Origin of the sequence: Actinoplanes couchii (assembly GCF_016862075.1) — a bacterium.
Lineage (GTDB): Bacteria > Actinomycetota > Actinomycetes > Mycobacteriales > Micromonosporaceae > Actinoplanes > Actinoplanes couchii.
On sequence record NZ_BOMG01000041.1, the window covers coordinates 1 to 57,671 of the forward strand.

44 protein-coding genes (1 of these 44 running past the window's edge) are annotated in these 57,671 nt (G+C 71.6%); 16 read left to right on the plus strand and 28 right to left on the minus strand.

The features are described 5' to 3' along the window. Positions 1–506: 506 nt before the first annotated feature. Together Aco03nite_RS14080 and Aco03nite_RS14085 are read left to right on the plus strand one after the other, a co-directional pair. Positions 507–827: a hypothetical protein gene (locus Aco03nite_RS14080; protein ID WP_203795529.1), complete on the plus strand. Its 321-nt coding sequence runs from the start codon at positions 507–509 to the stop codon at positions 825–827. 545 nt (positions 828–1,372) lie between these two features. Further along, entirely contained in the window at positions 1,373–3,397 is a 2,025-nt protein-coding gene (locus tag Aco03nite_RS14085) for an SCO7613 C-terminal domain-containing membrane protein (protein WP_203795530.1), read from the plus strand. Positions 3,398–3,429: 32 nt separating this feature from the next. Here Aco03nite_RS14085 and Aco03nite_RS14090 read toward each other — a convergent pair whose 3' ends face one another. Further along, positions 3,430–4,074 carry a TetR/AcrR family transcriptional regulator gene (locus Aco03nite_RS14090; RefSeq protein WP_203795531.1) on the minus strand — a complete coding sequence of 215 codons (645 nt, stop codon included), beginning with the start codon at positions 4,072–4,074 and terminating at the stop codon, positions 3,430–3,432. A 91-nt stretch (positions 4,075–4,165) separates the two neighbouring features. On the opposite strand from Aco03nite_RS14090, the gene Aco03nite_RS14095 reads away from it, so the two are divergent. Continuing rightward, on the plus strand, positions 4,166–5,674 hold the full coding sequence (locus tag Aco03nite_RS14095; RefSeq protein WP_203795532.1) for an MDR family MFS transporter: 1,509 nt from the start codon (positions 4,166–4,168) through the stop codon (positions 5,672–5,674). Positions 5,675–5,722: 48 nt separating this feature from the next. On the opposite strand, the gene Aco03nite_RS14100 is transcribed toward Aco03nite_RS14095, so the two are convergent. The 3 genes from Aco03nite_RS14100 to Aco03nite_RS14110 all read right to left on the minus strand — a co-directional run bounded on the left by Aco03nite_RS14100 (position 5,723) and on the right by Aco03nite_RS14110 (position 13,791). Then, positions 5,723–9,955, minus strand: coding sequence for a bifunctional nitrate reductase/sulfite reductase flavoprotein subunit alpha (locus Aco03nite_RS14100; protein ID WP_239145151.1), 4,233 nt, complete (start codon positions 9,953–9,955; stop codon positions 5,723–5,725). A 98-nt stretch (positions 9,956–10,053) separates the two neighbouring features. Next, complete coding sequence (locus tag Aco03nite_RS14105; RefSeq protein WP_203795533.1) at positions 10,054–12,540, minus strand: DUF5005 domain-containing protein; 2,487 nt, start codon at positions 12,538–12,540, stop codon at positions 10,054–10,056. 30 nt (positions 12,541–12,570) lie between these two features. Beyond that, entirely contained in the window at positions 12,571–13,791 is a 1,221-nt protein-coding gene (locus Aco03nite_RS14110; protein ID WP_203795534.1) for a lipopolysaccharide biosynthesis protein, read from the minus strand. A gap of 44 nt (positions 13,792–13,835) precedes the next feature. On the opposite strand from Aco03nite_RS14110, the gene Aco03nite_RS14115 reads away from it, so the two are divergent. Then, a complete protein-coding gene (locus Aco03nite_RS14115) occupies positions 13,836–15,380 on the plus strand; it encodes an MmpA family trehalose lipid delivery protein (RefSeq protein ID WP_486303514.1) in 1,545 nt (514 codons plus the stop codon). A gap of 46 nt (positions 15,381–15,426) precedes the next feature. Continuing rightward, positions 15,427–15,588 (plus strand): hypothetical protein, encoded by a 162-nt coding sequence (locus Aco03nite_RS14120; protein ID WP_203795536.1) that lies wholly within the window; start codon positions 15,427–15,429, stop codon positions 15,586–15,588. Here the strand turns inward: Aco03nite_RS14120 and Aco03nite_RS14125 are convergent. After that, a complete protein-coding gene (locus Aco03nite_RS14125) occupies positions 15,573–16,769 on the minus strand; it encodes a glycosyltransferase family 4 protein (protein WP_203795537.1) in 1,197 nt (398 codons plus the stop codon). The two genes, Aco03nite_RS14120 and Aco03nite_RS14125, sit on opposite strands and share 16 nt — an antisense overlap. Before the next feature lie 88 nt (positions 16,770–16,857). On the opposite strand from Aco03nite_RS14125, the gene Aco03nite_RS14130 reads away from it, so the two are divergent. Next, positions 16,858–21,138, plus strand: a complete 4,281-nt coding sequence (locus Aco03nite_RS14130; RefSeq protein WP_203795538.1) for a DUF3367 domain-containing protein — start codon at positions 16,858–16,860, stop codon at positions 21,136–21,138. Here Aco03nite_RS14130 and Aco03nite_RS14135 read toward each other — a convergent pair. Beyond that, positions 21,027–22,229, minus strand: coding sequence for an acyltransferase family protein (locus Aco03nite_RS14135; protein WP_203795539.1), 1,203 nt, complete (start codon positions 22,227–22,229; stop codon positions 21,027–21,029). The genes Aco03nite_RS14130 and Aco03nite_RS14135 overlap by 112 nt on opposite strands. Positions 22,230–22,338: 109 nt before the next feature. Between Aco03nite_RS14135 and pgfA the strand changes: the two genes are divergently transcribed. From pgfA to Aco03nite_RS14150, 3 genes are all read left to right on the plus strand, one after another. After that, a complete protein-coding gene (pgfA, locus tag Aco03nite_RS14140) occupies positions 22,339–23,430 on the plus strand; it encodes a cell envelope lipid trafficking protein PgfA (protein ID WP_203795540.1) in 1,092 nt (363 codons plus the stop codon). Between the two features lie 222 nt (positions 23,431–23,652). Then, positions 23,653–25,179: a peroxidase family protein gene (locus tag Aco03nite_RS14145; protein ID WP_203795541.1), complete on the plus strand. Its 1,527-nt coding sequence runs from the start codon at positions 23,653–23,655 to the stop codon at positions 25,177–25,179. 66 nt (positions 25,180–25,245) lie between these two features. Next, positions 25,246–26,415 (plus strand): AI-2E family transporter, encoded by a 1,170-nt coding sequence (locus tag Aco03nite_RS14150; RefSeq protein ID WP_203795542.1) that lies wholly within the window; start codon positions 25,246–25,248, stop codon positions 26,413–26,415. On the opposite strand, the gene Aco03nite_RS14155 is transcribed toward Aco03nite_RS14150, so the two are convergent. The 3 genes from Aco03nite_RS14155 to Aco03nite_RS14165 are packed head-to-tail and all read right to left on the minus strand — an operon-like array spanning position 26,416 to position 30,487. Further along, positions 26,416–27,324: a protein kinase family protein gene (locus Aco03nite_RS14155; protein WP_203795543.1), complete on the minus strand. Its 909-nt coding sequence runs from the start codon at positions 27,322–27,324 to the stop codon at positions 26,416–26,418. It abuts the gene before it with no gap. Positions 27,325–27,353: 29 nt separating this feature from the next. Further along, on the minus strand, positions 27,354–29,708 hold the full coding sequence (locus Aco03nite_RS54060; RefSeq protein ID WP_203795544.1) for a putative bifunctional diguanylate cyclase/phosphodiesterase: 2,355 nt from the start codon (positions 29,706–29,708) through the stop codon (positions 27,354–27,356). A 50-nt stretch (positions 29,709–29,758) separates the two neighbouring features. After that, positions 29,759–30,487 (minus strand): MBL fold metallo-hydrolase, encoded by a 729-nt coding sequence (locus Aco03nite_RS14165; RefSeq protein ID WP_203795545.1) that lies wholly within the window; start codon positions 30,485–30,487, stop codon positions 29,759–29,761. Positions 30,488–30,564: 77 nt separating this feature from the next. On the opposite strand from Aco03nite_RS14165, the gene Aco03nite_RS14170 reads away from it, so the two are divergent. Continuing rightward, complete coding sequence (locus Aco03nite_RS14170) at positions 30,565–31,365, plus strand: alpha/beta hydrolase (protein WP_203795546.1); 801 nt, start codon at positions 30,565–30,567, stop codon at positions 31,363–31,365. On the opposite strand, the gene Aco03nite_RS14175 is transcribed toward Aco03nite_RS14170, so the two are convergent. Beyond that, a complete protein-coding gene (locus Aco03nite_RS14175; protein WP_239145152.1) occupies positions 31,346–32,512 on the minus strand; it encodes an MFS transporter in 1,167 nt (388 codons plus the stop codon). The two genes, Aco03nite_RS14170 and Aco03nite_RS14175, sit on opposite strands and share 20 nt — an antisense overlap. A gap of 211 nt (positions 32,513–32,723) precedes the next feature. On the opposite strand from Aco03nite_RS14175, the gene Aco03nite_RS14180 reads away from it, so the two are divergent. Beyond that, positions 32,724–33,698, plus strand: coding sequence for a TerC/Alx family metal homeostasis membrane protein (locus tag Aco03nite_RS14180; RefSeq protein ID WP_203795547.1), 975 nt, complete (start codon positions 32,724–32,726; stop codon positions 33,696–33,698). On the opposite strand, the gene Aco03nite_RS14185 is transcribed toward Aco03nite_RS14180, so the two are convergent. Both Aco03nite_RS14185 and Aco03nite_RS14190 read right to left on the minus strand, forming a co-directional pair. Further along, complete coding sequence (locus Aco03nite_RS14185; RefSeq protein ID WP_203795640.1) at positions 33,688–33,927, minus strand: Hpt domain-containing protein; 240 nt, start codon at positions 33,925–33,927, stop codon at positions 33,688–33,690. The genes Aco03nite_RS14180 and Aco03nite_RS14185 overlap by 11 nt on opposite strands. Positions 33,928–33,956: 29 nt before the next feature. Then, entirely contained in the window at positions 33,957–35,954 is a 1,998-nt protein-coding gene (locus tag Aco03nite_RS14190) for a PAS domain-containing hybrid sensor histidine kinase/response regulator (RefSeq protein WP_203795548.1), read from the minus strand. 111 nt (positions 35,955–36,065) lie between these two features. Here Aco03nite_RS14190 and Aco03nite_RS14195 point away from each other — a divergent pair, with 111 nt between their 5' ends. Next, positions 36,066–38,084: a hybrid sensor histidine kinase/response regulator gene (locus Aco03nite_RS14195; RefSeq protein WP_239145153.1), complete on the plus strand. Its 2,019-nt coding sequence runs from the start codon at positions 36,066–36,068 to the stop codon at positions 38,082–38,084. A 72-nt stretch (positions 38,085–38,156) separates the two neighbouring features. Then, a complete protein-coding gene (locus Aco03nite_RS14200; RefSeq protein WP_373872600.1) occupies positions 38,157–39,911 on the plus strand; it encodes a VanW family protein in 1,755 nt (584 codons plus the stop codon). Between the two features lie 5 nt (positions 39,912–39,916). Here Aco03nite_RS14200 and Aco03nite_RS14205 read toward each other — a convergent pair whose 3' ends face one another. Continuing rightward, on the minus strand, positions 39,917–40,885 hold the full coding sequence (locus tag Aco03nite_RS14205; protein WP_203795549.1) for an STM4015 family protein: 969 nt from the start codon (positions 40,883–40,885) through the stop codon (positions 39,917–39,919). A 19-nt stretch (positions 40,886–40,904) separates the two neighbouring features. Then, complete coding sequence (locus Aco03nite_RS14210; RefSeq protein ID WP_203795550.1) at positions 40,905–41,333, minus strand: nitroreductase family deazaflavin-dependent oxidoreductase; 429 nt, start codon at positions 41,331–41,333, stop codon at positions 40,905–40,907. Positions 41,334–41,367: 34 nt separating this feature from the next. Between Aco03nite_RS14210 and Aco03nite_RS14215 the strand changes: the two genes are divergently transcribed. Both Aco03nite_RS14215 and Aco03nite_RS14220 read left to right on the plus strand, forming a co-directional pair. Next, complete coding sequence (locus Aco03nite_RS14215; RefSeq protein ID WP_203795551.1) at positions 41,368–42,537, plus strand: cytochrome P450; 1,170 nt, start codon at positions 41,368–41,370, stop codon at positions 42,535–42,537. Between the two features lie 23 nt (positions 42,538–42,560). Continuing rightward, positions 42,561–43,490, plus strand: a complete 930-nt coding sequence (locus Aco03nite_RS14220; protein ID WP_203795552.1) for a diacylglycerol/lipid kinase family protein — start codon at positions 42,561–42,563, stop codon at positions 43,488–43,490. 5 nt (positions 43,491–43,495) lie between these two features. Here Aco03nite_RS14220 and Aco03nite_RS14225 read toward each other — a convergent pair whose 3' ends face one another. Continuing rightward, positions 43,496–44,419 (minus strand): SGNH/GDSL hydrolase family protein, encoded by a 924-nt coding sequence (locus Aco03nite_RS14225; RefSeq protein WP_203795553.1) that lies wholly within the window; start codon positions 44,417–44,419, stop codon positions 43,496–43,498. 183 nt (positions 44,420–44,602) lie between these two features. After that, positions 44,603–45,553 carry a sulfite exporter TauE/SafE family protein gene (locus Aco03nite_RS14230; protein WP_203795554.1) on the minus strand — a complete coding sequence of 317 codons (951 nt, stop codon included), beginning with the start codon at positions 45,551–45,553 and terminating at the stop codon, positions 44,603–44,605. Positions 45,554–45,677: 124 nt separating this feature from the next. On the opposite strand from Aco03nite_RS14230, the gene Aco03nite_RS14235 reads away from it, so the two are divergent. Further along, positions 45,678–46,055, plus strand: a complete 378-nt coding sequence (locus tag Aco03nite_RS14235; protein ID WP_203795555.1) for an MmcQ/YjbR family DNA-binding protein — start codon at positions 45,678–45,680, stop codon at positions 46,053–46,055. Positions 46,056–46,059: 4 nt separating this feature from the next. Here Aco03nite_RS14235 and Aco03nite_RS14240 read toward each other — a convergent pair whose 3' ends face one another. From Aco03nite_RS14240 to Aco03nite_RS14295, 12 genes are all read right to left on the minus strand, one after another. Continuing rightward, complete coding sequence (locus Aco03nite_RS14240) at positions 46,060–46,773, minus strand: YcnI family copper-binding membrane protein (RefSeq protein WP_203795556.1); 714 nt, start codon at positions 46,771–46,773, stop codon at positions 46,060–46,062. A gap of 11 nt (positions 46,774–46,784) precedes the next feature. After that, positions 46,785–47,435, minus strand: coding sequence for a copper resistance CopC family protein (locus tag Aco03nite_RS14245; protein WP_239145155.1), 651 nt, complete (start codon positions 47,433–47,435; stop codon positions 46,785–46,787). After that, positions 47,348–48,526: a Dyp-type peroxidase gene (locus tag Aco03nite_RS14250; RefSeq protein WP_203795557.1), complete on the minus strand. Its 1,179-nt coding sequence runs from the start codon at positions 48,524–48,526 to the stop codon at positions 47,348–47,350. Before Aco03nite_RS14250 ends, Aco03nite_RS14245 begins: the two co-directional genes overlap by 88 nt. Next, the gene (locus Aco03nite_RS14255) at positions 48,523–49,059 is read right to left on the minus strand and encodes a copper chaperone PCu(A)C (protein WP_239145156.1); all 537 of its coding nucleotides are present in this window, start codon (positions 49,057–49,059) and stop codon (positions 48,523–48,525) included. The genes Aco03nite_RS14250 and Aco03nite_RS14255 overlap by 4 nt, the downstream gene beginning before the upstream one ends. A gap of 92 nt (positions 49,060–49,151) precedes the next feature. Further along, on the minus strand, positions 49,152–49,865 hold the full coding sequence (locus Aco03nite_RS14260) for a class I SAM-dependent methyltransferase (RefSeq protein ID WP_203795559.1): 714 nt from the start codon (positions 49,863–49,865) through the stop codon (positions 49,152–49,154). 81 nt (positions 49,866–49,946) lie between these two features. Continuing rightward, positions 49,947–51,110 carry an aminotransferase class V-fold PLP-dependent enzyme gene (locus Aco03nite_RS14265; RefSeq protein WP_203795560.1) on the minus strand — a complete coding sequence of 388 codons (1,164 nt, stop codon included), beginning with the start codon at positions 51,108–51,110 and terminating at the stop codon, positions 49,947–49,949. 2 nt (positions 51,111–51,112) lie between these two features. Further along, positions 51,113–52,420: a pyridoxal-phosphate dependent enzyme gene (locus tag Aco03nite_RS14270; protein ID WP_203795561.1), complete on the minus strand. Its 1,308-nt coding sequence runs from the start codon at positions 52,418–52,420 to the stop codon at positions 51,113–51,115. Continuing rightward, positions 52,417–53,844, minus strand: coding sequence for a type III PLP-dependent enzyme domain-containing protein (locus Aco03nite_RS14275; protein ID WP_203795562.1), 1,428 nt, complete (start codon positions 53,842–53,844; stop codon positions 52,417–52,419). Before Aco03nite_RS14275 ends, Aco03nite_RS14270 begins: the two co-directional genes overlap by 4 nt. Before the next feature lie 53 nt (positions 53,845–53,897). Then, positions 53,898–54,995, minus strand: coding sequence for a hypothetical protein (locus Aco03nite_RS14280; protein ID WP_203795563.1), 1,098 nt, complete (start codon positions 54,993–54,995; stop codon positions 53,898–53,900). Beyond that, complete coding sequence (locus Aco03nite_RS14285) at positions 54,992–55,759, minus strand: TIGR03943 family putative permease subunit (RefSeq protein ID WP_203795564.1); 768 nt, start codon at positions 55,757–55,759, stop codon at positions 54,992–54,994. The genes Aco03nite_RS14280 and Aco03nite_RS14285 overlap by 4 nt, the downstream gene beginning before the upstream one ends. Continuing rightward, positions 55,756–56,733 (minus strand): permease, encoded by a 978-nt coding sequence (locus Aco03nite_RS14290; protein ID WP_203795565.1) that lies wholly within the window; start codon positions 56,731–56,733, stop codon positions 55,756–55,758. Before Aco03nite_RS14290 ends, Aco03nite_RS14285 begins: the two co-directional genes overlap by 4 nt. Positions 56,734–56,816: 83 nt before the next feature. After that, on the minus strand, positions 56,817–57,671 hold the 3' portion of the coding sequence (locus tag Aco03nite_RS14295) for a calcium:cation antiporter (protein WP_203795566.1). Its footprint extends 225 nt past the window's final position; 855 of the gene's 1,080 nt are visible here — the last part of the coding sequence; its start codon lies off the right edge, out of view — the gene reads right to left on this strand; it ends in the stop codon at positions 56,817–56,819.

Consider the following 57,671-nt stretch of genomic DNA (forward strand, 5'->3'; position numbering starts at 1 on the left):
ATTCCAGGTCGCGGCGGTTCCGCCGACCACTGTCGAGAGCGTGATGCGGGGGTTCGCCCACGCGTTCGGCACCGTCGCGGCGGCGCTTGCGGGTCTTATCGCCTTCATCGATCTGGTCGGTGTCGACGGTGCGGGGCCGGTGATCCGGGCCGGCGCGGTTCTGCAGCTGGTACCGATCGCCCTGATGGCCTGGACGGTATTGTCCCGGCTCACCGTGGCTCGGCGGATCACCTCCGCACTGCTCGTGGTGACCGCAGCGGTAGTCGGCTTCCGCTGGGTGGTCGAGATCAAGATCGGAGCAGACAATTCCGGTTGGCTGCTGACGAGGTTCGCCCTGGTAGCGCTCTTGATCGCCGTCGTCGGCGCCTATCTGCGGCCGCGCCCCTCGCTGGCCGGAGCTACTTCAACAGCCACCGGCACGATGCCCACGCCCGCAGGTGAAAACGGAGACCACGCCTCAGAAGACGGCAGCGTCCCACGCGCAAAGGCCAACCCCGACGCCATCGATGGCGAAGATCGACCTAGCAGCGAAAGCCAACCTAGCGGTGGCACCCGAGCTAGCAGTGACACCCAAGCTAGCAGTGACACCCGAGCTAGCAGTGACACCCGAGCTAGCGATGAAAGAAAATCTAGCAACGAAAGCCCAGCTAGCGCTGCTGGCGAAGGACACGGAGAGGGCAGAGGTAACGCTCAAGGCGAAGCAGTTGGAGACGGTGAAGCCGATAGGAGCGGCGACAGCGACGCCGCGGCTGGAACTGGTGCGGCTGGAACTGAGGCGGCCGGAACTGAGGCGGCCGGAACTGGTGCTGGAACTGCAACGGCGCTAACGGGGGCGGCGGGTCCGGCGCGCCCGGCAGGACCGGCAGGGACGGCAGGGACGGCAGGGACGGCAGGGACGGCAGGAGCGCCGCGCCCGGCAGGACCGGCAGGGACGGCAAGTGCGCCGCGCCCGGCAGGACCGGCAGGGACGGCAAGTGCGCCGCAGCCGACGGGGGCGGCGAACCCGGCAGGTGCAGCAGGCCACGCAGGTGCAGCAGGGCCGGCAGGTGCGGCAGGGCCGGTGCGGGCGGTAGGCGGTTCGCGTGGGGGGCGTGGGCTGTTGGGGGCTGTTCGGCGGGGTGGTGGGGAGGGGCCCTGGGTGGGGGCGCTCGTTGCTGGGGCGCTTCCGGTTGTGGGGCTGTTTGTTGCTGTTGTTGCCTCGATGGGACGTAGCTTCGAGATCGCCCGGCCGCTGCTTGATGCTTCGGGTGGGGTGGTTGGTTACGGGCCCGGGGCGGACTCTGTTGTTGCGCTACTCGTGACGGCTGTGGCCTATGCGCTGCTTGTTCCTCGGCGGGTGCATGGGGATCTTGCGCTGGGTGTTCTTGGTGGGGTGGGGCTGCTGGTTCCGGCGTCGTTCGGGCTTGTCTGGTGGTCTGCCGCTGTTGCCGGGATGCTGGTGGCCGCCGTTGCCCTGGGGCGGGCCGCCTGGTCCCGTACCCCTACCGAGTCGGTCTTCCGGGTTCTGCTCAGTGGCGCGTTCGTCTCCTACGCCGTCCTGATCGGTGCCGGGCGGGCCGAGGTGGTGGCGGCGGTGCTCGGGTCGGTGGTGCTGCTCGGGGTCGGTGTGGCGCTGGCGGTTCGGGCCGGTGCGCGTGGGCGGGACGTCGGGGCCGGGTCGCTCGTGGTGGGGCTGGTCGCGCTGGGGCCTGCCGTGTGGCTGGGTCTGCTGGCCGCCGACGCCGACGTGACCACTCAGGTTCGGGCCTCGCTGCTGGTCGCCGTTGTTCTGTGCCTGGTGGCGCATCTGATTGCCCGGGCGGTTCCGGGGTACGGATTCTATGCGCTCGGGGTCGCCGTGGCCGTTGTGGTCAGTGCTCCGTTGTGGTCGCTGCCCGGGTCGGATCCGGTGGTCTACTACGCCGCCGCGGCTCTGGTGCTTGTCGTCGCGCTGATGCCTGCCCCGACGGTTCGTGCCAACGGGCCGGCTGTCGTGCTGGTTCCGGCGATTCTTCCGGCTCTGGCCCTGCTGGGGCTGACCTTCACGGACGTCGCCGTCGTCGTCTTCGAGCCGTGGACGGCCGCTACCGACATCTGGTCGGATGTCGCGCCGGTGCAGTCGCCGGTGGCCTGGTCGAGCGTGATCGCCATCGCGGTGGCGGGAGTCGCGGTCGCTCTGGCCCGGCTGCTGACTTTCCCGAGGCCGGCGACGCAGAAAGCGACGGCAGAGGAAGCAGTAGCGGAGAAAGCAGCGGCGGCGGAAGCGGGGAGAGCGACGGCGCCTCGGGGCGGCGTACTGGCAAGGACTTTGGCTCCGTTTGTTGCTCTGCTCGTGCCGTTGGTGCTGGCCGCGGCTGCGGTGCCGTGGCCGGCGATGCCGATTGCGGCCCTGGTCTGCGGGCTGCTCGGGGTGACGGCGGCGGCGCTGACCTCGGCCCGGCGGATCTCGACGGATCTGGCCGCGGTGCTGTGCGGTGTGCTGGCGGCGGCCGGGGCTGCCGGGTCGCTGGCGGGGCACGGGGCCACGATCGCGGCGTTCGCGCTGGTCGTGGTGGCCTCCGCGGTGGTCGGCGTGGCCGGTGCCGGTGCGGTGGCGCGGGTGACGGGCTGGACGGCCGGGTCGGTCGCGCTGGTCGTCGTGGCGTACACCGTCGGTGATCTGATCGATCGCGGTCCGGCCGCTCCGGTGTCCGTCCTGGTGGCGGGCGCCCTGGTGGTGGCCCTGGAGGCGGTGTTGCGGAGCCGGCGCCCGGCCGAGGCGGACGCCCCGTTCGTGGTGGCGCACTCGGCGGCGCTGATCGCGCTGCTGCTCGCCGATTCGACGAGCTGGGCGGCGCACGTGTTGCGGCTGTGGGCGCTGGTGCTGGTGGTGCGGGCGCTGCGGCCGCGGGAGAGCCGGGCGGTCCGGTCCGGGTACGGTCTGGCCGCGTCCGCGCTGACCCTGATCAGCTGGTGGCTGCTGTTGTGGGAGCGGGACGTGGAGACCGCCGAGGCGTACACGCTGCCGGCGGCCCTGCTGGCGCTGGCGGCCGGCTGGCTGGCCCGGCGCGGTCGTCCGGAGCTGCCGTCGTGGTCGGCTTACGGCCCGGCCCTGGCGGCGACGTTCCTGCCGTCACTGGCGGTGATCGCGTACAGCGCCAGTGACGATCCGCAGTATCTGCGGCGGCTGCTGCTCGGGGTCGGCGCCCTGGTGGTGCTGCTGCTGGGGGCGCGGGCCCGGCTGCAGGCACCGGTGGTGACCGGTGGCGGGGTGCTGATCCTGGTGGCGTTGCACGAGCTGGTGCAGTTCTGGGATCTGGTGCCGCGCTGGGTTCCGCTGGCCGTCGGCGGTCTGCTGCTGGTGGGGATCGCGACCACCATCGAGCAGCGCCGCCGGGATCTGGCCCGGTTGAAAGGCGCGATCACCAGGCTGTCATAAAGCGATCACCAGGCTGTCATAGAGCCAGGCTGTCACAGGCCGGGCGGCGGCGGGATCAGTGTCAGGCGATCGAATTCGTCGTGGGTCAGGGCTGGCACCGGTAACGGGGTGAGCCCTGGCCGCGCCCGCAGCCCGTCCAGGATCAGGGTGAGGTAGCGCGGGTAGAGGCCGGACCGGACCGGTTCGGCGAAGACGTCGACGACCCCGAGCATCATCTCGATGATCGGCAGGTCGGTGGGGGCGGCGTCGGGGCGGAGCACCCCGGCGTCCTGGGCGCGCCGGACGACGGCTTCCATCGCGGGGACGAAGCGTTCCCGGATCTGGGCCATCCGGTCGTCGCGGCCGTAGTTGCGGAACACCACCTCGCGCAGGCCCCGGTCGGCGGCCATCTGTTCGCTGAACGCGGTGACCATGCCGACGAACCCGTCCCAGGTGTCGACCCGGTGCAGGGACGATGTGGCGAAATGCACCATCCGGTCGAGCTGGTCCTCGAACAGCGCCTCGACCAGCGCCTCCTTGTTGGCGAACCGGCGGTAGGCGGTGCCGACGCCGACTCCGGCGTGCCTGGCGATCTCGTCGAGGGTGACGTCGAGCCCGCGTCTGGCGAAGACCTCGCGGGCCGCCTGGAGCAGCAGTTCGCGGTTGCGGGCTGCGTCGGCGCGCAGGGGGCGGGGCATGGAGACGATCCTAACAACCGGAGACTTCTTCTCCGCTTAGTGCTAGGTTCGCTTAACCGGAGACGCCGTCTCCACAAAAACGGAGACCCCCATGCCACCCAACTTCCTGCTCGTGTACGCCGCACTCCTGGTCGCGATGCTGCTCGGCGCCCTCGACCAGACCATCTTCAGCACCGCGCTGCCGACCATCGTCGGCGAGTTGCACGGCCTGGAACACATGGCGTGGGTGACCACCGCCTACATCCTGGCCGCCACCATCGGCATGCCGGTCTACGGCAAACTCGGCGACCTGATCGGCCACAAGATCGTGTTCGTGGCCGCGATCGGCTTCTTCGTCGCCGGATCGGTCGTCGCCGCCCTCGCCGGCGGCATGCCCGCCCTGATCACCGGCCGGGCACTGCAGGGCCTCGGCGGCGGCGGACTGATGATCATCTCGCAGGCGATCGTGGCCGACCTGGTCCCGCCCCGCGAACGCGCCAAGTTCCTCGCCCCGATGGGCGCCGTCTTCGGCATCGCCTCGGTGGCCGGCCCGCTGCTCGGCGGCTGGTTCACCGACCAGCACTCGTGGCGGTGGGCGTTCTGGATCAACGTGCCGCTCGGCGCCGTCGCCATCGGCGTCGCCCTGTTCGCGCTCCGCCTGCCCCGCCGGAACCGGACCGTGCGCCTGGACTACCCGGGCACCGCACTGATGGCCGTCGCGGTCACCTGCACCGTCCTGTTCGCCACCTGGGGCGGCACCGAATACGACTGGTCCGACCCGATCATTCTCGGACTCGGAGCCGCGGCGGTCGCCACGTGGGCGGCGTTCCTGCTGTCACAGCGCAGCGCCGCCGAACCGATCATCCCGCTGCACTTGTTCCGCAATTCGATCTTCGTGGTGGCCACCCTGCTCGGCATGCTGGTGGTCGGCGTGGCGATGTTCGCGATCGTCGGTTATCTGCCCACCTACCTGCAGATGGTCTACGGCGTGTCGGCCACCGAATCAGGCCTGCTGATGCTCCCGATGGTGGTCGGCATCATGGCCACCGCGCTCACCTCCGGGGCACTGCTCGGACGCACCGGAAAATACAAGATCTATCCCATTGCCGGTACGGGGTTACTGATCGTTTTCGCCGCCCTCGTCTCCCGGATCGGCATCGACACCCCACTGTGGGTGATCTGCGCCTACCTGGTGATCGCCGGCGCCGGCATCGGCCTGATGATGCAGACCCTGGTCCTGGCCGTGCAGAACGCCTTCCCGCAGAGCGAGGTCGGCACCGTGACGTCGGCCAACAACTTCTTCCGCGAGATCGGCGCCACCCTGGGCACCGCCGTCGTCGGAGCCGTCTTCGCCAGCCGCCTCACCGACCGGCTCGCCACCGCCCTCCCGACCGGCGGCGCCCTGACCGACAGCCACTCCCTGACACCGGCCCTGGTCCGGGCCCTGCCCGAGACGGTCCGCGAAGCCGTGGTCACCGCGTACGCCGACGCCCTGGTCCCGATCTTCGGCTACCTGATCCCGGTGCTGGTGGCCGGCCTGATCCTGGCCTTCACCCTGAAGGAGAAGCCGCTGGCCACCCGCGCCGAGGACCCGGAACCGGCGGCGCCCCAGCCGGTGTGACGGGCCCGGACACGTCGACGGCTGCGCCGGCGGAGGAGCCGACCGGCGTCAGTAGACGTCGCGGGCGTAACGCTTGTCGGTGGTCAGTTGTTTGACGTAGGTGCGGGCCTCGTCCTCGGACAGGCGGCCGTGGTTGACGGCTATCTCGTGCAGGGCCCGGTCGACGTCGCGGGCCATCCGGATGGCGTCGCCGCACACGTAGAAGTGGGCGCCCGCCTGCAACCACGCCCACAGCTGGGCACCCTTCTCCCGCATCCGGTCCTGGACGTAGACCTTGGTGCGCTGGTCGCGGGAGAACGCCACGTCCAGGCGGCTCAGGATGCCGTCGTCGCGGAGGGCGGCCAGCTCGGTGGCGTAGTAGTCGTCGGTGCTGCTGCGCTGTTCGCCGAAGAACAGCCAGTTGCCGCCGGGGGCGCCGGTGGCCTGGCGCTCCTCCAGGAAACCGAGGAACGGGGCCACCCCGGTACCCGGACCGACCATGATCATCGGCGTGTTGGGGTCGGCGGGCGGGCGGAAGTGCGGGGCCCGTTGCACGTACACCGGGATCTCGGTGCCGGCCGGCGCGTCGGCCAGGTGGGTGGAGCAGACACCCTTGCGGGAGCGGCCGGTCAGGTTGTCGAAACGGATCACCGAGACGGTCAGGCTGACCAGGGCGGGATCGGTCAGCGGGGTGGAGCAGATCGAGTACTGCCGGGGCTGCAGCCGTTTCAGCACCCCGGCCCAGTCGGCGGCGGTGGCGTCGACCCGGTGTTCGGTGAGCACGTCGACGGCCTGCCGGCCCCAGCTCCACTTCGCGAGTTCGCCCTTGTTGTCGGCGCGCAGCAGGGTCTTGAGCCGGCCGGAGCCGCCCCGGTCGGCCACGAACCGCAGCAGCCCCGGGGTGATCCGGGTGATGTCCAGGTGCCGGCTGAGCGCGTCGGCGAGCGGCACGGTCCCGACCCGGTCCACCTCGATCGTGGTGTCCCCGTCCAGCCCGGTCACGTCCAGGAACTCCTCGACCAGCGACGGACAGTTGACCGGCCAGACCCCGAGCGCGTCCCCGGCCGCATAGCCGAGCTGTCCCCCGGTGTCGAAGGTGAACCGCCGAACCTCCTTCCCGGACCCGTCCCGGCTGAGCAGCCGATTCCCGACGAGCACCGCGTCGATGGGAGCCGCTTTGCCGGAAGGCGCGAGGGCGGAAGGCGCGAGGGCGGAAGGCGCGAGGGCGGAAGGCGCGAGGGCGGAAGGCGCGAGGGCGATGGCGGACGCGGGGGTCAGGGCGGACGCGGGGGTCGGGGCAGTCGCGGAGGTCGGGGCGGGCACGGAGGTCAGGGCGGCCAGGACTGAGGAGAGCCAGCCGTCGGCGGTTTCGGTGAAGTCGGGTTCGCAGTCGGCGCGCGGGGCCAGCCGGACCGCGCCCAACTCGGCCAGGCGTTCGTCGAGTCGGCGGCCGTGGCCGCAGAAGTCGTCGTAGTTGGAGTCGCCGAAGGCCAGGACCGCGTACCGGCGCCCGTCCAGCCGGGGCGCCGCGTCACCGGCGAGCGAGTCCCAGAACCCGGTCCCGTTGTCGGGCGCGTCCCCGTCCCCGAAGGTGCTGGTCACCACGAGCAGGTCGGCTCCGGGATCGAGCAGGTCGGCGGCCGGCCCGTCCATCCCGAGCACACTCACCCGCCGCCCGGTCTGCGCCAGCCGCCCGGCCACGGTGGACGCGAACTCCTCGGCGTTCCCGGTCTGCGAGGCCCACAGAACCTGCAGCCGCCCGGCCTCCACACCGGAAGATCCGGAAGATCCAAACCTTTCCCGACCTTGCGCCGGTACGTCGGACAACAGCCCCGCAAGCAACCCGTTCACCCACATGGCCGTGGCCGGGTCGAACGGCGCCGTCGCGGGAAGCACCGGCGGCCCCGACCGGGTCACCGCCCCGGCCAGCAGCCCGGCAAGGTAACGCCGCTGCCCTTCATCCAGCACCGGCGGCGAAGGATCAAGCCCGAGCCAGGCGTGCAGCCCCCCGCCGCCCGGAAGAGCAGGCTCCGCCGCCCCACCGCCGAGGAAAGCGAAGTCCGCCGCCGCGCCGCCAGGGAAGGCAGGATCCGCCGCCCCTCCGCTCGGGAAAGCGAAGTCCGATCCCTCGTCGGTCGAGGAAGCGAGATTCGGCGTGGTGGGGTTCGGGTGGGTGGGGGCGACCCGGGTCAGGGACACCGCGCACACCTTGAGTTCCGGCTGGTAGGAGAGCGGGTCGACGGCGTCGCTGGTGACGGCGTTGACACTGACGTACTCGCCGAAGAGGTCGTTCCAGTGCATGGGCGCGAAGCAGTTTCCGGGCATCACCCGGTCGGTGAGCACGGCGGGCAGCACCGCGCGCCCGCGGCGGGACGCGATCTCCACCTGGTCGCCGGCGACGATGCCGGACGTGGCCGCGTCGGACGGGTTGATCTCCAGGAACGGGGCCGGGTTCAGCCGGTTCAGTTTGGCGATCTTCCAGGTCTTGGTCATGGTGTGCCACTGGTGCTGGAGACGGCCGGTGTTGAGCACGAACGGATAGTCGTCGTCGGGCAGCTCGGCGGGATCGGTGTGTGGCCGGGCGAAGAAGACGGCCCGGCCGGAGGCGGTGGCGAATCGCAGGCCGGCGCCGGTGCGGTACCGGATCGGGTTGCGGGACGGGCCCCCGGCGGCGGCCGGCCACTGGACCGGGCCGCGGTGGAGCCGTTCGTACGTGACGCCGCTCAGGTCGTACCCAGTCGTCGGGTTGGTGAAGGTTTTGATCTCGTCGAGGATCTCCGCCGCCGAACCGTAGGCGAAGGACGCGCCGTAACCCATTTCGGTCGCGACCCGGGCGATGATCTGCCAGTCGGGCAGGGCGTCGCCGGGTGCGGGCACGACCGGATGGACCAGAGTGAGATTGCGCTCCGAGTTGATCATGATGCCGTCCGCCTCGGACCACATCGCCGCGGGCAGCGCGATGTCGGCGTAGGCGTTGGTCTCGGTCTCGGCGAACGCGTCCTGGGTGACGACCAGCTCGGCCGTCTCCAGACCGGCGATCACGGTGCGCCGGTTGCCGACCGACGCGACCGGGTTGGTGCAGACGATCCAGCAGGCCTTGATCTTCCCGGCGGCCATCTGTTCGAACATGTCGACGGTGCCCCGGCCGACCTCGGTGCGCAGCGTCCCGGCGGGCCGGCCCCACGCCTGTTCGGTGAACGCGCGGTCCGCCGGGACCAGCACCGACCGCTGGCCGGGCAGGCCGGGGCCCATGTAACCCATCTCCCGGCCGCCCATCGCGTTCGGCTGGCCGGTGAGGGAGAACGGCCCGCTGCCGGTACGACAGATCGCGCCGGTCGCCAGATGCAGGTTGATCAGGGCGTTCGTGTTCCAGGTGCCGTGTGTGCTCTGGTTCAGGCCCATGGTCCAGAGGCTGACCCAGTTGCCCGACGTGCCGATCCACGTGGCCGCGGTGCGGATGTCCTTTTCGGTCAGGCCGGTGATCTCGGCGACCCTGTCCGGTGGGTAGTCGGCGAGGAATTCCGGCATCGCCGCCCAACCCTCGGTGTGCGCGGCGATGAAGTCCGGGTCGACGTACCCGGCGGCCAGGAGCAGGTGCAGCAGGCCGTTGAGCAGGGCCAGGTCGGTGCCGGGCCGGATCGGCAGGAAGAGGTCGGCCTTGTCGGCGGTGGCGGTGCGCCGCGGGTCGACCACGATCAGCCGGGCGCCCGCCTTGACCCGCTCCATCATCCGCAGGAACAGGATCGGGTGGCAGTCGGCCATGTTCGACCCGATGACCAGGTACGTGTCGGCGTGGTCGAGATCGTCGTACGACCCGGGCGGCCCGTCCGCACCCAGCGACAGCTTGTAACCGGTGCCCGCACTGGCCATGCACAGTCGTGAGTTGGACTCGATGTTGTTGGTCCCGATGAAGCCCTTGACCAGCTTGTTCGCCAGGTACTGGGCTTCCAGGGTCATCTGCCCGGACACGTACATCGCGAACGCGTCCGGCCCGTGCTCGTCGACGATCGCGCGCAACCGCCGGGCGGTCTCGGTGATCGCCGCGCCGATCGGGGCGGGGGCGGGGGCGCCGCCCCGATCGGCCCGGATCAGCGCGCTGTCCAGACGGCCGGGCGCGGCGAGCAGGTCCGCGCTGGTGGCGCCCTTGGTGCAGAGCCGGCCGGAGTTCGCGGGATGGTCCCGGTCTCCGGCCGCCTTGATCACCGTCAGCCGGCCGTCACGGCGCCCGACGTCGAGCACCATGCCGCAGCCGACGCCGCAGTAGCCGCATACGGTTCGCACCTGGGTGACATCGGCATCCACGCTCCCGAGCCTAGGAAGACGCGGTTTCCGCCGGGTCACTGTGAAGTGCGCCGGGGATTACCCCGGCCTCACGTCGTGATCCCCGTCGTTGTGAGCCGTCACTTGACGGTGACCGCGGCGGTCGCCGAGTTGTCGCCGTCCGGGGACTGGAGCCGGAACTCGTACCGATGGCCGCTGGTCAGCAGTGCGGTCTGGAACCTGCCGTTGCTGGCCGGGAACGGGTCGGTGCGCCAGTCCTCGCCGGCGGTCGCGTCCCGCAGCTGGACCCGGTAGTTGATCCCGGTCCACGGCTCGCGCCAGGTGACGGTCACCGCGCCCGGCTCGTCGCTGCGCGCGGTGACCCCGGACGGCAGCGACGACGGCATCCGCTTGCGCACCGGCTTGGACCGGGGGCCCTCGCCGCCGTCCCCGATCGCGGCGACGGCGAAGTCGTACTGATGCCCGTTGGCCAGGTTGTGCACGAGCGAGCTGGTGCCCTCGACCGGGATCTCCTCCTTGACGAACTCCGTCTGCCCGGCGGTGAGGTCCCGGCGGTAGATCCGGTACCACTTAGCGCCGGTGGACTGCCAGCTCAGCGCGACTACGCCGGGCGGGCGCGCCTCCACCCGGAGCCGGGCCGGGGAGTCGGTCGGTGCGGCCACCTCGGCCCGGACCCGGACCGGTGGGGACTGCTCGCCGACACCGCCGGAGTTGACGGCGGCGACGGTGAACTCGTACTCGTGGCCGTGGATCAGTTTTCCGGTGTCGAAGCGGGTGTCCTTCGCCAGACCGGGCGGGCCGACCTCGTTGGTGGTGCTCAGGTCCCGGCGGAACACCTGGTACGACAACCCGGGCGCCACCCCGGCCCAGGTCAGGTGCACGGACCCGTCGGCGCGGGCCTCGGCGACCGGTTGCCCCGGCGCGGGCGGCCGGGCCACCGACGGCACGACCCGGGCGCCGTCCGACGGCTTGCTGTCCCCGCCGCCACCGACCGCGACCACGGTGATCTCGTAGTCGTGCCCGTGCACCAGCGGCCCGACGGTGGCGCTCGTCCCCGGGTAGCTGCCGGCCGGCTCCGGTTTCTCCTGCCCGGCGGTGAGATCCCGGTGGAACACCTTGAACAGCTGCACGAACGGCACCGTGTTCCAGCGGACCGTGACACGCCCGTCGTCGGAGTGGGCTTTCACGGTCACGCCGGACGGCGCGTCCGGGGGCGGGACGGTGGCCTTCATCAGAGCGACCGCGGACCGTTCGCTCTCGCCGCCCTCGGTCGTGGCGGTCACGGCGAACTCGTACTCGTGGTCGTTGGTCAGGAAATCGGTCCGGAACTGGGTCGCCGCACCCGGACCGTCGCCCGGCAGGCGTACGAAATGAGTCTGTCCGCCTGTCACGTCGCGCCGCCAGACCCGGTAGGTGACGTCGTCGCCGGTGACCGGCTGCCAGCTCAGGCTGGCCGTGCCCGCGCCGTCGGCGGCCGCGGTCAGCCCCTGCGGAACCGCCGGGGCCTTCCCCGAGGGGCCGGCCGGTGGCCAGGCGGCCTCGACGAACCGGGGCCGGTAGATGCTCGAGTCGGCGTAGGTGACCGCCTCGTCCAGGTTGTTGACGTTGTACGAGATCAGCAGCCGCCCGTCCGGGGACAGGTCCTGGTGCAGGTCGGCGTCGTAGACGATGTGCCCGGAACCGACCTCGGGGGCGCTGAACAAATAATGCGGCCCGGTGAACGGCCCGGCCGGGTTGTCCGCGGTGTAGGCCACGAAGTCGGCGCTGAAGATCAGGTTGTTCTCGTGCGTGACCAGCACGTACTGATTCCCGACCCGGCGCACGCCGTAGTTGGTGCCGACGCCGCTGAGCAGCCGCGCCGACTCGGACTCGGTGGTGGACCAGGCGCTGCCGGTCCAGAACTCCCACGCGCCGCCCAGGTCGGTGCCGGCCACCCGGGCCAGGTGGGCGAACTTCATCTTCCCGGCGACCTCGGTGCCGTAGACGTACGTGTGGCCGCCGTCCGGCATCACCTCGGAGCCCCAGGAGACCCGGTCGCCCAGCGGCAGCTCCCGGACCGGGCCGGGGGTGAGGGCGTCGGTGCTGAAGCCGGCCAGCACCGTGCCGATCAGCTGGTGGTCCAGCGGGCCGGCGCCGGAGCGGCGGTACCGGTTGGCGAGCACCTGCACGGTGTCGCCGGCGCCGGCCACCGCGTCGCCGATCCAGTGGAACTCGTCGGTGGCGGCGGCCGGGACCAGGGCCTCCGGCGCGGTGGCGGTGCCGCCGTAGAAGAACCGGCCGAGCTTGCCGTCCTGCTGGACGATCGCCGAGTTGTTGATCAGGCCGGACTCCGCGGGCCGGGCGCCGTTCGCCGCGGGCCGGCCGAGGAAGGTGTCGGAGAACAGCCACAGTGTCCGGCCGCCGGCCAGCGGCACCGAGGCGGTCCGGTCGGCGCCGAGCCAGGTGCCGGAGGTGTTGCCGTAGTCCTGGAACATCGCGGTCAGGCCGGCCGCCGTGGCGCCGCCCTCGTCCTCTTCGGTGGAGCCCAGCCAGCGGGTGGCGGCGGCCGCCCCCACCGACCCCACGATCACGACGGCGGCCACTCCGGCCAGAACCCGTCTACTCACCCTCTGCAATGCGATGACCCCCGTCAGTCGTTATTCGACGGTGAGGTTTTCACCCTGAGATCGCGGTTCGGTAACGGCTGCCCGAATCCTCGCTGCGACAAGTACACCAGTCGCGATCAAGGCGGTGATCGATGCGGCGAGCGCGCTCCAGGCGACCCCGGGAACGGTCCGCGGGGCGACCAGCCACACCGCCGCCACCAGCAGGACGGTGACCACCCACAGTGGTGCCGACGGCCAGCGGGCCCCGGCCGCCACCTGCGCGTTGACCAGCATGAACACCAGCCCGTAACAGGCGCCGGTGGCCGCGAAGACCGGCGCGTACCGGCCGAGGGACGCGTAGTCCGGGCCACCCGCCAGCCGGAACGCCAGGTCACCGGCGACCGCGGAGGCCGTCACCAGGATCGCACCGCACGACCCGACCAGGCCCAGCCCGAGCCGCAGCGTGCGCCGGTCGCCCTGGGCCAGCCGGGGCAGGGCGAGCACCGTCACCACCTGCGGGGCCCACAGCGCGCCCTTGGTCAGGATGGTGCCGACCGCGTAGGCGCCGGAGACGTCCGCCGGCAGGAAACGGCGGGCCAGGAGGAAGTCGGCGTACGACACGACCAGGGTCGCCAGGGTCGCGGCGCCGGCGGTGAAGATCGCCCGGACGGCCAGCGGCTCGCCGGTCAGGTGCTGCTCGTCGCGGGGCCGGCGGGCCAGCAGGTGCAGCGCGGGCAGGGCCAGGATCGCGGTCGCCGCCCCGGCCAGCAGCGCGGTGGTCAGGCTCGCGCCGGCGGCCAGGCCCAGCACCACGCCGCCGTACCGCCCACCGGCGACCACGGCCAGCCCGGCCGCCAGCGGCAGGAACCGTTCGTCGCCCTGCATCTCGCCGAGCCAGCGCCCGGCGGCCACCACACCGATCGTGGAGACGGCGGCCAGCGCGGTCGCGGTCACCGGCAGCCGCAGCACGGACACCGCGATCGGCAGCACCAGCAGCAGCGCGCCCGCCGACGCGGCCACCGTGAGCAGCGCCGAGCGACCGGCCGGGACCGGTCCGTTACGGGCCCGGTGCACGGCGATCGCGATCTGCAGGCCGGTGCTGGCCACCCCGACGATCGCGGTCATCGCCAGCAGGGTGGCGAGCACGCTCAGGTCGGCGGGGCTCAACTTCCGGGCGGCGACCACCGGGACCACGTACGCCAGCCCGTTGGCCAGAACCCCCGCCGCGGTGACCGCGAGACCCGCCGTACCGATGCCACTCCGCTTCGCCATGCCGGTCACACTAGGGTCATCGGTCGGACACGAGGAGGCCCGCCCTGCGACGGCTCGCCCTGCCGATCACGGCAACGATCGTCACCGCGCTGGTGCTGGCGCCGCTGGCCGCGCCCGGCTACGTCCTCTCCTACGACATGGTGTTCGTGCCGTCGCAGCCGCTGCGCGCCGATCTGGTGCTGCCGTCGGCGACCCTGCCCCGGGCGGTGCCGCTGGACGCCCTGGTCTCGACGGCCACCCAGGTGATGCCCGGCTGGCTGCTGCAACGCCTGGTGCTGGCCGCGATCCTGCTGCTCGCCGCGCTCGGGGCGGGGCGCCTGGTGCCGGCCGAGCGGACACTGACCCGGCTGGTGGCGGCGGTGACCTACGCCTGGGCGCCGTACCTGGCCGAGCGGCTGCTGCTCGGGCAGTGGGGGCTGTTGCTGGCGTACGCCGCGCTGCCCTGGCTGGCCGCGGCGGCGCTGCGGGTGCGGGCCGGGGAGCGTCGCGCGCTGCTGCCGCTGGCCGGCTGGGCCGCGCTCGCCGCGATCACCCCGACCGGCGGGGTGATCGCCCTGGTCACCGCCCTGCTGCTGGCGCCACGCTGGTCGACCGCCGGGGTGACCCTGCTGCTGAACTCCCCGTGGCTGGCCGCCGCCGCGCTGACCGACGCGGACGGGCGCAGCGATCCGGCCGGGGTGGCGGCGTTCGCGGCGCGCGGCAACGACTGGACCGGGCCGCTGGGCGCGCTGCTCGGCACCGGCGGGACCTGGAACGCGCAGACCGTGCTGCCCAGCCGGGCATCGGTGCTGGCCCCGATCGGGACGCTGATCCTGCTGGTGGTGGCCGGGTACGGCATCCGGGTGCTGTGGCGACGGTGGCCGTCCGGCGCGGCGGCCCGGCTGACCGTGGCGGCCGCGGGCGGTCTCGTGCTCGCGATGCTCGGGGTGCTGCCCGGCGCGCGCACACTGCTGGAGTGGCTGGTCGGCACGGTGCCCGGGGCAGGGCTGCTGCGCGACGGGCAGAAGTTCGTGATGCCGTACGCCCTGCTGCTCGCGCTGACCGTGGCGCTCGGCGCGGAGTACGCCGCGGCCCGGCTCGCCGACCGCCGGGCCGGCCGGGTGGTGCTGTCCGGGATGCTGCTGCTGCCGGTGGCGGTGCAGCCGGATCTGGCGTTCGGGGCCGGGAACCGGTTGCGCCCGGTGGCGTACCCGGCGGACTTCGCGACGGTCGCGGAGCTGGTGGCCGCCGATCCCGGCCCGGTGCTGTCGCTGCCGCTGTCGGCGTATCACACCTACTCCTGGAATCACGGCCGTACCGTCCTGGATCCGTTGCCGCGCTATCTGGACGCCGAGGTGCTGACCGACGACCGGCTGGTGGTCGGGACGATCGTGGTGCGGGGCGAGAACGCGCGGGCGGCGGCGGTGCGGCGGGCGCTCGCGGAGGGTTCTCCGCTGGCCGCTCTGGACGTGCGCTGGGTGGTGGTTCAGCACGTCATCGGGGGTGCGGCGCCCCCGGCCGCGGCTCTGGCCGGATTACGGCAGGTGCACGACGGGCCGGACCTGGATCTGTTCGAGAACACCCTTCGCAGGGAAGTTACTACGTGGTAGCGTGCCGCGCACGCAGAGCAAATGACCCCAAGGAGGCGTCACCCCTATGCGCAAGTCCCTACCCCTGATCCTCGCCGGGATCGCCGCCCTGGCTCTGGGCGTCCTCGGCACGGCGGCCCTCGCGTCGAGCGTGAAGAGCTCGCCGACCGAAGCCGCGGCCGGCGTCGACGAGGCCGCCCTGACGACGGGTGTCTACGGCACCAGGTGAGTTCGCGGTCCCGGCGAAGGTGCCGGGACCATCACCGGCCGCATCACCAGCGCGGCGAACTTCTCCCCCGCCGCCGGCCAGGTGAAACTGGCGGCGTGCGCACGGGCGGCACTGCCCATCCCGGCCCGCAGGACGTCGTCGCACAGCAGCCGGCGCGTCTTGGCGGTGAAGTCGGCCTGGTCCTCGGCCAGCATCCCGGTCCGTCCGTCGACCAGGGACTCCTCCACGCCGCCGGCGCCCCGGAACGCGATGTTCGGGGTGCCGACCGCGCTCGCCTCGACGATGGTCAGTCCCCAGCCCTCCTTGAGCGACGGGGTCAGCGCCACCCAGGCCCGGCTCATCAGGACCCGCTTCTCCTCGTCGCTGACAAAACCGGCGAACCGCACCCGCTCGGCGATGCCCAGCTTCACCGCGTACTCCCGCAGCTCGTCCTCCCACCAGCCCTGACCGGCCACGGTCAGGGTCAGTTCGGGAAGCTCATCGGTCAGAGCGGCGACGGTGTCCAGCGCCATCTCCACCCGCTTGTGCGGGACCAGCCGGCCGACCACCACCAACGACGGTTCGGCGGTACGGGCCACCGGCTCGGCGGGCGCCATCTCCGGCGTGCCGTTGTGGATGATCGTGACCCGCTCCGCGTCGACGCCGAGCACCGCCAGCTCGTCCCGGGTGGCCGCGGAGACCGTCACGTAGCGGCACCGCCGGTACACCCGCGGGGCCAGCCACGACTCGATCCACCAGCCGATCCGGGCCAGCCGTGGAGTCAGCACCACCGGCCACTGCTCGCGGTGCACGTGGTGCACAAGCGCGATCACCGGACAGAAGGCCCAGAGCGGGGAGAGGAACGGCAAACCGTTGCCGACGTCCACGATCACGTCGGGGCGGGCGCCGCGCCGCCGGCTCAGCGGGCCGAAGCCGAGAGCGCCGATCAGGTAGAGCCAGGCGGCCTGGAGATAGACCGTGTGCCGGCCGCCGCGGCGCAGCACCCGGAGCCCGGACGGAGCGGTCTCCTCGGCCGGGCCCTCGCTGTGAGCTGCACAGAGAAGGGTCGCGGTGTGACCACGGCGGATCAGTTCCGCGGCGATCTTCTCCACGTACACTTCTGATCCGCCACCGTGGGGGTTACGCGTGTCCCGCCAGTTGAGGAACAAGACTTGCCGAGTGGCGGCGGCCGGTATGTCCACAATCACCTCTACTAGCGAGTAGCATTCGCGGGTCGCGTCACACTATGGGGTTGTCCAGTAACTCCGCAATGGCGGAACAGGGAGAAACATGCTCGAGCCCGCTCCGGCCGCCCCCGCAGCGGCCGCCGTCTGGCGGATGCGTCTGGTCACCGTCTGTCTCGGCCTCACCGCGCTCGCGTTTCTCCAGGACCCGGGACAGATCGTCATCGACACCAAGGTCGACCTCGCGGTCGATCCGGCCGGGTGGCTGAGCCGGGCGCTCAGCGTCTGGGATCCGAGCGGGACGTTCGGGCAACTGCAGAATCAGGCGTACGGCTACCTCTGGCCCATGGGTGCCTTCTTCCTGGCCGGCAAGACCGCCGCCCTGCCCGCCTGGATCATCCAGCGCCTGTGGTGGTCGGTCGTGATGATCATGGCCTGCACCGGTGTGGTGAAACTGGCCGAGCGCCTGAACATCGGCTCGCCGTGGACCCGGCTGCTGGCCGGTGTCGCGTTCGCCCTCTCCCCCCGCATGATCACCGAGCTGGGCCCGATCTCGGTCGAGGCCTGGCCCAGCGCGATCGCCCCGTGGGTGCTGATCCCGCTGGTCGGGCTGGCGCACGGTAAGCCGATCATCCGGGCGGTGACCTGCTCGGCGGTCGCGGTGGCCTGCGCCGGCGGGGTGAACGCGACGGCGGTGCTGGCCGTGGTGCCGCTGGCCGGGCTGTGGCTGGCCGGGCTGCACCCGTTCTCCCGGCGGGTCAAGGCGCTGCTGGCCTGGGGTGTCGCGGTCGCCTGCGCCACCGCCTGGTGGCTGATCCCGCTGCTGGTGCTGGGCCGGTACAGCCCGCCGTTCCTGGACTACATCGAGACCGCGGACGTGACCACCGCGCCGACCGACATGGTGTCGGTGCTACGCGGGGCGTCGCACTGGCACGCGTACCTGTCCAGCTCGTTCGGCGCCCCGTGGACGGCCGGCTGGCGGATCGCCACCGAGCAGTCGCTGATCCTGGCCACCCTGGTCGTCGCCGGGCTGGGTGTCGCCGGACTGGCCCGGCGCGGGATGCCGCACCGCTGGTTCCTGATCACCGGCCTGCTGTGCGGGCTGGCCCTGGTCGGGCTGGGGCACGTCGGCGCGGTCGCCGGGTTCCTGCCCGAGGCGCAGCGGGCGTTCCTGGACGCCGCCGGGGCGCCGCTGCGCAACGTGCACAAGTTCGACGTCGTACTCCGGCTGCCGTTGATCCTCGGCATGGCCCACCTGCTGGCGCTGGCCGGCCGGGCCGCGGCCACCGCCCCGGCCCCGCAGCTGCGGCTCGCCCAGCTGCGCGCGGTCGCGGTCACCGGCGTCGCCGCCGTGGCGATCCTCGGCGTGGCCGCCCCGGCGCTCGGCGGCGGGCTGGCCGCCCAGGGCAGTTTCGCCAGTGTGCCCGGGTACTGGCGGGACGCGTCCGCGTGGCTCAACAAGAACCTGGACCAGGAGCACGTGCTGGTGGTGCCCGGGTCACGGTTCCCGCGGTACCTGTGGGGCAGCCCGAGCGACGAGATCACCCAGCCGCTGCTGGACAAGCGCTGGGGTGTGCGCAGTTCGATCCCGCTGACGCCACCGGCCACCGTCCGGGTGCTGGACGCCATCGAGCAGACCCTGAGCAGTGGTTCCGGATCGCCGGGGCTGGCCGAGTACCTGCGCCGTTCCGGCGTGCGCTACCTGCTGCTGCGCTCCGATCTGAACTACGGCCGGTCCGGCGCCACCCAGCCGGTCATCGTCAAGCAGGCGCTGTCCCGCTCCCCGGGGCTGCGTCAGATCAAGTCGTTCGGCCCGTCGGTGGGCGGCGGTCACCTGCCCGGCATCTACGTGGACAACGGCTTCGACGTGCAGGTGCGGACGCTGGAGATCTGGGAGGTCGGCGAGGAGACCGATCCGGTGGTGGCGTACGACGCGTCGGCCCTGACCACGGTGGTCGGCGGGCCGGAGTCGGTGCTGGCCGCGGCCGCCGCCGGGGTGCTGCCGGCGGGCCCGGTGGTGCTGGCCGGGGACCGCACCGAGGAGACCCCGGACGGCCCGGTGCTGACCACCGACGGGTTGCGTCGCAAGGAGGTGGCCTTCGGTCTCGCCCACGACAGCGCCTCGGCCACCATGCAGGCCGGTGACCAGGCCCGCCTCGGCGCACCGGCCCGGGACTACCTGCCGGAGTGGGCCGACGGCCACGAGACGGTCGCCGAGTACCGGGGCATCGAGGACGTGGTCGCGTCCAGCGCCTTCTCCGACGCCCAGCCGCTGACCGGATCGAGGCCCGGCTACCTGCCGTACGCGGCGGTCGACGGCGAGCCGGGCACGTCCTGGCGGTCGGCGCCCGGGACCATCGCCACCGAGCAGTGGTTCGAGGTGCGGTTCACCACGCCCCGGGTGGTCCGGTCCGCCCGGATCACCTTCGACCTGGGCACCGACTCGGTGCCGGCCCGGATCACCGTGACCGCCGGGCAGAACGCGCCGGTCAGCCGCAACGTCGGCACCAACGCCCCGACCAACGTCGTGCTCAGCGGCACCGTCCCCACCGACCGGCTGCGGATCTCCTTCGACGAGGTGTTCGACAGGCGCCTCGGCTTCGGCGGGGTCGGCATCAGCGAACTCGTGCTGCCCGGCATGTCGGCGGAACGTGTCCTGCGGACCCCCGCGTCCCCGCTCGCCGGGACCGCGCCGGGCATGGTGTTCACCGCCGCCCCGACCGTGCCTGCCTGCTACTTCGACGAGGACGACCGGGCCGTCTGCAACGGTGACCTGGCCCGGACCTCGGAGGACGGCTCGGAGCTCAACCGGGTCACCACCCAGCCGGTGGCCGGTTCCTACGACCTGACGGTACGGGCCCGGCCACGTCCCGGCGCGGCGCTGAACGCCCTGCTCGACGCCGGTGGCAAGGCGGCCGTCGCGCGGGGCATCCGGCCCACCGTCACCGCTTCCAGCGTCGGCGTGCCGGAGCCGGCGGCCCGGCCCGGCGCGGTCTCCGACGGCGACCCCGGCACCACCTGGTTCGCCTCCGACGAGGACCGGGAACCCTGGCTGCGGCTGGTCTGGCCGGCCCGCCGGGAGATCCGCGGGGTACGCCTGACCCTCACCGAGGGCACCGCGGCGGCCCGCCCGTGGAAGGTCACCGTGATCGGCGACAGCGACATCCGGACCGGTTTCCTGGACGAGGGCGGCACCCTGGTCTTCAACCCGCCGATGACCTCCGACGAGATGACCGTGGTCATCTCCGACTCGGTGCCGGCGGCCACCTACGACCCGTACCGCAACGTCCAGCGGGTCCTCCCGGTCGGGGTCAGCGAGTTCACCGCGCTGCCCGACCAGGTGCCGGTCCAGAACCCGGCGATCGCCCGGGTCGAGCTCGGCTGCGGCAGCGGGCCGAAGGTCACCGTCGACGGCACCGTCCGGCAGACGTCGCTGGTCGCCAACCGGCGGGACCTGCTCCAGCTGCGGGAGGTGGACGCCGTGGTGTGCGGCGCCGGCGCCACCGCCGCGGTGCCGGTCGCCGCCGGGGAGACCCGGGTGCTGGCCACCCCGTCGGCGGTGGCGGTGCCGATCCAGGTCGCGCTCACCCCCCGGGCCGCGAAACCGGCCGCTGCCGGCGCGGCCAACGGACTGCGCCCGGCGCGGTACGCGGTCACCACCGAGCCGGTCCGGACGCCGGTACGGATCGACACGTGGTCGGCGACCGAGCGCCGGGTCAACCTGAGCCGGTGGTCGCAGCAGCGGGTGCTGGCGCTGCGGGAGAACACCAACCCCGGCTGGGTGGCCACCCTCGACGGCAAGCGACTGCCGAGCCTGGTGGTGGACGGCTGGCAGCAGGCCTGGATCGTGCCGGCCGGCGCGTCCGGTGAGGTGGAGATGCGCTTCGCGCCGGACCGGGTCTACACCCTGGCGATGGGCGTGGGCGCCGGGTTGCTCGCCGGGGTGGTGATGGTGGCGCTGCTGTCCGGATCACGCCGCTGGCCCGGGAACGGGACCACGGTTCCGGTGGTCCGGGTACGGCGGCGTCTGGTCGTACCGGCAATCTTCGGTGGGGTGGCCCTGCTCCTGGTCGGTGGGGTCGCGGCGGCGGGACTGGCCGCGATCACGGTGGCCGGGCTGCTGATGCTGCGGGTGCTGCGGCCGTACTTCGGGACGTACGACCGCAGCCGGATCACCTGGCTCAGCCGGCTCACCGCGTGGCTGCTGCCGGTGGTCTTCTTCGCCGCCGCGGGCTGGTCGGCGGTGCGCCTCGGCGGGCACACCGCCGCCCTGCCTCAGCTGACCGCGCTGGGCTGCGCCGTGCTGCTCTGGCTCTCGGTGCTGCTCAACCGCGGCGGGCGCGGCCAGCGGTGGCTCAAGCGCTGGCAGGGCTCCTCGATCAGGTAGTAGGAGAGGGCGGCGAGCACCAGCCCGCCGCCCACGGTCAGCGCGAACGTCTCGGCGAACGAGCCGGTGAACTCCGGCCGCCCGGTCACCCAGTAGATCGACTCCAGCACGAAGGGGTGCCAGAGGAACAGGCCGTAGGAGACCGCACCGAGCCAGCGGACGGTCCCGCCGCCGAGAACCTGCTTGGTCCGGGTCGGCGGGCCGAACGCCAGCGGCACCACGATCAGCACCGCCAGCAGCATGTACAGGGCCAGTTTGACGGCGAACTCACCGGCGCTCGGCTCGCTCAGCCCGAACGGGCCGGCCACCGGGGTGGTGGAGATCGCGAACAGCGCCACCGAGGCCGTCCAGCAGGCCAGCGGGGCGGCGGCCATCGCGTCCAGGAACGCCCAGCGCCGCATCCGGCCGTCCTGCAGCGCCACGTGCACGGTGGCCAGCAGCATGCCGGCGCCGAACCAGGTGGCGTAGGCCGGCAGCCACATCGTGTGCGGGGTCGGTGTGAACGTCCCGTTCCCGATCAGGCCCACCCAGACCCCGGTGACCAGCACCGAGACGACCACGATCGCCCACGGCCGGCCCGGCGTCCGCGGCTTGCCGGCCGTCAGCAGCAGGCCGAACAACGGCAGCAGCAGGTAGAAGACGACCTCGGTGGCCAGGCTCCAGGTCTGGCTCAGGCCGTGCTTGAGGTCGCCGGCCTGGTAGATCTGGGTGAACGTGAAATGCTGGATCCAGTCGGTGCGGTCGACGTCCGCGTTGCGCGGCAGGACGAGCAGGCAGACCGTGACGGCCACCCAGTAGGCGGGCAGGATCCGCATGGCCCGGCGCCACAGATACCTTCCGGTGGCCGGGCGCGCCTTTCCGGTCGTTTTCCCGTGCACCCACGGACGGAACAACAGGAATCCGGAGAGTACGAAGAACACGGCGACGCCGGCGTCCAAGCGCGCCAGCCAGCCGCCCCAATCGCCGCCTGAGGTATTGACGCCGGTCGCGAAGCCGACGTGATGTCCGACTACCGCCACCGAACCGATCACCCGGACCACATCCAGGGCCGGGACACGATGCAGGGTAGGCGTAGAAATCGGTGCAGACATGTGCCGTCCAAGGGTTCCGAAAGCATGTAACCGGCGAGTAACCTCCGGTCATTATCGGCGACGGCGCCCTTGATGGGGACAGCGGTCGGCCGTCTGGATAGGAGGATCAGTGAAAGCTCGTCTGGGTGCCGTGCTGTTCGGCATCGGCTTTTTCGCCGTGGTGTTGGCGGCGGGTGTCGCGTTCTACGTGGCGCCGTCGGCGGCCCGGCTGCCCTACGACCTGAAATTGTGCACCCCGGAGGTCACCGAGGACTGCCTGAAGCCGAGCGTCGCGGAGGCCAAGAACGCCCGATTCCTGAACACCGAGGGCGGGACCACCCCGGTCGTCGAGATCGCGACGGGCACCCTCCAGTCCACCACCGAGATCAAGCCGCTCGTGGACACCACGAACAACGAGATCAAGAACGGCGCCATCGATGACAACACGGTCATCTGGAACGCGTTCGGCACGGTGATCTGGACCGAGAAGGACAAGGTCGTCAGCGCGTACGAGGCACGCCTGGCCCTGGACCGGCAGACCGCGGGCGCCATCAAGTGGCCCGGCCAGGAGCTCGACGACGTCGCCAAGGGCCTGGACACCACCGCGGAGGTCGAGACCGTCGGCTTCAGCGGGCAGCTCTACAAGTTCCCGTTCAACACGGAACAGAAGACGTACCAGTACTTCGACCGGGACCTGAAGCGGACCTTCCCGATCGAGTTCAAGGGCATCGAGTCGATCCAGGGTCTGGAGACCTACAAGTTCGAGCAGGCCATCCCGGAGACGGCCCTCGACTTCGACGAGGACCGGATCAAGTCGCTGCTCGGCGCGTTCGCGGGCCCGGACGCGACGAGCGGTCAGGTCGTCTACTCCAACACCCGCACCATCTGGGTCGAGCCGGTCGGCGGCACCTTCATCAAGGTGCAGGAGCAGCAGAACAAGAAGCTGGTCCCGAGCACCGGCCAGCCGACCGAGCTGCTCAACGGTGTCTTCGTGTACACCGACCAGACCGTCGCGAACAGTGTCGAGTCGGCGAGCGCGACCAAGGCGCAGGTCCTGCTGATCAGCCGGTACGTGCCGATCGGCCTGTCCACGCTCGGCGTGATCCTGCTGATCGTCGGCCTGCTGCTGGTCACCTCGGCCCGCACCGCCTCTCCCCGGCACGCCGCGGGCAGCCGCACCGAGGAGATCACCGGCCAGCCCGCCTCCACCTCGGCGAGCTAGTCACCACCGTGGAGAGAGCGGCCCCTGGAACCGTCGGTTCCGGGGGCCGCTCTCTAACGTCCTACCGACGGGTCGGTTGCGGGCGTTGCCCCGTCGGAATCGAAGGCTGACGTGTCGGTTTAACCCGTCCAGTCGGTATTGGCCGCTTGTCGCCGTCTTGTATCGCAATATCTGCCGATGTCTGGCTACCTTCCTGGGCACCCGAGCCATCTAGGAGCCCACATGGCTGACATGACCATCGAGCGCCGCACCGTTCTCGCCGGAAGCGCGGCGGCTGCCGTCGCGGCTTCCGCCGTCTCCGCGGGGGGCTGCCCCTTCGGTGGCGCCGCCGCCCATGCCGCGCCCCGTGCGCCGCGCGACTGGAAACACGCGGTCGCCGCCGTCACCCGCGGATGCGACATCGCCGTCCGGAGCGGGGGCGGCCGGAGCCGGGAGGGCCGCTTCGGCGTCATGTTCAAGAACGCCCCCGCCTTCCAGCCGCCGGAGGATCTGCTCCGCTCGCTGGCCGCGCAGATGGGCGAGCCCACCGGGCCGAACCCGGTCGACTTCGACAACCCGCGGATCCCGGCCGGTTTCACGTTCCTCGGCCAGTTCATCGACCACGACATGACCCTGGACCGGACGCCGCTCGCCGAGGCCCGGGCCGACCCGCTGGCCCTGGTCAACTTCGACACCCCGCACTTCGACCTGGGTTCGCTCTACGGTCGCGGTCCGCGGCTGGACCCCGACCTCTACGAGGCCGACCGGACCCGATTGCGTGTCGTACGCAACGCCAACGGTGTCGACGACCTGCCGCGCCGGGCCGACGGCGCCGCCTACCTGGGTGATCCCCGCAACGACGAGAACCTGATCGTCGCCCAGCTGCACGTGGCGTTCGCGAAGTTCCACAACCGGCTGCTGGAGCGGCGGATCGCCCGCAACCTGGCCGACGCCCAGCGGCTGACCCGCTGGCACTTCCAGTGGATCATCGTGCACGACTTCCTGGAGAAGGTGGTCGGCACCGAGGTGATCGGCCGCTACCTGGGCCGGCTCGGCCGGGTCCGCAACGAGCACTACCGGCCGCGCAACCGGAACCGGCCGTTCATGCCGATCGAGTACTCGGTGGCCGCGTACCGCTTCGGGCACAGCATGGTCCGCTCCGGTTACCTGCTGAACAACCGCACCACCCCGCCCGGCGCCGCCGCGATCTTCGGCCAGGAGGGTTTCGACCTGCGCGGCAACCGCCCGCTGCCGGCCAACCTGGAGATCGACTGGTGGCACTTCTTCGACGTGCCCGGCAAACCCGGCACGCCGCGCAACCAGTCCCGGCGCATCGACGGGTCACTGTCGCTGCCGCTGTTCAACCTGCCGTCGACGGTGGTCGACGACGAGGTGGTCTCGCTGGCCGAACGCAACCTGCTGCGCGGCAGCCGGCTCGGCCTGCCGTCCGGCCAGGACGTGGCCACCCGGATGGGCGTCACCCCGCTCACCAACGGCGAGCTCGGCCTGCCGGACGCCGCGAACCCGGGCTGGAAGGGCAGGGCGCCGCTCTGGTTCTACGTCCTCAAGGAGGCCGAGCTGACGTACGCCGGGCAACGGCTCGGCCCGGTCGGCGGCCGGATCGTCGCCGAGGTCATCCTCGGAATCCTCGCCATGGACCGGGCCGGTTACCTGAGCGTGAACCCGTTCTGGCGGCCGAGCGCGCCGATCGCACCCCTGCTCGGCCAGTTCCGCACCGGTGACCTGCTGAAGTTCGCGCTCAATCTCTGAGAAAGACCGGCCCGGATCGCGCGTCTCGGCGCGCGGTCCCGGGCCTGTCTTCTCTAGGGTGATCACATGAGTACCGGTCTTAACTCCCGCAAGACCAGGAACACGTTGCGGACCTCGGCGAGCGTCTCGTTGCAGGTGTTGCTGGTCCTGCTGATGGCATGGGTGGCCTTCCAGATCCTGGGGCAGGCCTGGTCGGTGATCTGGCCGATCGTCATCGCACTGCTGCTGACCACCCTGACCTGGCCACCGGTGCGGTTCCTGCGCAAGCACAACTGGCCACCGGCGCTCGCCGCGGCGCTGGTCACGCTGCTCTTCCTGGTGATCGCGATCGGCACCATCGTCGGCATCGCGCTGCCGGTCGGCGCGAAGTCCGGTGAGCTCGCCGATCAGGTGGTCGAGGGCATCGGGCAGGTGCGGGACTGGCTCAACGGGCCGCCGTTCAACATCAGCGACGCCGAGGTCAACGAATACCTCAACACCGGGGTCGCCAAGCTGCAGGAGAGTGTCGGCAGCATCGCCTCGGCCACGCTGACCGGGGTCGGCTCGTTCTTCAACGGGCTGCTGAACACCGTACTCGCGCTGTTCCTGATGTTCTTCTTCCTCAAGGACGGCCCGCGGTTCCTGCCGTGGCTGTCCCGGCAGCTGCCCGGCCGGCTCTCCCGCGACGTGCCCACCGTGGCCGGCCGCAGCTGGGACGTGCTCGGTTCGTTCGTCCGATCCCAGGCGATCGTCGGCCTGCTCGACGCGGTCCTGATCGGTCTCGGTCTGCTGGTGCTCGGGGTGGACCTGTGGCTGCCGCTGGCGGTGCTGACCTTCGTCACCGCGTTCGTGCCGATCGTGGGTGCGCTGTTCGCCGGGTTCGTCGCGGTCATCATCACCTTCGTCACCGACGGCTGGACCGACGCGCTGATCGTGCTGGCCATCATCGTGATCGTCCAGCAGCTGGAGGGCAACGTCTTCCAGCCGATGCTGCAGAGCCGCAGCCTGGGCCTGCACGCCGGTGTGGTGCTGCTGGCGGTGACCCTGGGCAGCAGCCTGTACGGGATCGTCGGCGCGCTGCTCGCGGTTCCGGCGGCGGCGATCGTCGCGGTCTTCTGGATCTACCTGCGTGAGCAGCTCACCGATCCGGGGCCGCCCGTCGAGGGCCCGGCCGAGCCGGGGTCTCCCCCGCCCGCGCCCACGCCCTCTCCGGCGTCCTCCTCTTCTTCGGACGGTCCGGTTCCCGATCCGGCCTGATCAGTGCCACCAGAGGCGGTCCACGACGATCTCGCTCAAGCCGCGTAGCCGGGCTCCCAGGAGCCCGGCCTCGCGCCCCTCGAGCACGGTGAGCGCCAGCAGGATGTCCGAGGCCACGTGCGTCGCGTGCCGGACCTCGCACTCGTAGCGGATCAGTTCGGGCGCGGTCCCGGTCTCGCCGGCGACGACGTCCAGGACCACGTCCCGGTGCGGCCCGCTGGTCCCGATCACGAAGAACCAGTCGTCCATCGGTACGCCGAACCGGGCCCACTCGAAGTCCAGCAGCACCGTGACCTGATCGCCTTCGGCCAGCCAGTTCCCCCAGTGGCTGTCGGCGTGCACCGGCACGATGGTGTCCGAGTGCAGCGGCGCGCCCTCGGCGATCCGGTCCAGCCCGTCCAGCAGCGCCGGTTCGACCACACCGTCCCGGTCGGCGTCCCGGATGTTCTCGATCAGGGTGAACAGTCCCGCCCGGTTGACGAACCCGCCGTGCTCGATCGTCTCCCGCAACGTCGCCGCGGCGGCCTCCCCGGGCGTCCAGCGGTGCAGCATCCCGAGCCGGTGCACCGCCTGCACGGCCAGGGCCCGCGCGGTCCCGGCGTCGACACCCGGCAGGTCCATGCCCGGCGCGGTCCCCGGCATCCGGGTGTAACAGGCGTACCGGTACCCCTGGTGGTTGCCACTGACCAGCAGCGGTGCGGTGATCCCCTCCGGCAGGAACGGCGCCAGCGCGATCTCCCGCTCCAGCCGCGTGTGCTGCCCTGCGTCGATGACTTTCACCACGACGTCCGGGCTGAGGAACACATGATGGGAGAGGCTGTCCACAGCGGACAGCACTCCGGGATCACGGTCCAGAACCGTGGTGGCAACGGTCCGGGCGATGTCGGGCGCGCGGTTCAACTCGGTCACGCCGTAATCCTTCCCCAGCACCGCCCGCCCTACCCTCCCGCCCGCACACCATCGGGGGCAGACTCACCGTCACCGGCGGTGGCGGCGTCCTGGTCCGTGGCCGGGTCCGGGTGGATGGTGTCGGTGTCGGTGTCGGCCAGCAGGGCGGTCAGGTGGGCGGCCGGGATCGGGCGGGCGAAATGGTAGCCCTGGCCCCGTTCGCAGCCCAGGTCCCGGAGCAGGTCGGCGTGGTCGGCCGTCTCGACGCCCTCGGCGACCGTGGTCAGGCCCAGGCCGGCGGCCAGGTCGACGATCGCCCGCACCAGGGCCGCCTGCTGGGTGTCGGTGTTGTCGGACGGCATGAACGAGCGGTCGATCTTCAGTACGTCGATGGGCAGATCGCGCAGGTAGGCCAGCGACGAGTAGCCCGTACCGAAATCGTCGATGGCGACCCGGACCCCCTCGGACCGCAACGCGGACAGGTGCAGCAACGCCTGGTGGGCCTCGGGCCCGGCCTTGACCAGGACCCCCTCGGTGATCTCCAGGGTGAGGGCCTGCGGCGGCAGGCCGCTGTCGCGGAGCGCGGCCAGCGCCTTCGTGGTGAACTGCGGGTCCACCAGCTGGCGCGGGGACACGTTGACGGTGAGGGTGGTGCCCCAGCGGCGGTGCCAGGCGACCGCGTCGGCGCAGGCCTGCCGGAGCACCCATTCGCCGAGGACGACGATCAGGCCGCTGTCCTCGGCCGCCGGGATGAACCGGTCGGGGCTGATCGGGGGACGGCCGGGCGGGGTCCAGCGGACCAGGGCCTCGACGGCTACCGGACGGTCGTCGTCGAGGGACACGATCGGCTGGTAGTGCACGGCGAACTCGCCCGCGTCGACGGATTCACGGAGGCGTTCCAGCAGGCGCATCCGTTCGGCCTGCTCGACGCGCAACGCCACGTCGTACAGCGTGGCCTGATCCTTTCCGGCCGCCTTGGCGGCGTAGAGCGCCAGGTCGGCGTCGGCGAGCACGGAGACCGGGTCGGCGGTGCGGTCGAAGACGCGGATCCCGGCGCTGGCGGTCAGGTGCAGGGTGTGGCCGGCCGCCTCGATCGGCTCGCGCAGACGGGACAGCAGGCAGGCCGCCCGGTCGGTCGCCGAGAGCGTGCCGACGGCCGGGATGAGCAGCGCGAACTCGTCGCCGCCGAGCCGGGCCGCGGTCTCGCCGGCGGCGGTCACCTCGCGCAGCCGGGCGGCGACCACCGTCAACAGGGCGTCGCCGGTGGGGTGGCCGAACCGTTCGTTGACGTCCTTGAAACCGTCCAGGTCGACGGTGATCAGGGCGCCGGCGTACGTGCCGGTCAGGTGCCCCTCCAGCGCGGCGCGGTTGGGCAGCCCGGTGAGCGCGTCGTGGCGGGACCGGTGGGTCATCTCCCGCTGGGCCTCGCGCAGTTCGGCGGCCCGCCGGCCGGCCAGCCCGCCGGTGTGGATCAGGCGCAGGACCAGCAGCAGGGCGGTGCACGCGGTGGTGGTCAGCGGCAGGACCAGGTCGACCAGGTCGAGGGGTGACTGCTGCTGTTCGGTGAGTTTCAGCCAGACGGTGGCGGCCGGGCCGAGCAGGACCAGCCCGACGTCGCCGGCCAGGCTGAGGCGGCTGCGGCCGTGGGCGCGGCGGTCCGGGACGGCGACGCCGGCGGCTTCCGGGTGCCAGGCGGCCGCGGCGATCAGCAGGAAGGCGAGCAGCCAGCCGGTGGCGCTCCAGCCGGACCCGGACCAGGAGCCGCCGGTGGCGGTGGAGACGAAGTAGACGACGTCGGCGACGGTCAGCACCGACACCGCGGCCAGCAGAGCGCGGTCCGGCCAGGTCAGCGTCCGGCGCACGGCGATCATGCGGGTCGCGGCGGCCAGGACCAGGAGATCGAGCAGCGGGTACGCGAGGACGCTCACCGCTCCGGGCCACGGCCCCGAGTCGTCGACGAACGGGTTGTAGAGCAGTGTCCACGCCAGCACCGTCCCGGTGCAGAGCATGATCCCGGCCTCGGTCATGCCGGTCCAGCCGAGCCGGCGGGAACCCACCGGCATCGCCAGCAGACCGGCCGCGAGCAGCGGGTACATCGCCAGGTAGACGACGTCGACCACGGTCAGCTGGTCGGGCACCGGCATCCCGGCGGCCATTCCGGCGCCCCAGATCGCATTGGCCACCACCGAGCACAGCATCGCCGCGCCGAGTGGCCACCACGCCCAGCGCCGCGACCGCGGATAGCGGCGCAGCCCGTTCCGGACAGCCGTCAGCGCCGTCGCGGAGACCGCCACGTAGGCGGCCTGCCGCGCCGTGCCGGAGAGCAGGGGCGCGGCCAGGGCCAGCAGCACCCCGGCGAGCAGCAGCCGGCGCCGGCCACGGTTCCCGTCCAACCACAAGGTCACCGGCTCACGATCGCGCGGCCCGGGTGCGCGACGGTTGCCGGCCAGGATCCTTACAGTGAGGCGGCGAGTTTCTGCAGGGCCTCACGGGCGCCGGTGGTGAGCGGTTCGCCGTGGCCGGGCAGGATCGCCTTGACGTCGAGGGCGGACAGTTTCTTCACCGACGCGGCGGCCCGGGCCTGGTCGGCGGTGTACTCCGGGGCGGAACCGGCCAGCCCGTCCTGGTTGCGCAGGGCGTCGCCGGTGACGAGCACCCCGGTCGCCGGTTCGAAGATCGAGACGTGTCCGAGGGTGTGCCCGGGCGTACCGATGATCTGCAGTCCGAAGATCTCGTCGCCGTCCTTGACCGCCCGCAGTTTCCGGCCGCCGCCCGGGTCGGCGATCCCGGCCACGTCGGCCTCGCCGGCGTAGAGGGCCGCGCCGGTCAGCGGCAGCATGTCGGCCAGGCCACCGGCGTGGTCCTGGTGCTGGTGGGTGAGGATGACGTGCTTGACCGCGGACCAGCCCAGCCCGGCCGCCTTCAGCCCGTCCTCGACCGAGGCGGCCGATCCCGGGGTGCCGGTGTCGACCACGGCCACCTCACCGCCGCGGACCAGGAGATAGACGGAGACGAAGTCGAGGTTGACCCGCTGCCAGCCGCCGGTCACCGCGTTCGGGTTCGCGGAGGCCGCCGTGCTGGTCGCGGGCGCCGTCTCACCCTTGGGGGAGCACGCGGTGATCGTGTTGAGGACGGTCACCCCGAGTACACCGGAGCCCGCGGTGAGCAACAGTCGTCGATTCATCTTTCATCAATAGCGCGTTTCGGCCGGGCCGGGGTGGGCACTGCGCATTCGTGGCTCATCCCGAACCGCCGGCTCCGGTGATCGATGCGATCGTCGCCGAGCATCCCGGATTCCGGCCGCTCACGCTCGACCTGTTCCGGCCCGCCGGCCCGGGCCCGTCTCCGCTGGTGATCTGGGTGCACGGCGGCGCCTGGCGGTTCGGCAGCAACAAACACGACGGGCCGCAGCTGGCCCCGGCCGGCATCGGCCACCGGATCCTGGCCGAGGGGTACGCGCTGGCCCGGGTCACCTACCGGCTCAGCGGCGAGGCCACCTTCCCGGCCCAGCTGGACGACGTCAAGGCGGGGGTGCGGTGGCTGCGCCGCAACGCCGCCGACCTGGGGCTGGACGAGCGGCGGTTCGCGATCTGGGGCGAGTCGGCGGGCGGGCACCTGGCCTCGCTGGTGACCCTCACCGGCGAGGACCCGGCCGAGGCGGTCCGGGCCGGAGTCATCTGGTACGGGCCGAGCGACCTGCTCACCATGGCGACCCAGAACCATCCCGAGGGCCTGCAGGACCACGATTCCCCGGAGTCGCCGGAGAGCCGGCTGGTCGGCGGGCCGGTCCAGGAGATGGCGAAGGAGGCGGCGGCCGCGAGCCCGGTCCACTACGTCTCCCCGGACGCGCCGCCGATGTTGATCGTGCACGGTGACCAGGACCGGGTCGTCCCGGCCGGGCAGAGCCGCGAGTTGTACGGCCGCCTCACCGCGGTCGGGGCCCCCGCCGAACTGCGCATCGTCCCCGGCGCCGACCACTGTTTTGTCGGCGCCGACCTGGGGCCGCTGGTCCGGGAGGGCCTGGACTTCCTGAACCGGGTGCTCAGCGTTTCCGCAGGGTGATCGCCAGCAGGATCATCGCGACCAGCTGGGCGACCGCGAACACGATCGCGAGCAGGGTCAGCGACTGCTCGTAGAGGGCGCCGGCGACGATGCCGCCGCCGAGCGCGGCCACCCCTTGGACGGCGGCGAACACGCCGTACGCGGTGGCCCGGCGCGGGGCCGGCACCAGGTCGGCGACCAGGGCCTTGACGGTGGAGTCCTGCACGCCGACGGCGGCGCCCCAGAGCAGCGTGCCGGCCACGATCGCGGCGGTGCCGCCGGAGAGGGCGAGCGCGGGGGTGGCGGCGGCGAGGACCGGCAGCGCGTAGAGGACCCGGGCGCCCCACCTGTCGTACAGGTGGCCGCTGGCCAGGGCGGACAGGGCGCCGGCGGCCATCGCCCCGGCGTACAGGACCGGCACCAGGGCCAGCGGGATCAGGCCGGTCCGGCTGGCGTGGAACGAGATCAGCCCGAACGTGACCAGGCCGCCGGTGGCCAGCCCGGCCGAGGCGGCGAACCAGTGGAACCGGGCCGGGAGACGACCCTCGCCGGCGACGTCCGACCTGTGCACGGCGGCCGGCGCCGGGAAGCGCGGCCGCAGCCACACCAGCAGGATCATCGACGCCACCCCGGGGATCGCGAGCAGGGCCGGCGCGGGCCAGATCACCCCGGCGGTGAGTGCGACGACACCGGCCACGATCAGCGGGCCGGCGAACGCCCCGACCTGGTCGAGGGCCTTGTGCACGGCGAATCCGCGGCCCCGCCCGACGGCTCCGGCCGCCTCGGCGAGCAGTGCCGACTTGGCCGGTGAACGGACCGCCTTGCCGATCCGCTCCGAAATGATCAGAACGGCGGCCACGGCGAGCCCGGCGCCGCCGAGGAACGGGGCGACGGCCAGCAGCGGCACACAGATCGCGGTCAGCCCGTACCCGAAGATGGTCAACGCCCAGTAGCGGGCGGTGCGGTCCGCGAGCGGGCCGGAGACCAGCCGGAACAGCAGCGCGGCCGCCTCTCCCGCCCCGGTGATCAGGCCGACGGCCAGCGCCGACGCGCCGAGCCCGGCGAGCAGCGGGCCGGTGATCGAACGGGCGCCTTCGTAGACCATGTCGGCGGCGAGACTGACAAACCCGAAGGCCAGGACGGCTCGCCACGGGGTGAGGTTTGGCACGTGCGCACACCTTACGCACACCGGTTACCCACAGGTTGGCCTGGCAGATCGGCCCGGGGCTGGCTATTGTGCGGGGCGAGGGGAGTACCTCCTAAAAGAACGCGGCGGTCATCACGGGCACGACATGAGTGCCCTCGTCCGTTCGCCCATCCGGTCGCCGGGCGGGTGAGGGAGACCTCGGACGATCACACGTGTCCGAGGGGGCTCCACCGTGTCAAACCTGCCATCCATCGCGTCTCCACAGCTGTGGGCGATCAGCATCGCCGTGCTGCTGGCGCTTCTCGCGATCGACTTCGTCATCACCCGGCGCCCGCACGCGGTGGCGATGCGCGAGGCGGTCGGCTGGTCGGTGTTCTACCTCGCGCTTCCGGCCGCGTTCGGGGTGCTGATCTGGCAGCTGTACGGCGGGACTCCGGCGATGGAGTTCTACACCGGGTACGTGGTCGAGAAGTCCCTCTCGGTGGACAACCTGTTCGTCTTCATGCTGCTGCTGACCGCGTTCGCGGTGCCGCCGGAGCTGGCGCAGCGGGTGCTGCTCTACGGCATCGCCGGCGCCCTGGTGCTGCGGGCGATCTTCATCGCGGCCGGCGCGGCGGTGCTGCAGAGCGGCACGTGGGCGTTCCTGCTGTTCGGCGGGATCCTGCTGCTGACCGCGGTGAAGGTGTTCCGCGAGGCGATGCGGCACGAGGAGCAGCAGGTCGACATCGACAGCATGCGCAGTGTGAAGTTCATGCGGCGGCTGATGCCGGTGACCGGGACGTACCAGGGCGGCAAGCTGACCGTGCTGGAGAACGGCCGTCGCGCGCTGACCCCGATGGCCCTGGTGGTGGTCGCCGTGTTCGTGACCGACCTGGTGTTCGCGGTCGACTCGGTGCCCGCGGTGTACGGCGTGACCGAGGACCCGTACCTGGTGTTCGCCACCAACGCGTTCGCGCTGCTCGGCCTGCGGGCGCTCTACTTCGTGCTGCACAGCGTGCTGGACAAGCTGCGGCACCTGAACTACGGGCTGGCGCTGATCCTGGCGTTCATCGGGGTGAAGCTGCTGCTGCACTGGGCGCACGGCATCTGGGCGGGTGTGCCGGACATCCCCACCGCGGCGTCCCTGGGCGTCATCGGCGTCACGCTGGCCACGGTCACCGCGACCAGCCTGTACGCCGACCGCAAGGAACGCGCCCTCACCTCGTGACCGGGGCGCGGCGCAGCCGGACGGCGGCCGCCCGGGCCGTGGTGATCGCCGGGCGGGCGTCGGTGAACGAGGCCACCGCCGCGGCCAGGTCGCCGGCCCGGGCGTCGGTCTCGACCCGCCCGCAGGCGGCCGCCGCGTCGGTGGCGCCCAGGTTGGCCAGTACGCCCATCAGCTGGTGCGACTCGACCCGCAACCGGTCGGCGTCGTCGAAGGCGAGGGCCTGCTGCATCCGGTCCAGATGCTCGGGGATCTTGCCGGTCAGGGTGGTGAGCAGCCCGTCCAGGGCGTCGGCGGTGGCCGCCGGGTCGGGGCCGCGCAGCTGGGTCCAGGCGCCTGCCGATCTGGGCGGCCACCGCGGCCACGTCGCCGCCGGGAGCCGAGCGGGCCCACCGGTCCAGCACCCGGGAGACGTCCGCCGGGATCAGCGGTTTGGCCAGGTGCTCGTCCATTCCGGCAGCCAGGCAGCGGGCCCGGTCCTCGGCCAGGGCGCTGGCGGTCAGCGCGATGATCGGCACGTGCCGGCCGGGTGGTTCGCGGCGGCGGGGTTCCGGTGGGTGTGCCGGCGGACCGGTCGGCGGCCGGCTGGCTGAGCACCCCGACCAGGGCGTCGTAGAGCTGGGACTGCCGCAGCGGCTTGGTGAAGGCGGCCGACATCCCGGCCCGGGTGGGTTCGCCGGGCAGGTGCCGGGGGTCCTCGGCGAGCATGATGGTCTTCGGGGCCGGGCAGCCGGGCGGCACGATCGCCACGGTGTCCCCGGGCATGGTGTGCTGGTCGACGATGAGCAGGTCGATCGGCTGGCCGGTGGCCGCGGCGTCCTTCATCACGGCGACCGCGCCGATCGTGTCGGGCACCCCGACGGCATCCATCGACCAGGCGCTGAGCTGCTCGGCGAGGTCGGTCCGGTCGTCGGGGTCGCGGTCCACGATCAGCACCCGCAGGCCGTCCAGCGAGTGCCGGTCGGACAGGTCGAGGTCCTCGCGGGCGCTGCGCAGGGTGGCGGTGAACCAGAACGTGCTGCCCCGCCCGGGTGCGCTCGCCACCCCGATCCGGCCACCCATCAGGCCGACCAGGTCCCGGCTGATGGCCAGGCCCAGCCCGGTCCCGCCGAAGCGCCGGGTGGTGCCCGCGTCGGCCTGGGTGAACGCCTCGAACAGCTCCTCCCGCTGGTGCTCGTCGATGCCGATGCCGGTGTCGCGGACCTCGAACCGGACCGGCACCTCCCCCGGCCCGCACCCGTGTGTGGTGTCCAGCACCGCGGTGACGGTGACCTGCCCGGCCGGGGTGAACTTGACCGCGTTGCCGGCCAGGTTGAGCAGCACCTGGCGCAGTTTGGCCGGGTCGCCGCGGACGGTCCCGGGCAGCAGCGGGTCGCAGCTGCCGGTGACGGTGAGCCCGTCGTGGGTGTCCGGCGGGGCGACCAGCGCCACCACGTCGTCGATCAGCCGGAGCAGCGGGAAGTTCGCCTCCTCCAGCAGCACCTTGCCGGCCTCCAGTTTGGAGAAGTCCAGCACGTCGTTGATCACCGCGAGCAGGGCCGATCCGGCGGCGCCGATGCCCTCGGCGTACCGGCGCTGGCGTTCGTCGAGTCCGGTGCCGAGCAGCAGCCCGGTCAGCCCGATGACGCCGTTCATCGGGGTGCGGATCTCGTGGCTCATCGACGCCAGGAACTGTGACTTCAGGGCGGCCGTCTCCAGCGCCTGGTCCCGGGCCTGGGCCAGGGCCTGCGCGGTCTGCCGCCGGGCGGTGATGTCCCGGACGAAGCCGTGGAAGTGCGGGCCGGTGTGGTTGCGCAGGCACCAGGTGGTCAGCTCGACCGGGATCTCGTGGCCGTCGATCTCGTGGCCGTCGCGGTGCGTGGCGGCCATCTCGGTGGGCCGGTCGAGCAGCCACTCCAGCCGTCCGCCGAGCAGCCGGTCCAGCGACGGGCGGTAGCGGGGCGGCAGGATGGTGCCGGTCACCGGACGGCCCAGGATCTCCGCCCGGGTCCAGCCGAAGACCTGCTCGGCCTGCCGGTTCCACTCGGTGACCCGGCCGGCGCCGTCCATGGTGAAGAACGGGTCGCTGGCCGCCTGCATGATCATTTCGAGCTGTTCGCGTTCGGCACGGTGGCGGTGATCGGCCCGGACCCGGGCGGTGATGTCGTGCGCGACGGCGGAGATGTCGATCACCGCGCGGCGGGACCGGCGGCCGGCCAGCACCGCGGTCCCGCCGAGGGCGGCTCCGGCCAGCAGGTACACGGCCTTGCCCAGAAACACGCCACCCCCGCGGGATCCGAATCCGATTCAGCATCACGGTACCTGCGACCTTTCTCTGCTTTAGCCTTATTAGGGACATAGCACCCTCAGGCCCGCGGCAAGGGAGTCTCCGTGGCGACAGTGATGGTCGTCGACGACGTGGCGGTCAACCGGGACATCGTGCGCATGCTGCTCGGTATCCGGGGACACGACGTCATCGAGGCACACGACGGAGCCGAGGCGCTCCTGCTCGCCCACACCCACCACCCCGACGTGGTGGTGTCGGACGTCCTGATGCCCGGGATAGACGGCCTGGAGCTGGTCCACCGGCTGCGCGCCGACCCCGACCGGGAGGCCGCGCAGGCGCCGGTGATCTTCTACACCGCCAACTACCTGGAGCCGGAGACCCGGCCGATCGCCGAGGCGTGCGGGGTGAGCCAGGTGGTGCTGCGCTCCCAGGACCCGGACGCGCTGCTCGACGCGATCGACACCGCCCTGGCCGGCGGGCCGGTCGACGTCAACGCCACCGCGGACGAGGAGTTCGCGCAGACCCACCTGCAGACGGTCAACGCCAAGCTGATCGAGAAGGTGCGCAAGCTGCACGACACCGAGCGGCTCTTCGAGGCGATGGCCGTCGCCTCCCCGGTCGGCATCGGGATCATCAACCGGGACGGTGACGCCGACTACGTCAACCCGCGGCTCGCCGAGATCGTCCAGCAGCCGGTCAGCCGGCTCGTCGACCGCGGCTGGCTGGTCTGCCTCGGCGACAACGCCCAGGAGGCCGCCCTCCGGCTGCTGCGCGGCGACGGCGACGTCACCGAACTCCGGTTCACCCACCGGATCACCTGGTCCGACGGCAGCGTCCGGTCGCTGCGCATCCACCTGCGGCAGACCCACGGCGAGGACGACGGGCTCAGCGGCGGGGTGCTGATGATCGACGACGTCACCGACGTGACCCTGGCCGAGGCGCGGCTGCTGGAGGAGACCCGCCGCCGCCAGGACGAGGCCCGGCACCGCGACGCCGAGCGCCTGGTCAGCCTGCGCCGGATGGCCGGCGGGACGGCCCACGACTTCAACAACATCCTCGGCGCGATCCTCGGCTACACCAACCTGGCCATCGAGACGATCCAGGACGGCCGGGACGACGGCACCATCCCGCCCGGCGTCGTCGAGTCGCTGATCGGCGACCTGGAGCAGGTGGTCAAGGGCGGTGAACGGGCCAAGACCCTGACCCAGAAGCTGCTCGCCTTCGGCCGTCGTGAGGCCAACAAGCCGGTCCCGGTCGACGTCAACGCGATGATCACCGAGGACACCGTCTCGCTGGCCGCGGCCGCCGGGCCGCAGAACCAGCTGTTGCTCCGGCTGGCCCCCGGCTCACCGCAGGTCAAGGCCGACCCCAAGCAGCTCTCCGAGGTGCTGCACAGTCTGGTCCGCAACAGCGGCGACGCGATGCCGGACGGCGGCCCGATCACCGTCCGCACCGCGATCCGCGACGACGGGCTGGTCATCGAGGTCCACGACACCGGCACCGGCATGCCGCAGGAGGTTCTCGACCGGGTCTTCGAACCGTTCTTCAGCACCAAGTCCACCACCGGCACGGTCGGGCTCGGCCTGTCCACCGCGCACGGCATCGTCAGCCAGGCCGGCGGGCAGATCGTCCTGGAGTCCGAGGTCGGCCGGGGCACCACCGTCACCATCACGCTCCCGGTGGTGGCCGGCAGCGCTCCGCCGCCACCCGTCCCGGTCCCGGTGATCACGGAGAAGGGCGGTGGCGAGACGCTGCTGCTCGTCGACGACGAGGACGCCGTCCTGCAGGTGACCGCCCGGATGCTCGGCGGCGCCGGGTACCGGGTGCTGACCGCCCCGGACGCGGCCGAGGCCCTGCGGCTGCTGGAACGGCACGGCGGCGAGGTGGCCGCGCTGGTCACCGACGTGATGATGCCGGGCATGGACGGCCGCCAGCTCGCCCGGATCGCCTCCGGGCGACGGCCCGACCTGCGGGTGGTGTTCGTCTCCGGTTTCGCCGAGTCGCTGTTCGACGAGAACGGCAACAACCTGGAGCCGGGATCGACGATCCTGGCGAAACCCTTCGACCGCGACAAGCTGGTCACCACGGTACGAACCGCGCTCGGAGCCGGGCAATCCGCATGATCGCTTGATCTGCCCGTGATCAGCGGCGATTAGAGTTTCCGGCCCGCCGCCCACGACCTCCGAGGAGGCCTGGTGACCACCGCCAGTGACCGCCAGCCGACAGTACGGTTGCCGCAACAACCAATTCCCACACATGACGACATCGAGCCGTCACCGCCCGTGACCCCACGGTCGAGGCGTGGACGCCGGCTCGTGATCATCGGCGGCATCATCGCTGTGACGCTGGCCGCAGGCACCTTCTACGTCTTCCGCGGCGACATCCCGTACGGCACCACCGTGCTCGGCGCCGATCTGGGCGGCCTGAGCCGTACCGAGGCCGCCGACACGATCCGCACCCGGCTCGCCGCCGACGCGCGGACCACCGCCGCCGTCGACATCCAGGTCGAAGGCCGTGGCGCCACCCTGCGGCCCGCCGACATCGGTCTCGCCGTCGATGTCGACGCCACCGTCGCCGGGGCCGCCGCCGGCAGCCCGAAACTGTTCGGCGAACGTGTCGTCGCCCCGGTCGTGACCGTCGACGCCGAACGGCTCGACACCGCCCTCACCGAGGCCGTCGGCACCGTCGGCACCCCGATGAAGGCGCCGGCCATCACGTTCACCGGGCTCACCCCGAAAGCCGTCCACCCGGAGGCCGGGCGTGGACTCGACCCGCGGAGGACCGCCGACACCGTGAAAGCCGGCTGGCTCAGCGGCGGGCCGGTCATCGTGCCGCTCGTCGAGACCCACGCGGCCACCACCGCCGCCGAGGTCGACCAGCTCGTGAAGACCGTCGCCGAACCGGCCGTCGCCGCGCCGCTCACCATCAGGTCCGGCGCCGGCACCGTCACCGTGCCGCCGGCCGCCATCGCCAAGAGCCTCGTCCTCACCGCCGACAAGACCGGGCTGATCACGCCGCGGATCGACGCCGGGAAGCTGCGGACCGCGATCGCCGGCCGGCTGGCCAAGGTCGAGACCGCGGCGACGGACGCGAAATTCACGTTCTCCGCCGGCAAACCCAAGATCGTCGAAGGGAAGGACGGCAAAGGGCTGGACCTGGCCGCGCTGGCGCCGTCCCTGCTCACCGCGGCACAGAGCGGCGATTCTCGTACGATCGACGCGACGCTGACCACCGCCGCGCCCGCCCTCGGGGCCGCCGAACTGGAAAAACTCGGCGTCCAGGAGAAGGTGTCCACGTTCACCACCAAATTCCCCGGTGGTCTGTCGTCGCCGCGCAGCCAGAACATCGTCACCGCCGCCAAGCACGTCCGGGGTGCCCTGGTCCTGCCCGGCAAGACGTTCTCGTTGAACAAGTTCACCGGCGAGCGCGGGTACGCCCAGGGGTACAAGGACGCACCGGTGATCGTCGGCGGTCACCTCACGCCCGGGGTCGGCGGCGGGGTCTCCCAGTTCACCACGACGCTCTTCAACGCCACCTACTACGCCGGGTTGAAGGACGTGGAGCACAAGCCGCACTCGTACTACTTCGACCGTTACCCGTCGGTCATCGAGAGCACCATCTTCTGGCCGGACCTCGACTTCAAGTTCAAGAACGACAGCCCCCACGGCGTCCTCATCGACACGGCCTGGACCAGCAGCACCATCACCGTCTCGGTGTGGAGCACCAAGGTGTGGGACGAGGTGACCACCGAGTGGAGCAAACGGCGCGACATCACCTCCCCGTCCACCGTCACCAAGCCGGCCGGCCCCAGCTGCATCTCCACCAGCGGCCTGAACGGCTTCACCCAGGACGCGTGGCGCCTGTTCCACAAGGACGGCAAGGTCGAGAAGCGGGAGAAGTTCACCTGGAAGTACGACCCGGAGCCCCGCTTCGTCTGCGGGGCTCCCTGACAGGTCTACTCGCTCACGCTGATGTAACGGTCGCCGTCCTCGTCCGGGGTCTGCCGGTCCGTCGTGTTCACCTCCACGCCGGGCAGGGACTCCTCCAGCCAGGCCGCGATGTCGTCCGACAGGTAGTTGTGGGTCAGGTTCAAGGACTTCAAGTGGGTCAGCGGCTGGCCCGCCAGCAGGGCCTGGGCTCCGTCGTCGGAGAGGATGCCCAGGGACAGGTCCAGGTCCTGCAGCGTTGCCACCACGGGGGCGGACGCCACCGCCGCGGCCACCTCGTCGGCCAGCTCGGCGTTGCGCAGGCCCAGGTACGTCAGCGCCGGGAGCCGTGCGCCGGCCAGGACCGCGGTCAGGTCGTCCACGATGGTGGCGCTGCCGCCGTAGTGCTCGGTGCCCAGCCACAGCTCCAGGTGCTCCAGTGCGGGCAGGTCGGAGGCGCCCACACCCCGGGCCACGCCGGCGGGCAGGCCACCTCCCTCGAAGACCAGGCGGCGCAGCTTCTCGTGGCGGAGGCCGGTGAACTCCAGGCCCTCGGAACCCCGTACCTGCAGATGCTCGAGGTTCGGCGCGGCGGCCAGCACCGGTGTCACGTCGGCCTGATGGACCCAGGAGATCTGGGCCTCCCGATCCATCACGTCACCCAGGAACAACGCCCGCAACCGCGGCATCCGGGTGATGGCCTCGATGATCCGCTCGTAGTCGGGGGCGTCGTCGTCACCGTCCGAGATGATCAGGGTGGTGGCCCGGTCGCCCCACTCGGTGACGAAGCCTTCCAGGTCCATGCCGCAGGTGCGCCCGGCGATCTCGGGGCGCCGTCGCCGGTCCTCCTCGCATGTCGAGCAGGGGCAGCCGCCGGTCCACATGCCGCCCCAGCTGAGACGCCAGGCGACCGCGGCGGGGTCGGCCACCGGCAGGCCCGAGTAGTACTCCAGGGCGGGCAGGCCGGCGAACGAGGAGAGATGGTCGTCGTTGTCCATGGGGCGGCACGTTAGCAACTCACCGCACGGCGCTGCGGGTCAGCTCCAGGACGGGGATGGTGCGGATGCCGGCGGTCTTCTGCTCGTACTCGGCGAAACCGGGGTAGCGGGTCGCCTGCTCGCGGTAGCGGTCGTCGCGTTCGGCGCCGGTCAGCTCGCGGACCTCCACCGGGTAGCTGCCGGTGCCCCGCTCCACACTGCCCACACCGGCCGAGGTCAGGTTGTGGTACCAGCCGGGGTTCTCCGGGGCGCCGGCCTTGGACGCGAACACGTAGATCGTGTCGCCGTCGGTCTCGTGCGGCAGGTACATCATCGGGCTGACCATCTCCCGCCCGGACTTGCGGCCGGTGTGGTGCACCAGCACCATCGGCGCGCCGGCGAACGGCCCACCCACCTCGCCGCCGTTGGCCCGGAACTCGGCGATGATCTTGTCGTTCCAGTCGCTCATCAAAAGCCCCTCGCTGGACGATAGCGTTTCGGGTGTGCCGATCGATTTCGCGGATCCCGGGTTCCTCGCCGACCCGTACCCGATGCTGGGAACGCTACGCGACCGCGGGCCGCTGGTGTTCGATCCGGGCAGTGGGCGGTGGCTGGCCGCCGGGCACGCCATGGCGGGGGCGGTGCTGCGGGACCGGCGGCTGGGCCGGTTCTGGCGGGACGTCGCGCCGGCCGGGGAGTTCGAGCCGTTCAACACGCTGCACCGCAATCAGATGATGGAGAACGAGCCGCCGGATCACACCCGGCTGCGGGGGCTGGTGGCCACCGCGTTCGGGCGTGGGCACGTGGAGCGGCTGCGCCCGGCGGTGGCGGCCGAGGCGAAACGGCTGCTGGCGCTCGCCGGGGACGGGTTCGACCTGCTGGCGGACTTCGCCGAGCCGCTCGCGGTCAGTGTGATCGCGGAGTTGCTGGGGGTTCCGGCCGGCGAGCGGGACCGGCTCCGGCCGTGGTCGGCGGCGATGGTCCGGATGTACGAGATGGGCCGCACGCCGCAGACCGAGGCGGCAGCCGTGCGGGCGTGCCGGGAGTTCGCCGGGTACATGGCCGAGCTGGCCGCCCGCCGGGCCGCGGAACCCCGCGACGACCTGGTCAGCCACCTGGTGTCGGTGCGCGACGGATCCGACCGGCTCAGCGGCGAGGAGCTGGTGGCGTCGGCGATCCTGCTGCTCAACGCGGGGCACGAGGCGTCGGTGAACGGGCTCGGCAACGGGATCGTGGCGCTGCTGGAGCATCCCGGTGAGCTGGCCCGGGTGCGGTCCGACCGGGGGCTGGTCGCCGCCACGGTGGAGGAGATGCTGCGGTACGACTCGCCGTCGCAGTTGTTCACCCGTACCGCCGCGGTCGATGTCGATCTGGGTGGGGTGACCGTGCCGGCCGGGGGCGAGGTGGCCGCGCTGCTCGGGGCGGCCAACCGGGATCCGGCGGCCTTTCACCGGCCGGACCGTTTCGACGCCGGACGCGATCCGAACCCGCACCTGAGTTTCGGGGCGGGACTGCACTTCTGCCTCGGCGCGCCGCTGGCCCGCATCGAACTGCAGGCCGCCGTCGGCGCCCTGCTCGACCACGGGCCCCGGATGGAGCTGGCCGCCGACCCCGTACGCAATCCGGGCTTCGTTCTGCGCGGTTATGCCTCCGTGCGCCTCAGCTTCCCGTGATCTCCAGCAGATAGGGTCGGCCGGTGCGGACGAAGCAGGAGCTGACCGAGGACATCCGGGCGAAGCGGAGGGCCGCGCTGGTGGTCAACGCGCGGTCACGGCGGGGCCGCCAGTTGTACGCGGACGCCCGTGACCGTCTCCGCAACGCCGGGTTCGACCTGCTCGGAGCGTACGCGGTCGATCGTCCCGGCGAGCTGGAGAACTCGATGCGGGCCGCGCTGGCGTTGCGGCCGGACCTGCTGGTGGCCGGTGGCGGCGACGGCACGATCAGCACGGCGGGCCGGATGCTGGCGCACCGGGACATCGCTCTCGGGCTTCTTCCGCTGGGGACCACCAACAATTTCGCGCGTACGGTCGGCATCCCGCCGAGTCTCGACGAGGCGATCGCCACCATCGTCGAGGGCAAGGTCATCGACGTGGACCTGGGCATCGCGGGTGACATGCCGTTCACCAACCACGTCGGGGTCGGCCTGTCCGCCGAGATCATGATCAACGTGCCGAGCCGGCTGAAACGGATCATCGGGCGGATCGCGTACCCGATCACCGCGCTCGGGCTGCTGTCCCGGCACCAGCCGCTGAAGGCCACGCTGCGCGCCGAGGGCCAGGAGATCGTTTTCACCACCCACCAGGTGTACGTGGCGAACGGCGGTTTCCACGCCGGGCGCCCGATCACCGCGGACGCGCACGCCGACGACCGGCTGCTGGTGGCGTACCCGGTGGGCGGCGGCCCGAAGCGGGAGCTGATCCGGGAGACGGCCCGCAACGCGCTCACCGGCCACCGTCGTACGCTGCGGGAACGCCCTTTCATCGCGGTCGGCGAGCTGTGGCTGGAAACCGACCGCCCGGCCCACGTCGAGGTGGACGGCGAACCGTGCGGCTCCACCCCGCTGCGGATCGCGGTGGACGCCAACGCGCTGCGGATCATGGCCTCGCAGGAGACCCCGGACCACTAGGTTCGCTACCAGCCGGTGACCCAGCCGGCGGTGGTTTTCACCCGCCAGGCGCCGGCGGCGCGGTGCCAGAGGTGGCAGCCGAGGGCGGCGCGGGCGAACGGCGCGGCGGTGCTGTGGACACAGCGGCGGATCCGGGTGGCGGTGTACGGGTCGTAGCCGGCCGGGTCGCCGGCCCGGCGGATCGCCTGGTACCAGCGCCACGACATCTTCAGATAGCCGTAGCGGTCCGGGTGCACCAGGTCGCTGAGGTCGAGTCCGCCGATGTCGCGCATGTCGACGACGTGGAACCGGGGGCCGGCCGCCGCGACCAGGCCGGGGATGGCCCGGTTCAGGGTGTCGGTCCCCCGCTGCCGGGCGGCGCCGGGGCTCTTCGGGCCGTAGTACTGCACGCCGATGATCTGGGCCACGAAGACCTCGGCGTCCGGCGCGTTCCCGGCGATGGTGGCCAGCAGTTCCCGCATCCGGGCGGGTGCGGCGGCCGCCTCGGCCGGGCTGCGCATGTCGTTGGTGCCCAGGTGCAGCAGGACGACGTCCGGCCGGTAGGTGGCCAGCCGATCGGCCACGATCGTGGTGACGTCGGCGATCGTGCAGCTGGGGTGGCCCTCGTGGTCGCCGTCCGGGCCGGTGCCGTCGGTTCCGGCGCCGACCATGTCGACCTTCCAGCCGGCGTGGGCCAGCCGGGAGCGCAGGTCGGTGCGGTAACCGTCGAGCGGGATGGTCCCGATGCCGCGGGTGATCGAGTCACCGAGCGGCATGATCCGCACGGTGTCCGGGTCGGCCGGCGGGGTGTAGGCGGGTGCGTGCGGGCGCTCACCGGCCCGGCAGGGGACCATCGCGTCCGCCGGGGTGCCGGGGATGTTTCCCGCAGCGAGCACGGTCACCGCGAGTACGGCGGTGGCCAGGATCTTCCGGGCGGCGGTGAGGGTCACGCTCGGACCGTTCGGCGCCGTCCGGGCCGCGGCGAGTCCGGATCGGGTGCGGCGACGGAGGGAATCGGTTGCGGCCGGGGCCTCCTGGGAGGCCCCGGCTCACCGTGTCACACAGGCCGAGCTCACCGTGTCACAAAGGCCGAACTCACCGTGTCACGGGCCAGGCGACCCGTGACACGCGGGTCAGGCGCCGATCGGGGCCTTGTCCTTGTCGTCGCCGTCCGAGATGCCGGCTTCCGCGGAATCGGCGATGATCTGCCGCTCCTCGGCCGCGTTCTTGCGGTACTGGAGCACCGAGTAGACGATCGCGGCGGCCCAGGCCACGTAGATGACGCCGTAGAAGACGTAGCGGACGGCGTCCGGGGCGTCGATCCAGTCACTGCGCAGCAGCGAGCGGGTGTTGGTGAGGATGATGACACCGCCGACCGCGGCGCCGAGGACCCGCGGCGGGATGTGCCGGACCAGCCAGGCGGCCACCGGTGCGGCGATCACGCCACCGATCAGCAGGGCCAGGACCCAGCCGTAGTCGATGTTCTCGCTGCCGATGCCCCAGATGAAGCCGAGGCTGGCGGCGACCGCGACCAGGAACTCGCTGGTGTCGATCGAACCGATGGTCTTGCGGGGCTCGAGCCGGCCGCTGGCCAGGATCGCCGGGGTGCCGACCGGGCCCCAGCCGCCGCCACCTGTCGCGTCGACGAAGCCGCCGACCAGGCCGAGCGGGGCGAGGAAGCGTTTGCGCAGCGGCTTGCCGAGCTGGCCCTTGGGCAGGCCCTGGAAGGTGAAGCGCAGGAACACGTAGAGGCCGAGGGCCAGCAGGATGATCGCCATCAGCGGGCCGGCGGTCTCGGTGGAGATGCTGGAGAGGAAGGTGGCTCCGGCGAAGGCCCCGATCGCGCCCGGGACGCCGATCTTGAGGACGACCTTCCAGTCGACGTTGCCGAACTTCCAGTGGGAGAGGCCGGAGACCAGGGTGGTGCCGATCTCGGCCAGGTGCACGGTCGCCGAGGCGGCCGCCGGGTTGGTGCCGATCGCCAGGAGGAGGGTCGTCGAGGTCACGCCGTAGGCCATGCCCAGGCTGCCGTCGACCAGCTGTGCGCCGAGCCCGACCAGAGCGAGGAGGAGGAGTTTCTGCATGTGCCGACCGCCAGGGACGCAGGGGAATTCCTATTTCTTGGATCGGAGAATAGAAGCCTACCTGGTCAATAGGCAAGGCATCGATTGCTACGTGGGATGACAGAGATGTTGCAGAATGGCCACCGTGAGTGACGCTGACGACGTACGACGGCTGGCCCTGTCCCTGCCGGGGGTCGAGGAGATCGACAGTGCCGGATTCGACTTCCGGGTCGGTGGGAGGGGATTCGTCTGGTCATATCCGGAACGTCTACCCGGGAAGCCGCGAGTGATCCGTACGGATGTGGCGGTTTTGTTCGTCGGGGACGAGGCCGAGAAGCAGGCGCTGCTCCTCGGCGAGCCGGAGATGTTCTTCACCACACCGGGATACGACGGACTACCCCTGGTGATGGTGTGGCTGGAGAAAGTTTCGCCCGAACGGCTGAGTGAACTGATCACCGACGCCTGGCGGATGCGGGCCCCGGACGAACTCGGGGCCGGTCTGGTGGCCGGCCCCGAGTCGTGACCCGTCAGGCGCTGGGCGCAGCGGCCTTGCGGTAGGCGAGCAGGCCCAGGACCAGGCCCACCAGACCGGCGACCAGGCCCGCGATGCCCCAGGCCGAGCCGCCTCCGCTGCCGCCGTCGCTCTCCGGGGCGGCTGCGGTGTCCGCGGTCCCCTCGACGGCGGTGGTCTTCTCGACCCCGGCCGCGGTCAGCTTGAGGACCGGGGCGGGCGACTCCGGCTCGGTGCCGTCGGTGCTGGGCTCGTCGATCCAGCGCACGACCGTACCGTCGGTGTAGGTCTGCAGGGCCTTGAAGACGATCTGCTCGGTGGCCGGCAGCGGGCCGAGCTGCAGGTCGAACTCCTGGAAGGTGCCCGGCTTGATCTCCGAACCGGCCGCCGCCGTCCAGGTGATCTTGGTGACCGCCTCGGTGATCTCGCTGTCGTGCACCTTGACCGGGGTGGCCAGCTTCGACTTCTCGGTGGCCGCGGTCCAGCCCGGCGTCGGCTTGAGCGACACCGACCCGATCGGGGCCTCGACCGGCAGGTTGATCTCCAGCTTGTTGGTCGACTCGGTGTCGCTCTCGTTCGGCACCCGGAAGGTCACCTTCGAGTAGCCGCCCTGGGTCGCCGTGTCCGGGTTGACGGTCACGTGCGCGGACGCCGGGCCGGCCAGGCCGAACACGAACGCGGCCGCCACCGCGGTCACGGTGGCGGCTCGGCGCAGGGCTGTCTGCTTCATGGGGGAACCTCTCATGCTTTACGACGCTTCAGGAACAGGAAACCGGCGACGGCGGCCACCGCAACCACGACGCCGACGATGATGCCGATGAGGGTGGAGCCGGAAGAATCTGACTCATCCGATTTCTCGGCAAGAGTCGGGGCGACGCTGGGCGCCTCCGTGGTGGGGGCCACGGACGGTTCCTCCGACGGCGCCTCTGAGGGCGCGGCGGTCGCGGTCGGGTTCGCGACGGTGAACTCGTAGGAACCCTTCACCGTGTGCCCGTCGGTGGAGACCACCTGGTAGGCGACCGTGTAGACGCCGTTGGCCAGCTCCTCCTCGATGGTGATCACACCGGTGGTGCCGTCCACCTTCGGCTCCGACGCGGCCACCTTCCGCTTGGTGGAGTCGCTGACCGCGATGATGGTGTACTCCGGGTCCAGCTTCTGCAGGAACCGCAGCTTCACCTCGGCCGGCGCCTCCTTCAAAGTCGCCTTCTTGTCCGGGCTGGCCTCGGCGAGCGCGTTGTGCGCCCACGCCGGCGCCCCCGGCACCAGCACGAACAGCATCGCGGCGAAGGCCAGCAGGGCACGGGTCAGGCGAGCACCCGCTCGCCGATCCAGCCGCCCTCGGCGCAGCCCGGAGGAACGGCGAAGACCGCGGATCCGATCGGTGTTGTCCATTCGTTCAACAGGTCCTTCTCGGCTAGCCGCCGCTGGATGGGGAGGTACTGGCGGACGATGTCAGCTTGGTACGACGCGAAAACCAGCCCGCTGTCGGGTCGGCCCTGTGCGTCCGGCGCCTCGTCGTAGTTGAACGGCCGCCGCAGGATCTTCAGCTTCGGATCGGTGACATGTGCCCTGGTCACGTGCGAGAAGTTGGGCATCACCGGCAGCCCGGTCGAGTCGGTCCGCTCGAAGTCCGGCTCGTCGTGCTCGGCCTCGCCGGTCAGCGGCGCCCCCGACTCCATCCGCCGGCCGGTCGAGTTCTCCTTGTCGCCGACGCTGAGCAGATCCCACGTCTCGATGTCGGTACGGACCCGGCGGACCACCAGCTGGGTGCTGTGGTCGGCGTTCCAGACCGCGGCCGCCATCTCGGCGTCCTTCGGATTGGCCGTGCCGTCGAGCTGGCCGAAGACGTTGCGCTGAGTGAACCCGGCCTTGTGCACCCCGGCGCTGCGCCGGAACCCGCGCTGCACCCAGCGGACCGCGCCGAACGGCCGGGCGTCCTTGATCAGCATGCGCTGGGTGTGCGTGACGGTGAGCGCATCGTCGGCACAGATCTGCATCACCAGATCACCGCCGGACCAGCGGTCCTGCAGCCGGTCGATCGAGAAGACCGGCAGGTCGGCGACCGGCGACTCCAGGCCGGCCGCCCGGTAGAGACCGGGGCCGAACCCGAACGTCACGGTCAGCCGGGCCGGGTGCCGGGCCAGTTCGGCGTCGGTGTCGCCGAGCGCCGGCTCGCCCCGGGTCAGGCGCACGGCGTCGTCGGTGAGCAGCCGCATCATCCGGCCCAGGGCGGCCCGGTCGGTGCCCTTGGCCAGGGTCAGCGCCACGAACGAGCCGTGCGCGGGCGGCTCGTCGGTGATCCCGGACTGCCGCTCGCCGTGGAACGGGATGATCCCGGTGCCGATGTCCTGGAAGTCGGCGACCGGAACCGCCGCCACCGAGGGGGTGGCGGCGGGTGCGGCGGCGAGATAGCCGGCCGCGGCGGCCGTGCCGAGCCCGGCCACCGCGCCTCCGGTCAGCACCGCCCGGCGACTGACGGTCACGAGTGCCCCGGCGCGTAGCTCTCCTGAGCACCGGCGAACGGCTTCGCCACCGCGGTGAAGTCGACCGTCCCACCACCGGTCAGCTTCAGCGTGAACGACAGCTCGTCACCGGCCTTGATCGGCGCGGACGGCTTCATCAGCATCAGGTGGTCGCCGCCCGGGGACAGCTCGTGGCTGCCACCGGCCTTGATCACGAAGCCGCCCTCCTTCGGCTCCATCACCATCGCGCCGTCCTTCATCGTCATGGTGTGCAGCTCCATCGGCGAGGCCGGGGAGGTCGCCGCCTCGACCGTCACATCGGCGCCGGTGTTGTTGACCAGGGTGGCGAACGCCGCGGTCATCCCGCTGTCGGCGGCCTTGACCCACGGGTCACGCACGGTCAGCGCGGCGGCCGGGGCCGCGGACGACGCCGAGGTCGAGGTCGAGCCGGCCGCCGGGGCGCCCGACGAGGCGGTGGCGTCCGACGACGAGCCGCAGCCGGCCAGGGTGGTCAGGGCGAGCGCCGCGACGGCGACGACAGTGCGAGTCAGCATCACATTCCCAAAGATCGTTTCTCCCCCGTACGGGGAACGACCGTTAGTCGCCACCACCGGCATCGAAGTTCCCGAGATCTTCCAAATATCGATCAACACGCGGCGAGGGCTGCGTGGCGGCCGTGGCGCCACAGGGCTCCGGCCTCGGGGAAGCCCGCCGCACGGGCCGCCGCGGCGTGCCAGGAGAGGGCCGGGGTGAACTCGGCCGGTGGGCGGGAGCGGAAGATCTCGGTGCGGCGGTCCATCAGCGGGGCGAACTCGGGGGCCGAGGCCAACTGGGACCACCAGTGCGACCAGGCCTGGCCCGGCGGGGCCTCCAGGGCCGTCATCAGCGCGGGCAGGCCGTCGTCGGGCATCACGTCGGCCACCACCAGCAGGCCGCCGGGGGCCAGGATGCGGCGGATCTCCGCATACAAGGACCGGATGGCGGCGGGGTTCAGGTAGTGGACCGTCATCACCGCCGTCACCAGGTGGTAACCGGTGCCGGTGGTGGCGGGCCAGGACGGGTCGGTCAGGTCGGTCTCGACCGTCGTCACCGTGGTGGGCAGGGCCGCCCGGGCCAGGGCCAGCAGCACCGGGTCCAGGTCGGCCACGGTGATCCGGGCGGCGGGCCAGCGGGTGGCCAGGCGTTCGGCGAACAGGCCGGGGCCGCCGCCCAGGTCGAGGATGCGGGCGGGTGGGCCGGTGCGGCGCTCGGCGGCGGTGGTGATCACCTGTTCCAGGTCGGCCAGGCCGGGCAGGTAACCGGTCATCACGCTGTTCCAGGCCGCGCGATGGCCGGTGGGGTCGAGTGCGGTGGACGGCATCAGCTACCTCGGGCACGACTGGTCAGCAACGACAATCGTTTCTAACCAGTCGTGGGCCCCGATGGTCACGTTTCCCGGGACTCAATGGTCCAGACGGGCCAGGGCGTCCAGGAGGCGGTCCACCTCCTCGACGGTGTTGTAGACGTGCAGGCTCACCCGTACCGACGCGGTCTTCTCGCCCTGGGCGCCCTGGCAGTGACCGTCGGCCCGGACCAGCAGCCCGTCGCCGGCCAGGATGAAACCGAGGTCGTTGGACCCGATCGAGTGGTGCCGGAACGTCACGATGCCGTGCCGCTGCTGCACCAGCGAATCCGACGTCAGGCTGCGCTGGCAGCCCAGCACCTCGTAGGCGGCCATCTTCGACAGGCCCTCGGTCAGCCGGACACCGAGCGCCTGGTTCCACTGGGCGATCTTCGTCAGGTCCGCTTTCTCCAGCCAGTCCATCGCGGCGGCCAGGCTGATGATGCCGCTGGTGTTCGGCGAGCCCTGCCAGCCGGCCGGGGTGTAGGCGGGGCCGCGCTGGTTGCGGGCCCAGAGGGCGCCGGTGCCGGGCAGGGCCATCGCCTTGTGCCCGGAGAAGGCCACGAAGTCGACGTCGAGTTCGCGGACCGAGACCGGGATGTGGCCGAAGCTCTGTGCCGCGTCCAGGCAGATCGGCACGTCGGGGGCGATCGCCCGCAGGCGCTGCACGTTCATGTCGTTGCCGTAGACGTGGTGCACGTGGGTGAGCGCGATCAGCCGGGTCCGCGGGGTGACGGTGAAACGGCGGTGGTCGTAGTCGTGGGCGCTGTCGTAGGGGATGGCCCGCACCGCGATCCCGGACAGCGACGCCGCCTCCACCCAGGGCACGCTGTTGGCGTTGTGGTCGGCGAACGGCACCACGATCTCGTCGCCGTCGCGCAACTGCGGGAGCAGCCAGTCCCGGGCGACCGCCCGCAGTCCTTCGGTGGTGCCGCTGACGAACTGGACCGTCGACTGGTCGGGCAGCGGGTCGTCGAGGAAACTCTTCAGCCGGTCGCGGGCCTGGTCGATGCGGGCGGTGGTGCGGTTGGCCCACGGGTAGGTGCCCCGGGAGGCGTTGGCGTTCCCGGTGGTCAGATAGGTGATCACGGTGTCCAGCACGGACTGCGGCTTCTGCGAGGTGGCGGCGCTGTCCAGATAGGCCACGTCCGGGTTGGCCTCGATCATCGGGAACTGGTCCCGGAGCACGCGCTGCCAGACGGCGAGGTCGTCGAGTGTGGTCATGGTCAGTCCCGGACCAGTTCGAGGCCGGCGTCACGCCAGGCGATGATCCCGCCGTCGAGCGAGCGGGCGTCCGGGTGGCCCATCCGGGTGAGCAGGGCGGCGTAGGCGGCCGAGCGTTCGCCGACCGGGCAGACCAGCAGGATCGGGCGGCGGCGGCTGAACGGGAGTCCGGCCTGGAGCATGTCGGCGAACACCTCGTCGGCGATGTTGATCGAGCCGTCGATGTGCAGGGCCTGGTAGGCATAGGGGTTCCGGATGTCGATCACCAGGGCGTCAGCAGCGAAAGCCGGCGCCGCGGAAACCGAGATGGACGAGAAGTCCGGATTGTCCGGCAGGGACGAGAGGTCGTTCGCCCGCGGCGGCCGCCCGAACAACGATGGCCGACGATCCTTGAAGTAACTGAGATACGACTCGACCCGGTCACAGACGATGAAAACCGCGGACCGACGGGACGAAAGCGAAGCGTCGATCGTACGCAAATAGTGAAGTGAGCCTTGAAAAGCACCTCCCCCCGTCGGCCCGGAGAGGATCCCGCATCGGCGGACCAGGGTGAGCACCCCGTCGACGGCGTCGTCCGCACTGACGGAGCGGATCTCGTCGTAGACGGTGGGTTCGAACAGCCCGACCTCGTGCACCTCGTCGATGGTCCGGATGCCCGGGATGAAGTCGTTCTTGGCCGCGACCAGCCCGACGACACGGGTGTCCGGGTTCTGCTGGCGCAGCGCGCGGGCCACCCCGGTGGACGATCCGGCAGTTCCGACGCAGGCGATGAAATAGTCGGGCGCGTTCCCGTCCAGATCTTTCACGATCTCGGCGCCGGTGCCGTTGAAGTGCGCGTCCACGTTGCGGGAGTTGAAGTACTGGTCGGTGTGGACGTACCCGCCGCCGTCGGCGTTGAGCCGCTGGTACATCCGGGTGAGCGGGTCCTCGGTGTCGCTGGGGTCGAGGCACTCGGACCGGCCGGGCAGCTCGTCGATCTCGGCGCCGAGCAGGAGCAGCAGGTCCTTGATCTCGGGAACCCGCATCCGGTTGGTGACGCTGCGGAATTTCAGTCCGTGCATGCCGGCGATCAGCGCCAGTGCTTTCGCGGTGTTGCCGCTGGAGAGTTCCACCACGGTGTCGCCGCGGTCGACGGCGCCGGGCAGCAGCGGGCGGACCATGTTCCACGCGGCCCGGTCCTTGACCGAGCCGAACGGGTTGAGCAGTTCGAGCTTGGCGTAGAGGTCGATGTTGGCCAGGCCGTGCACCGCGGGTTCGATGCGCACCAGCGGGGTGTTGCCGATGGACTCGGTGATGTCGTCGAATCTCATGGGGGCTCCGAGGGCGGGTGGATGGGCCAATACTGTTCGTCGAGGCTCCATTGCCACGACCCGCCCGACCGGAAGGCGGCAACCTTCCGGCCGAGCGGTTGATGAAGGGCCGAGGTGGCGGTCAGGTCCATGAAGTAACCGGCCGCGTTGACGAAGACCAGCAGGTCTCCGGTCGCGGGCCGGGCCGGCAGGTGGACCTTGCGCCGGGTGATCAGGTCGGATTCCAGGCAGAGATTCCCTAGAAGATAAACGCCGACCGGGTCAAAATGAAAATCATTCCGCCGTACGAGCACCGGGTCCATCAGGACGCCGTGCTCCTCCAGGCCCACGTCCCGGGCGTTCAGCCCCAGCCGGACCAGGGTGTCGTCGCCGTCGTCGCGGACCTCGAGCACCTCGGCGACGACCACACCGCAGTCGTCGAGCAGGGCCCGGCCGGGTTCGACGTCCAGGTCGTACATGTGGTCCAGCAGCAGCGATCCGAGGGCCGGCGTGCCGGTGCCGAGCAGCGCGTCCAGATAGTCCGCACCGAAGATCCCGCGGTACGCCGGATAGAGCGCGAGTGAGCCGCGCAGCGTGCCGGACTCGGCGCGCAGACCGTAGCCGTAGCCGTTCCAGGTCATCGGCGGGCGGTTGCCGAGCACGGCCTGGGCCAGCTCGGAGGTGTACCGCTCCCACTCCCCCTCGTCGGCCAGATAGCCCAGGCCGAAGCCGCCCCCGACGTCCAGGGTCCACGGCCGCAGCCCCCGGGCCCGGCAGCGCTCCAGCGCGGCCAGGCAGCCCTCCAGGGCGACCGCTTTCTCGGCGAGGGCCATCGTGTCCAGGTGGTAGGCGACCCCGGCCGGCTCCAGCTCGCGCTCGTGTTTCTGGATCAGGTCGAGCACCGTCTCGAACTCGGCGAACGGCACCCCGAACCGGCTGCGGCGGCTCATCACCCGGACCCCGGCGGCTTCGAAACCCGACAACCTGACCATCGTCCGTACGCGGGGAAGCCCGTGCTCGCGGACCAGCACCGCCAGCTCGGCCAGCTCGGCCACCGAGTCCGCGTTCACCGTCACCCCGGCGCGCGCGGCCAGCCACAGATAGGCGCGGTCCTTGGGCCCGGTGGCCATGATCCGCCCCGGGGCGAACCCGGCGCCGAGGGCGTGCTGCAGCTCGCCGAGCGAGGCGACGTCCACTCCGGCCTCGGTGGCGGCCAGCTCACGCAGCAGGGCGGCGGACCGGTTGGCCTTGTGCGCGAAGTGGACCCGCCCGCCCAGACGGTGCCGCCGGTGCACGGCGCGGAAGGCCGCGACGTTGGCGTGCACGGCCTGGGGCAGGACCACGTTGACCGGGGAACCCAGGCCGGTCACCAGCTGTCGCAGCAGGTCGCCCTCGGCGAGCAGGGACTGCGTGACCGGGCCGATCCTCGGCGTCAGGGGGAGCACTCCCCCAACGTATCCGTCGTCACCACTCTCCGCAAAGGAGTGAACACTCAGAGTCAGATAGTACGCAGGTCAAGGGTGTGCCAGACGGCTGCCTCCTGCGATCCCGTCGACCACCACAGCACACCGTCCTTGGTGGCGGCCAGATCGGCGGCCACCGCGAGCGGCACGTCCCGGCCGGTCGCCAGATCGTGCACCAGCAGGGCGGCGGTGCCGGTCAGGTCGGCCTCCGGGCCGGGCACCGAGAGGATCTCGAACCGGTCCAGCACCGCCACGTCGTTCACCGCGGCCTGGGTGTCGGTGCCGGCCACCCGTCGGCGCTGGGTGCCGTCGGCGTGCATCAGGTCGATCCGGGCGGTGCCCTCCCCGGTCATCACGCTGACCCGGCACCAGACCGGCCCGCACATGCCCCACTCGGCGCCGGTGAACGGCACCTCGATGGTGGCGCCACTGTCCATGTTCGACATCCGGATCCGGCCGGACTGCCCGCCGGTGTCGTCGGTGATCCACGGCCAGGCGGACATCGCCCACTGGCCCTTCTCCTCCCGGACGGTCACCGCGCCGCCGGTCAGCGCCACCGACCGGATCTGGGTGGTGGCGTCGCCCTCACCGGCCACCCAGTGCACCCGGCCGCCGGCGATCACCAGGTCGTGCTGGTTGCCGTAGAACAGGGTGTTGCCGGTGTCCGCGGTCAGCATCCGGGGCTTCGCGCCGTCGGTGCCCACCGACCAGATCTCGACCGGCTTGCCGTTGACCGATTCGGCCCAGACCAGACGGTTGTCGGCGGCGGTCATGCCCTCGAAGCGGGGGTCGCCGTCGGCCGGCAGGTCCCGCAGCTCACGGGCGATGCCGTCCTTCTCGATCAGCAGCTTCACCCGGTCGCCGGCGGTGATCGTGCCGACCGCGGTGGTGGCGTCCAGGAAGTGCACCGGCTCGACGGTCAGGTCCCGCAGGTCGGCGCGGTCGGCGTCCGGCCAGGCCTGCTCGACGGTGATCCGGGTGCCGGTGCCCGCCTCCGGCACCGGCGGCTCCGGGACGGTGCCCGCCAGCAGCGCCCCGGCCGCGACCAGGGCCGCGCCGAGCCCGAGATACGCCCTCGGATTTGCCGGTCGCCGGCCGGAGGTCCCGGCCTCGCCACGTCGGAGAGGGTTCACTCGTACTGCTGCTTCGGTGCGGCGACCGGCTTCCACTGTTCGACCTCGAGGTAGGCGATGTCGGCCTGGTTGACCGGGTCCTTGCCGCGCTTGGCGCTGAGTCTGCCGGTGACCTCCAGCCACGTGCCGGCCGGGACGTCCACGACCGGGCCGCCGTCGAGACCGACCTTGATCGGGCGGCCGTCGGCGGCACAGCAGCTCACCACGATCCGGGCCAGCATCACGCCCTCCGGCCCGGTGGTGACAAAACCGGTCAGCGCGAGACGGCGGCCGGTGACGCTGCGGCCCTCGTCGTAGATCACCCGGGAGGCGTAGTCGAGCAGGCTCACCCGCACCGGGTCGCCCTCGGGCAGCGGGGCGTAGTCCGAGTCGGCGCTGACCTGCACGGTTCCGGACTGGCCGGCGGTGTAGGAGCCGAGCGCGGGCGGGGCCACCAGCAGCAGGCCGAGGACCGGCAGGATCAGCAGCCAGCCGACCCGCGGCTCGTGGTGTGCGTGGCCGTGATCGTCGGCGTGCTCGTCGCCGCCGTGCTCGCCGTCGCCCTCGGCGGAATCGGCACCGGAAGAGGCGGCCCCGGACGCGGCGGGCTTGCGGAATTCGTACCAGAGAGTCATGACAGCGGCCGCGACCAGTGCCAGACCCGCGGCGATCAGGAACGGCCGCAACCCCTCCTTGACGTAGCGCAGGTAGAGGTCGCCGAGCGACGCCTTCAGCACCGCACCGCCGAAGAGGAACAGGATCACCGCCTGGGCCTGCCGGTTCACAGCAGCACCGCCCCGAAACCGACGGCCACCAGAATCGCCACCACGAAGGTCGCCGGGGCGAACCGGGTGGCGAAGCCGCGACCGAAAACGCCCGCCTGCATCGAGATCAGCTTGAGATCGACCATCGGACCCACCACCAGGAAGACCAGACGCGACGTGAGCGAGAACTGGGACAGCGACGCGGCGACGAAGGCGTCCGCCTCACTGCAGATCGAGAGGAGTACGGCGAGAACCGCGAGCGCCAGCACGGACAGCACCGGCTGCGCGGCCAGGGTCTGCAGCCACGCCTCCGGCACGATCACGTTGATCGTCGCGGCGGCGGCCGCCCCGACCACCAGGAACCCGCCGGCGTGCACCACGTCGTGCCGGCACGCCGACCAGAACGCCCGGCCCTTGGAGGCGCCGTCCAGGTCGGGCCGGTGCGGCAGCTTGATCCACTCGGCTCTGCCGATGCGCAGCCACAGCCAGCCCATCAGCACCGCCACCACCAGGCTGGCCAGGCCGCGGGCGACCACCATCTCCGGGTTGTCCGGGAAGGCGACCGCGGTGGCGACCAGCACGATCGGGTTGATCGCGGGAGCGGCCAGCAGGAACGCCAGGGCCGCCGCCGGGGTGACGCCGCGGCGGATCAGCGAGCCGGCGATCGGGACCGCACCACACTCGCAGCCGGGCAGGACCACCCCGGCGACACTGGCCGCCGGGACGGCCAGGGCCGGATGTTTCGGCAGGGCTCTCGCCCAGAACGAGCGCGGCACGAACACCGCGATCACCGCGGACAGGATCACCCCGAAGACCAGGAACGGCACCGCCTGGACCAGCACCGAGACGAACACCGTGGTCCAGGTCTGCAGGCGTTCGCCCTCGACCAGACCGGCGATCGTGTCCCGGAAGACCACCAGGAGCACCAGCAGGACGGCGAGGATCTCGACCTCGACGGACCTGGTTCTGGTTTTCGTCTTCAGGGCGTCCGTCACGCGAAGGAATCTACCCGGCGCGGTCGATCACGGACTTCCGGCTTCGTCCCGGACACCCGGCCTCCGCGCGGACGCCGGCTCCGTCACGGGCTTCCGGCCAGGAAGAGGAAGACCGCCAGGAGGCTGAGGTGCAGTCCGCCCTGCAGGATGTTGGCCCGGCCCGGCACCACGGTCAGGGTGCCGACCGCGACGGTCAGGGCCAGCAGCACCATCTCGGTGCCGCCGAGGCCGAGCAGCAGCGGCCCCTCCAGCCAGATCATCGCCACCGCGATCGCCGGGATGGTCAGGCCGATGCTGGCCATCGCCGAGCCGAGCGCCAGGTTGAGGCTGGTCTGCATCCGGTCCCGGGCGGCCGCGCGGACCGCGGCGATGGTCTCCGGCAGCAGCACCAGCATGGCGATCACCACGCCGACTACGGCTTGCGGCAGACCGGCCCCGGCGACCGCCGACTCGATCGTCGGCGACACGCCCTTGGCCAGGCCGACGACCGCGACCAGGGCGACCAGCAGCAGCCCGAGGCTCTGCAGGGCGGTCCTGGACGACGGCGGTTCCAGGTGGTCCTCGCCCTCGATCACCTCGCCGTCGGTGGTGATCGGCATGAAGTAGTAGGTGTGCCGTTTCGTCTGCACCGCCACGAACAGCAGGTACAGGCCGAGCGAGACGACCGCGGCGAAGGCCAGTTGGGCCGGGGTGAACTGCGGGCCCTGGCTGCTCTTGGTGAACGTGGGCAGCACCAGGCTGAGGGTGGCGATCGCGGTGACCGTGGCGAAGGCGCCGCCGGTGCCCTCCGGGTTGAACACGGCATAGCGCCGGCGCAGGGCGCCGACCAGCAGACTGATGCCGAGGATGCCGTTGCAGGTGATCATGACGGCGGCGAAGACGGTGTCCCGGGCCAGGGACTGCGCCTTCTCCCCGCCGCTGACCATCAGGGTGACGAT

Excerpts from the sequence above, each read along its gene's own strand:
- Aco03nite_RS14150 (WP_203795542.1), top strand. The coding sequence starts at position 25,246 with ATGAGTACCGGTCTTAACTCCCGCAAGACCAGGAACACGTTGCGGACC.
- Aco03nite_RS14205 (WP_203795549.1), bottom strand. The coding sequence starts at position 40,885 with ATGGACAACGACGACCATCTCTCCTCGTTCGCCGGCCTGCCCGCCCTG.
- Aco03nite_RS14255 (WP_239145156.1), bottom strand. The coding sequence starts at position 49,059 with ATGCTGACTCGCACTGTCGTCGCCGTCGCGGCGCTCGCCCTGACCACC.
- Aco03nite_RS14210 (WP_203795550.1), bottom strand. The coding sequence starts at position 41,333 with ATGAGCGACTGGAACGACAAGATCATCGCCGAGTTCCGGGCCAACGGC.
- Aco03nite_RS14080 (WP_203795529.1), top strand. The coding sequence starts at position 507 with ATGGCGAAGATCGACCTAGCAGCGAAAGCCAACCTAGCGGTGGCACCC.
- Aco03nite_RS14270 (WP_203795561.1), bottom strand. The coding sequence starts at position 52,420 with ATGAGATTCGACGACATCACCGAGTCCATCGGCAACACCCCGCTGGTG.
- Aco03nite_RS14130 (WP_203795538.1), top strand. The coding sequence starts at position 16,858 with ATGCTCGAGCCCGCTCCGGCCGCCCCCGCAGCGGCCGCCGTCTGGCGG.
- Aco03nite_RS14095 (WP_203795532.1), top strand. The coding sequence starts at position 4,166 with ATGCCACCCAACTTCCTGCTCGTGTACGCCGCACTCCTGGTCGCGATG.
- Aco03nite_RS14135 (WP_203795539.1), bottom strand. The coding sequence starts at position 22,229 with ATGTCTGCACCGATTTCTACGCCTACCCTGCATCGTGTCCCGGCCCTG.
- Aco03nite_RS14120 (WP_203795536.1), top strand. The coding sequence starts at position 15,427 with ATGCGCAAGTCCCTACCCCTGATCCTCGCCGGGATCGCCGCCCTGGCT.
- Aco03nite_RS14265 (WP_203795560.1), bottom strand. The coding sequence starts at position 51,110 with ATGACCACACTCGACGACCTCGCCGTCTGGCAGCGCGTGCTCCGGGAC.
- Aco03nite_RS14145 (WP_203795541.1), top strand. The coding sequence starts at position 23,653 with ATGGCTGACATGACCATCGAGCGCCGCACCGTTCTCGCCGGAAGCGCG.
- Aco03nite_RS14165 (WP_203795545.1), bottom strand. The coding sequence starts at position 30,487 with ATGAATCGACGACTGTTGCTCACCGCGGGCTCCGGTGTACTCGGGGTG.
- Aco03nite_RS14245 (WP_239145155.1), bottom strand. The coding sequence starts at position 47,435 with ATGGACAACACCGATCGGATCCGCGGTCTTCGCCGTTCCTCCGGGCTG.
- Aco03nite_RS14110 (WP_203795534.1), bottom strand. The coding sequence starts at position 13,791 with ATGGCGAAGCGGAGTGGCATCGGTACGGCGGGTCTCGCGGTCACCGCG.
- Aco03nite_RS14090 (WP_203795531.1), bottom strand. The coding sequence starts at position 4,074 with ATGCCCCGCCCCCTGCGCGCCGACGCAGCCCGCAACCGCGAACTGCTG.
- Aco03nite_RS14260 (WP_203795559.1), bottom strand. The coding sequence starts at position 49,865 with ATGCCGTCCACCGCACTCGACCCCACCGGCCATCGCGCGGCCTGGAAC.
- Aco03nite_RS14240 (WP_203795556.1), bottom strand. The coding sequence starts at position 46,773 with ATGAAGCAGACAGCCCTGCGCCGAGCCGCCACCGTGACCGCGGTGGCG.
- Aco03nite_RS14230 (WP_203795554.1), bottom strand. The coding sequence starts at position 45,553 with ATGCAGAAACTCCTCCTCCTCGCTCTGGTCGGGCTCGGCGCACAGCTG.
- Aco03nite_RS14185 (WP_203795640.1), bottom strand. The coding sequence starts at position 33,927 with ATGCAGCAGGCCCTCGCCTTCGACGACGCCGACCGGTTGCGGGTCGAG.